The following is a 55,892-nucleotide window of genomic DNA, read 5'->3' on the forward strand; positions in this document are numbered from 1 at the left end:
CGACGAGGAGTTCCTCGAGGTGCAGCCGCTCTTCGCGCCGAACCTGATCATCGGCTACGGCCGGGTCGAGGGACGTCCGGTCGGTGTCGTCGCCAACCAGCCGATGCAGTTCGCGGGAACGCTCGACATCGACGCCTCGGAGAAGGCGGCCCGGTTCGTGCGCTTCTGCGACGCGTTCAACATCCCGGTGCTGACCTTCGTCGACGTCCCCGGCTTCCTTCCGGGCACCGACCAGGAGTGGACCGGCATCATCCGCCGCGGCGCGAAGCTGATCTACGCCTACGCCGAGGCCACCGTCCCGCTGGTCACCGTCATCACCCGCAAGGCCTACGGCGGCGCGTACGACGTGATGGGCTCCAAGCACCTCGGTGCCGACCTCAACGTGGCGTGGCCCACCGCGCAGATCGCCGTCATGGGCTCCCAGGGCGCGGCCAACATCATCCACCGCCGGACCCTGGCTGAGGTGGAGAAGGCCGGCGGCGACGTCGAGGCCAAGCGTGCCGAGCTGATCGACGAGTACGAGACCACGCTGGCCAACCCCTACATCGCGGCCGAGCGCGGCTACGTCGACCGGGTCATCCGTCCGCACGAGACGCGCGCCGAGATCGTCCGCGGCCTGCGCCTGCTGCGCAACAAGCGGGAGATCCTGCCGGCCAAGAAGCACGGGAACATCCCGCTGTGAGCGACTCCACCGCCGCAGAAGAGAAGGCCCCTCAGCAGCCCCTGCTGCGCGTGGTCAACCCCGACGCCACCCCCGAGGAGATCGCGGCCATCGTGGCGGTCTTCTCCGCCCTCGGCTCGACCGGTGGCGCCACCGCCCCGAAGCCTCGACGCGAGTGGGCCGCCCCGCGGCGTACCCACCGAGTGCCGCTTTTCCCGGGCCGCGGCGGTTGGCGGGCCAGCGCACGCTGATCGACCCTGATCGCCGTACTCCGAGGCCACCTGTTGACCTCGGAGTACGGCGTTGCTCATTTCAGGGGCACGACGGACAGCGCAGCAGGTGCCCTGCCCACCCGCGGGTCGCCAAGAGATCAGCCAACGCTGTCGCGGTCCCGCAGGTCTCCTCGATGACGTGCCCCCAACCGAGCCTGACCGTGATCAGACCACGTGCTGCTGATCGAAGATCGCGACCGAGATCGACCTCGCGTTGCCGCCGATCACTGTGCACAAGGTGCCCGTCGAGTTCGATGACCAACCCGAACTCCTCGATGAGCGCATCGCGATAGATCGTGCCGGGCGCCGTGTCGCGGACCTGCCGACGCGCGGCGGGCAGCCCATGCGCTCGCTCGATCTGGGTGAGATAGCGATGTTCCAGGACCGAGCAGGTTCCGGCGGCGACGTCTTCAAGGACACCGGCGATGAACGCGCGCCCGCTGATGCGGGAACGTCCCTCCAACGCACGTGCGATCCGCTCTGCTGTGGTGCGCCGACTTCCCACCGCATCAGCCAGGGCGGCGATGACGTCGAGATCACGGCGAGCCGCATCTGCAAGGTCGAGCGCTGCCTCTTCGATCCGCATCCGCGGTGGGGACAGGTGCCACTGCGCCCGTGTATCGATGCTGGTCACGTAGTGCGATCGGACGCCTTCGACCCTATTGACGCGCCGTCGACTGTCGACGGCCACGTGGATCGGTCCGGTGCCCGTCGCCTCGAAGTCCAAAGCGGACTGGTGGGACAACACCGCGGGCCAGAGCGCGCGTACCGCCATCCACTCGCGCTGGCGACGTGTGGGAGCGCCGGTGTGGTCGAGATAGAGGCCACGCGATACCGGCGTGAGCTCGCGGCGCCGGACCATGCGACGGATGGCATGCGGGGCCACGGCCGCGGCCAACAATTGATCGCGCCCGATCACGCCAGCCTGCCGCCGCAACAGATCGACCCAACCATCCATGCGACAACCATGCGCAGCGAAGCAGCCGCGCGCACCCCGCGCAGCAGTCGGCTGTGGATAAGCCTCAACGCCGTACGCCGAGGTCGCCTGATGGCCTCACCGTACGGCGTTGCCGTCGCGCTGGTTCACTAGACCCGTGCAGACCAACACCCTTGTCGACGTTCCCGGGATCCGGGTCGGCCATGCCCAGCGGGTCGGAGACGGCTGGCTGAGCGGCACCACCGTCGTCCTCGCGCCGCAGGAGGGTGCGGTAGCCGGAGTCGACGTACGCGGCGGCGGACCGGGCACCCGCGAGACCGACCTGCTCGACCCGCGCAACCTGGTCGAGCGGGTGCACGCGGTCACCCTCACCGGAGGTTCTGCCCTGGGCCTGGCTGCTGTCGACGGCGTCGTCCAGGGACTCTTCCGCGACGGAGTCGGCTTCCCGATGGGCGGCCCCGGCGAGGTGGTGCCGATCGTCCCGGGGGCGGTCATCTACGACCTCGGTCGGGGCGGTGTCTTCGCCCACCATCCGGACGCGCCACTCGGCGCCCAGGCGTACGCCGCTGCCTCGGCCGATGCTGTTGCGCTCGGCACCGTCGGCGCCGGGACGGGCGCTCGCGTAGGCGGTCTGAAGGGTGGCGTCGGCAGCGCCTCGACCCAGCTTGCCGACGGCACCTGGGTAGCCGCGCTGGTGGTGGTCAACGCCGTCGGCTCGGCGGTCGATCCTGCGACCGGCGACCTCTGGGGCGCGCGGCACTGCCGCGACGGCGAACTGCCCGGCCTCCGGCGACCTGACTCGACGGAGGTCGAAGCGGCACAGGCGGCGGCTGCGGCGCTCCCCCTCCCCCTGCGAGCGCCGCTGGCGACGACCATCGGCGTCATCGCCACCGACGCAACCCTCACCAAGGCCCAGTGCCAGAAGATGTCCGGCATCGGCCACGACGGGCTGGCCCGGTCGATCAACCCGGTGCACACCATGTTCGACGGCGACACCCTCTTCACCATGGCCACCTGCGCTCGCGAACCGCGCGACGTCTTCGGCTTCCAGGAGCTGCTTACCTGCGCGGACGACGTGGTCACCCGCTCGGTGGTCCGCGCGGTGCTCGCCGCCACCTCGACGCCGGAGTCGACGCCGCCCCTGCGTTCCTACCGCGAAGCCTTCCCCAGCGCCTTCGCCTGACGACCGACAACCGTCAGCGCATGCGGACCGACTTCCAGACCTCGCCGTCGGTGCTGATCAGCGCCTGCCCTCGATCGACAGTGGTGGCGACCATGATCGGCCCGCGCGACGTGCTGATGGTGCCGAACAGATCTGTTGCCGCCTCGAAGCCGGTGGGAATGAGCTCCTCGAACGCGCCGCCCTCGGGTCGTTGCCGCCAGATCCGGAGCGGATCGCCGAACTCGCCGCCGACCGTCGCGAGCACGAGACTGCCGTCGCGGCGTACCAGCGAGGCAAGGACGAAGGGCGACTCCAGATGAACGTCCTCGACCGTGTTGGTGCCATCAGCGTGCAGACGCGCCACCCGCTGGAGCGGGAAAAGCGTTGCGCCGTCGCCGCCGAGCAACACCACGCGGGTGCCGGGCCGGGCGCTGGGCACCAGGCTGGTCAGATAACCGTCGGTGTCCAGGTCGTTGCGGGTGCCACTCGCGCCGCCATCGTCGCTGAGCCAGAACGTCTGCGAACCCTCGAACGTCAGGTGTCGCCCATCGGCGTGCACGGCCTGGAGGAGGATCTCGGGCGGCACCACCAGCTCATGCATGGTCGCCGTCTTGCCGTTGATGCCGAACAGGCCGATGTACCGCAGCCCGCTGCCTGAGATCGCTGCAACTACCTCACCCGCAGCGAGCGGCGAACTGCCCGACTCCATCGTCATGGCCACCTCGCCGTCGATGTCGAAGACGCGCGGCGGCGCGCCCGGCCGATACGGCTCGACAATGAAGCGTCCGCCGCCTGCGGCGGTCAGTGTGCCGCGTGGGATCGCGATGACGCTTCGCCGCCCCGAAGCGGAGACGACAAGCACCCGCTTGGCGGCGCCCTCGCAGCGTCGGTCGCAGAACCAGGTGGAGGCGACAGTCTCCTCACCCGGCACCATGGCGAAGCCATCGACGAAGGCACGGTCGCTCGCGAGCCACGGCGGTTCCTGCCGCATCGGTTCCCGCCGCGGCAACTCGGGGTCAGACGGCGTCGTCGGCAGCCGGCTGGGCGTCGGGCTGGGCGTTCCGGCCGGAGCACCCGCGTCAGGCTCGGCGCCGTTGCCCAGCCAGACTCCACCGATCACAGCGAGGACAGCGAGGGCCGAGATGCCCGCAGCGGCGGCCCGATGCCGTCGGGTGCGGCGTACGGCGCCCGTCCGGATAGCGGCGAAGGCTGGCGGATGCACGCCATTCGCGACGTCGCCAGCGAAGGCCGGGTCGTCGATCTCAGGCATGGGTCTCCTCCTCACGGGTGAGCAGCTCGGCGAGCGCGGCCCGCCCGCGGCTCAGCCGTGCCTTGACGGTTCCGGCCGGCACGCCCAGCGTCTCGGCGACCTGCTGCACGGAGAGGTCCGCCAGGTAGTGCAGCGCGAGTGCCTCGCGTTGCGCTGCCGGAAGTCCCCGCAGTGCCTGGACGACGGCGAGCCGCTCGGTCGACAGGTCGGGGTGGCGATGCTGCGGCTCGTGCGCCACGTGCAACCGCAGACCGATCGCCCGTCGACGGTGGCGGGTCCGCGCGACGTTGACGGCGACGGTACGCAGCCAGGCCTCCGGATTGTCCACGCGGGCGAAGGCAGCCGGCCGGGCAGCCGCTCGCACGAAGGCCTCGGAGACGACCTCCTCAGCCTCGGTCAGGTCGCCGCAGACGGCGTAGAGCTGACCCACGAGCCGGCGATAGGAAGCCTCGAAGCACTGCTGGACCCACTCCATGCCCATGCTCGACCTCCTCTGCCGCCGCCCTCACCCAACACGACCACCAGCGGCCCCGGAAGGTTGCATGGATCGCCCAGATTCTCGTCGGGCGTTACTGTGGGGTTCGGGGAGGGACACCCACACGTACTGAGGTTCTCGAGGTTCTCATGTCGCGTCGACCGTTCCCTGTCCTGTTCCTGCTGGCGCTCGTCACCGTTCTGCTGCAGTCTCCGGCCTCGCCCGGGCATCTCCCACCCGCGGCAGCCGCGAAGTCCCAACCCTGGGCCTATGTCTCCTATGCGGGCGGCACCATGGTGCGCGCACTCGGCACCACCATCTCCTCCGACCTGACCTCTCAGTCCACGATCTCCGGTGCCCAGGTGCCCAACAAGATGACATCGTCGACCGCGTCGGTGAAAGTGGCACCGAGACAGCTCGTCGACGTGAGCGCGATCAAGACCTCCACGAAGGCGAAGCGGCACAAGCAAGGCACCAAGCTCATCACGAAGTCCCGCACCGGCAAGGTCTCGCTGCTCGGCGGCCTGGTGCGTGCCGACGCCGTGGTCACCAAGAACATCACCCAGGGCACCCCGCACGGCCTGACCGCACACTCGACGACCCGCTTCGTCAATCTGCGGGTGCTGGGCGCCAAGCTGCCGGTGGACCTGCCGGAGAACTTCCGCATCGTGATCCCCGGAGTCGCCATGGTCGAGGCGAACGTGAGCCAGGTCGGGCAGAAGCACGGCGTCGCGACCAACACCGGCTACGCACTGGGCATCTGGCTGCTGAGCGATCGCGGCCCGGCCCCGCTCGGCAGCAAGATCATCCTCAACCCGACCTACTCCCTGCTCTCTGTGCCGGTGCCCAAGGGCAACCCCGCGTTGGGTGGCTTCGCCTTCGGCACCGACGTACAGGTGAAGGTCACCGACATGGTGAAGGGCCAGGTCGGTCGCACTGCCCAGGCCACTACGCCGCCCAACGGCTCCGGCGGACGCAAGGAGCTCAACCGCACCGCTGAGGTCAACGTGCCCGGTGTCGTCACGGTCGGAGCCGTCTCGTCGTTCACGAAGTCCAAGGCACGGCGCGGCTACGGCCGGATCGTCAACCAGAACCAGATCGCGGGTGTCGACCTCTTCAACGGGCTCATCCACGTCGACGCGATCAGGGTCCGGGCCGAGTCGACCTACCGCAACGGGAGGTTCAAGCCGAAGGAGTCGATCAGCTTCGTGAACCTGCGGATCGCCGGCAAGAGCATCCCGGTCAACATCGGCAAGAACACGACGATCGACGTCGCCGGTCTCGGCAAGGTGGTGCTCAACCAGCGCATCCGCAAGGGGAACTCCAACAAGATTCGCGGTCTCTACGTGAAGGTGCTCGAGCCGGGGAACGGGGTGGAGGTCGGTGCCACGATCGAGCTCGCTGTGGCGGCCACCTGGATCTGGGGCTGACCGCTCGGCGTTACCGTCAGGCGAGCTGTCGGGCAACCCGCGTAGCGGCCGGCATCGTCCTTCCTGGCAAGACCTCTAGGCTGGCGACCATGACTGCCCGTGATCGCCAGGTGGACCGAATCAGCGAGACGTATGTCGAGGAGTATGCGGCGCTCGACCCGGTCACCGCGACCTACGTCGGCATCGCCGGTCACGACGATCGCCTGCCCGACCTCTCCCCCGACGGCTTCGCGGCTCGGGAGGAGCTCACGCGCCGCGCGCTGGCTGCGGCCACCGCCGCCCGTCCGGCCGACGAGCGGGAGACCGTCGCGCAGGAGGCCTTCACCGAGCGGCTCGGCCTGGAGGTCGAGCTGGCGGACGCCGGGTTCGCACGCTGTGACTTCTCGGTGATCAGCAGCGGCCTGCACGCGCTCCGCGATGCGTTCGACCTGATGCCGACCGAGGGCGAGCAGGCATGGGCGAACATCTCCGCTCGGCTGGGCGGGATCCCCGATGCCCTCCAGGGCTACCGGATCACGCTGTCCGAGGAGGCACGCAAGGGCAACGTCGTCGCCGCCCGGCAGTACGCCGAGGTCGCGAACCAGGTGGCCAGCTGGACGGGCCGGCGAGGCGACTCAGCCAGCGTCTTCACCCGGCTCGTCGCCGAATGCGACGTGACGGGCGCACTCCGCTCCGAGCTGGAGCAGAACGCCGCATCGGCGACCCGCGCCTTCGCGGACTTCAGCCTCTTCCTCACCGACGAGATGGAGCCCCAGGGCCGCGAGGTGGAGGCCGTGGGCCGCGACCACTACGCCCTCGCCTCGCGGAGCTTCCTCGGGGCCACCATCGATCTGGAGCAGACCTACGCGTGGGGTTGGGAGGAGCTCAAGCGGATCGAGGACGAGATGCTGCTGATCTGCGCAGACCTTCGCCCCGGCGCGTCGATCGCGGAGGTCGCGGCCGCCCTCGACGCCGATCCGAGCCAGCGCATCGTGGGCTTGGAACCGTTCCGGGAGTGGATGCAGGAGCTCGCCGATCGCACCCTCGCCGAGCTCGCCGACGTGCACTTCGACATCCCCGAGCCGATCCGCCGCATCGAATGCCGGATCGCACCGACGGACGACGGCGGCATGTACTACACCGGCCCGTCGGAGGACTTCTCGCGGCCCGGCCGGATGTGGTGGTCGGTGCCCGCGGGGGTCGACACGTTCTCGCCGTGGCGCGAGACCAGCACCGTCTTCCACGAGGGCGTCCCCGGCCATCATCTGCAGGTCGCGCAGACCGCCTACCGCAAGGAGTCGCTGAACCGCTGGCAGCGGCTGATGTGCTGGGTCAGTGGCCACGGCGAAGGATGGGCCCTCTACGCCGAACGCCTCATGGACGAGCTGGGGTACCTCGCCGATCCCACACATCGACTGGGCATGCTCGACATGCAGGGCTTCCGTGCGGCGCGCGTGGTCGTCGACATCGGGATGCATCTGCAGCTGGAGATCCCCCGCGACAACCCGTACGGCTTCCACCCGGGCGAGCGCTGGACGCCGGCGCTGGGGCTGGAGTTCATGCGTGCGCACGCCCGCATGGACGACGCGCAGATCGTCTTCGAGGTCAACCGCTACCTGGGCTGGCCGGGGCAGGCCCCCTCCTACAAGGTCGGAGAGCGGATCTGGCTGGAGGCGCGAGAGCAAGCCAAGCAGCGGCAGGGCGCCGACTTCGACCTCAAGGCGTTCCACCGGGCCGCGCTCGATCTCGGGTCACTCGGGCTCGACCCGCTCACCCAGGCACTGGCGCGCCTGTGACCCGGCTGATCCTCGCCTCGCAGTCTCCCGCCCGTCTCGCCACCCTGAGGGCAGCCGGGGTGGATCCGGAGGTGGTCGTCTCCGGGGTCGACGAGTCCCAGCTCCACGGCCTCGTACCCGCCGACCTGGCCCTCGGGCTGGCCCGGCTCAAGGCTGCAGCCGTCGCGCAACGGGTCGCCGGCCCGGGACTCGTCCTCGGCTGCGACTCCGTGCTCGAGCTCGACGGCCGCGCCCTCGGGAAGCCGGCAGGCGCCCACGAGGCGATCCTGCGCTGGAGGGAGATGCGGGGACGCTCCGGTGTCCTGCACAGCGGCCATGCGGTGCACGATCTCGTCTCCGGCGAGGTCGCCAGTGCCGTCGCGAGCACGACGGTCCACTTCGCCGAGGTCACCGACGATGAGATCGAGGCGTACGTCGCCACCGGCGAGCCGCTGCACGTCGCCGGCGCGTTCACCATCGACGGGCTCGGCGGCGCCTTCATCACCGGCATCGAGGGCGACCACCACAACGTCGTGGGCGTCAGCCTTCCGCTGCTCAGGCGCCTGCTGGCCGACCTAGGTCACCGGTGGACGGAGCTGTGGGCTCCTGCTCCGAGCCGATGAGCGGCAGCGGATCGGTCACCGTGCCGGCCAGGGTGGTCTGCTGATAGGACGGCAGCGCGAAGACGAGCTTGCGGAAGAGGAAGAACCTGGCGACCGTGCCCATGGTCAGGCCCACCACGTTGGCGGCGATGTTGTCGGCGACCGGATCGGTCAGACCGAGCGCGTGGCGGCTGAACCACAGGCACGCCATCGGCAGGGTCATCGTGATGACGTTGATGACGACGTACGCCGACACGCCGCCGTCGGGATGCGCCGACTGGCGGTGCTTGAAGGCCCAGGACTTCGTGCCGTTGTAGCTGATCCACATGCCGATGGTGTTGGCGATGATGTAGCCGGTCATCGGGTGGTCGCCGAGCCAGGCATCCTTGACGACCCAGAAGCCGTGGACGAGGAAGTTGAAGAGGAGGAAGGCAACCGTCGTCGCCGCGCCGCCGACCGCCATAAAGCGCGTCACTTCACTCAGCACTCGGCTGCGGCGTAGCCCCATGGGACTCAAGGGTATAGGGGCTCCCCCGCACCAGTGATCGGCACACTGGATTCTTCGACATCGGGGAGGGCGACCGGAGCCGTCGGCGGGGCGTCCACCCAGCCCAGCAGATCCGGGAGCAGCGTCGGCCATACGGTCTCCGCGGTGCTCCGCAGCTCCTCCTCCGTCCACCACCGGATCCCGTGCACGGTGGTGAGCTCCTCCTCCGTCAAACCGGCCGGTGCGGGCTCGAACGCCGGCGTACGGAGTGCGTAGAACGTGTCGTGCTGGTCGACGACCACGTCGCTGTAGCCGTGCCGTACCCGCCGTGACGCGAGCGGCCCGATCACGTCGTCACGGGCAACCACGAGGCCGGTCTCCTCGTAGAGCTCACGGACGACGGCCGTCAGGTCGTCCTCGCCGGGATCGATGCCGCCGCCGGGGGTGATCCACCAACGAGCGCCCGTTCCCGGGTCGCTGTCACCGATCAGGAGCACTCGGTCCTCGGGATCGACCACCAGAACCCGCACCGTGGCGCGGCGCCGCAACGGCCGGTCGCCCGGATCCTCGGGCACCTCGAAGGTTCTCGTCACCGTTGCACCCTAGTGGCAGCGGTTCCCTAGGGTGGTGGACCGAAGGAGGAACGCATGCGCTTCCGCGTACTCGGGCCGGTGAGCTACTGCGTGGACGACACGTGGGTCCAGCCGCGCGGCCCGCTCAAGAGTCGCCTGTTGAGCCTGCTGCTCGCCCACCCGAACGACGTGGTGCGGTTCGGCGTCCTCATCGATGCACTGTGGGGTGAGCCGACCGACGACCGGGCCCAGTCGCGGCTGCACGTCCAGATCCACCGCCTGCGCAACGAGCTCGACCATCCCCAACGGATCGTTGCCGAGGAGACCGGCTACCGGCTGCGGGTCGCGATCGAGGAGCTGGACTCGCTGAGGTTCGAGCAGGCGGCGCTGACCGCCCTGGCCTGCACCGGGGAGGACGGTGCACGTGCTGACGTGGCCCGCTGCGCACTCGAGGAATGGGGTGCCCGGGACGGAGGAGGCCTCCTGGCCGGGGTTGCCTTCGACGGCAGCGACCTTGCCGCCTGTGCAGAGCGGGCAGCACGGCTGCACACGCTTCGGCTCGATGTCGCCGAGGCGATGTTCGGGGCCGAGATCGGACGCGGCCGGCATCTCGACGTGGTGGCGGACCTGCAGGGCCTCGCCGCGGCGCACCCGTTCCGGGAGTCGCTGCAAGCGCTGGTGATGAGCGCCCTCCAACGGTGCGGGCGTCAGCAGGAGGCGCTCCAGGTCTACCGCGACACCCGGCGAGTGCTGATCGAGGAGCTCGGTCTGGAGCCCTCGGCTCCGCTGCGCGCGATGCACGAGGCGGTGCTCAGCGGCTCGCTCGCCGCCGGCGGCCGGAGCGCGCTGCCGACTCCCGCGCAGCTGCCGATCGCGCCCCCGCTCGTCGGCCGCGACGCAGCTGAGGCCGAGCTCGGCCGCCTTCTGACCGACCGGCCGATCGGCGTCGTGACCGGCGCCCCCGGTGCCGGCAAGAGCGCGCTGGCGCTGGCCTGGGCGGAGCGGCGCCGGTCGCACTACCCGGACGGCCAGCTCTTCGTCGATCTCCGCGGCTACTCTGCGGCACCGCCGCTGGAGCCAGACGTCGTTCTGGACGGGTTCCTCCGGGCGCTTGGCTGCGACCCGACAGGATTGCGCGACCTCGACGAGCGCACCGCCACCTTCCGCAGCCTCGTCGCCGACCGACGCCTCATCCTCATCCTCGACAACGCCCGCTCCACAGAGCAGGTGCGTCCGCTCCTGCCCGGTACGCCGTCGTGCCGCACCGTGGTCACCAGTCGCGACCGCCTCAGCGGGCTCAGCATCCGCGAGGACGCCTGCCGGATCGAGCTGAGCGGACTCGCCCCCGCCGATGCCGTCGCCGTGCTCCGCGGCGAGGCCGCCGATCCGGCCGGATCCCCGGACGACGACCGGCAGTGGCTGCTGCTCGCCCAGCGCTGCGCGCACCTCCCGCTGGCGCTGCGCGTCGCCGGCGAACGGGTGCGTGCCGACCCCTACCTGCTGGGGGTGCTGGCCGAGGCCTCAGCCGCGGAGGAGGCCCTCGACCTCCTCGAGCTCGGTGACCCGGACAGCAGCGCCCGCGAGATCCTCTCCTGGTCGTTCGACGCCCTTCGCCCCGACGCCACCAGGCTCACCCAGGCGCTCGGTGACAACCCGGCGAGCGAGATCGACGTGCCCGGGCTGGCAGCGCTCGCCGGCCTCGACCTGCACCGCACTCGGCGCGCGCTCGAGGAGGTGACCCGAGCACACCTCGCGGACCTGACCGCGGGTTGGGTCCGGCAGCACGACCTCCTCGCCGCCTGTGCCCGGCGCAGCGCCGAGGCGCTGCCGGAAGCGGTGCGCACGGCGGGCCGGACCCGTCTGGCGAGGCACTTCGCAACGCGGGTCGAGGCCGCCATCGGCCTCTGGGAACGCGGTCGGCCCGCAGCGGACTTCCCGACGGCCGACGAGGCCCGGGCCTGGCTGAGCCGAGCGGCCCCCACCATCGTCGAGGTCGCCCAGGTGGCGCCGTACGCCGCGGACGAGGCGGTGGCGACAAGCGCTGCCGCGCTGTGCTACCCGCTCTCCCGACAGGGCGAGAACGCCTTGGCCGAGCGACTGGCGACGGCGGGCTCCCGCGCTGCTGCCCGGCTCAGCGACCACGGCACCGAGGCGATGCTTCTCGGCGCCCTGGGCGTCCTCAACCACCGACGCGGCGAGTGGGGACCCGGCGAACAGCTGCTGCGCCGGGCGATGGTGGCGGCGGAGCGCTCGGGCGACCTCACGCGGATCGCCACCTCGGAGAACAACCTGGGGATCTACCTGCTCTTCCGCGGCCGGCTGCCTGCCGCCGCCGACTGCTTCACCCGCGCACACCGGCACCTCGAGGCCCTGCAGGACTCGCGCCGGGCCCGGATCGCGCGAGGCAATCTCGGCGAGACCCTCACCCGGATGGGAAGGCTCGACGAGGCCGACCCGATCCTGACCGAGCTGCACCGGGCCGAGTGCGCCGCCGCGACCGGCGGGCCGGGCCCGACCTACAGCGCATGCCGCCTGGCTCGCCTGCAGTGGTGCCGCGGGCTGCCCGAGCCGGCACGCGCCACGGCCGAACTCGCTCTCGGCCTCGCGCGAGACGATGACAACCGCCTTCTCGAGTGCGAGGCGCGGTGGCTGCTCGGCGTGGTCAGCCTCGCCGACGGCGAGCGGGCCGACGCCGAGCTGCACCTGACCGCGGCCCTCGACCTGGCCCGCGACCTCGGAGACGTCGACCAGACCCTCCAGAGTCTCGGCGCCCTTGCGCAACTCGCGCGCCGCGACGATCCCGACCGCGCCGAAGCCCTGCTCGAGGAGGCGCTCGCCCTGGCGCGGCGCGGCGGCTTCGGCGAGAGCGAGTGGGGGCTCCTCGACCAGCGCGCCGATCTGCTCCGCGACCTCGGCCGGGCGGCGGAGGCCCAGCGGAGCGCGGAGCAGGCGAGGCGACGTCGAGAGGCCTGCGGCGTCACTCCACCGGCAGGCCGAGACCCCGGGCGATGAGCATCCGCTGCACCTCGCTGGTGCCCTCACCGATCTCCAGGATCTTGGCGTCGCGGTAGAAGCGGGCCACCGGGTACTCCTCCATGAAGCCGTAGCCCCCGAAGACCTGCGTGGCGATCCGGGTCGCGGTCACCGCGGACTCCGAGGTGTAGAGCTTGGCGATCGACGCGGCGTGCTTGAACTCCGCCGCCGTGGGGCCACGGCCACCCGCCATCGCGTCCTTCATGGCCGCCGCCTTGTAGGTGAGCAGCCGCGAGGCGTGCAGCATCACCTCGAGGTCTGCGATCTGGAAGGCGACGCCCTGCTTGCGCCCGATCGGCCCTCCCATGGTCTGCCGCTCGAGGGCGTAGGTGGTGCAGAGATCGACGCAGGCCTGGATCAGGCCGGTGGCCAGCGCGGCGATCGCAACGCGGCCGTCGTCGAGCGTGGCGAGGAACTGGGCATAGCCGCGACCCCGCTCTCCCAGCAGGTTCTCCGCCGGCACCCGCGCGTCGACGAAGGTCAGCGGGTGGGTGTCGGAGATATGCCAGCCGAGCTTGTCGTACTGCGGCTCCGCGGTGAAGCCCGGAGTGCCCGAAGGCACGATGATCGCCGAGATCTCCGGTCGTTCTGCTCCGGTGGTCGAGCTTGTCGAGACCCCGGTCCGCGCGGTCACGGTCACGACCGAGGTGATGGCGGAGCCGGAGTTGGTGATGAACTGCTTGGCACCGTTGACGACCCACTCGTCGCCGACGAGCTCGGCCTTGGTCCGGGTCGCACCGGCATCCGATCCGGCGCCCGGCTCGGTGAGGCCGAAGCCAGCCAGCCGCCGCCCGGCGACGAGCTCGGGCAGCCACTGCTCCCGCTGGGCGTCGGTGCCGAACGTGAGGATGGGATTGATGCCGAGCCCGACCCCGGCCTCCAACGTGATGCCCATCGCCTGGTCGACTCGGCCAAGCTCCTCGATCGCGAGACAGAGCGAGGTGAACGGGCCGTCCTCGGGCGCGATGCCGGCGCCGCCGTACTCCTCCGGCGCCGTGAGCCCGAAGAGGCCCAGGTCGCCCATCTTCTGCACGACGTCGACCGGGAAGTGGTGCTCCCGGTCCCATCGGGCAACGTGCGGACCGATCTCCGCCTCGGCGAAGTCGCGGACCGTGCGACGGAACTCCTCATGCTCGCGAGTGAGTTCGAACGACATGCTTCCTCCTGGCATAGCGACGGCTCGGCCGCCATCGTCGTACGCTTACGTCAACGTAAGGCAAGGTCGGAGGTCACGGATGGCGGAGCGCACCTGGACCATCCGCCAGCTCGCGAACGAGTACGACGTCACGCTGCGCACGCTGCGCCACTACGAGGAGCTCGGGCTGCTCTCCCCGATGCGCTCCGGAAGCGCCCGGCACTACCGGCAGCGGGACCGGATCCGGCTGGAGCTGATCCTGCGCGGCAAACGCCTCGGCTTCACGCTGGAGGCGATCGCCACCATCGTCAACATGTACGACGAACCGCCCGGCGAGGCAGGGCAGCTGCGCTACCTCCTCGACCAGATCGAGGTGCGTCGCGCGGAGCTCGACCGACTGCGCGACGACATCCGCCGTACCGAGCAGGATCTCGCCGGAGTCGCCCGACGCTGCCAGGAGGAGCTGGACCGGATCGGCAGGCCTAGTCCCTGACCGGCATCTTCGGCGTCGGCAGGTCGACCGGGAGCGCCGCCGGCGCGCCCGCAGGGACGACCGGAACCGCCGGAGCGACCCGCTCCACCGGCACGTAGGTCGCACCGACCGGTGGGCGCTGGTCGGCCTCGCCCTTGTTGGGCCACAACGACATCGCGCGCTCTGCTTGGGCGGTGATGGTGAGCGACGGGTTCACGCCGAGGTTCGCGGAGATCGCAGCGCCGTCCACGACATGCAGGCCGGGATGTCCGAAGACCCGGTGATAACCGTCGATGACACCCCTCTCCGGGTCGGACCCGATGGGTGCGCCGCCCAGGAAGTGCGCGGTCATCGGGATGTCGAAGATCTCCCCCACTCCTCCGTACGCGGCACCGCCGATCTCCTCGGCCATCAGCCGGGTCGCCTCGTTGGCCTTCGGGATCCAGGTCGGGTTGGGCTCGCCGTGCCCCTGGGTGGAGGTCAGCTTCACCCGGCCCCGCCAGGTGCGCTTCGGCTTCACGGTGATCGAGTTGTCGTAGGTCTGCATCACCAGGGCGATGATGGACCGGTTCGACCAGTCCTTCAGCCCGAGGTAGAGCGCCAGGAAGTTCCCAGGGTGGCGGACGATCTGCCACAGCCACCGCAACGCCCTCGGCATCCGGCCACCGCCGTCGGTCATCACCGTGGTCATCAGGGCCATGAGGTTCGAGCCCTGGCCGTAGCGGACCGGCTCGATGTGAGTGACCTCATCGGGGTGCATCGACCCGGTGATCGCGACACCGCGGTGGAAGTCGTTCTCCTTGCGCCGCCGCAGCTTGGTGTTGGCGGTACAGATCGACTCGGAGTTGGTGCGCGTGAGGTGACCGAGGCGATCCGAGACGTGGGGCAGCCGCCCGGCCCGCTTCATCCGGTGCAGCAGCTCCTGCGTGCCCCAGGTGCCGGCGGCCAGGACGACCTGCTCTGCCGACAGCACCTGCCGGTGACGCCGGCCGCGCTTGCCGGTCGTGGCGACGTGGACGTCGTACCCGCCCGCGGCCCGGGGCACGATCTCGGTGACAGTGGTGAGTGCCCGCACCTCGGCACCGGCCCGCTCGGCCAGGTAGAGGTAGTTCTTCACCAGCGTGTTCTTGGCGCCGTGGCGGCAGCCCGTCATGCATTCGCCGCATTCGTGGCAACCGGTACGCCGCGGCCCCGCCCCGCCGAAGAACGGGTCGTCGACCTCGACCCCCGGCTCCTTGGCACCGTCCCGGCCGAAGAACACCCCGACCGGCGCATAGTGGAACGTGTCGCCGACGCCCATTCGCTCTGCGACCTTGCGCACCACCTTGTCCGCCTCTGTCTCGGTGGGGTTCAGGTTGACCCCGAGCATCCGCTTGGCCTGGTCGTAGTGCGGAGCGAGCTCCGACTTCCAGTCCGTGATGTCGGCCCACTGACGGTCGTTGTAGAACGCGTCGGTCTGCGGCTCATAGAGGGTGTTGGCGTAGACGAGCGAACCACCTCCGACACCGGCACCGGCCAGCACCACGACGTTCTTGAGCACCCGGATCCGCTGGATGCCGTAGCAGCCGAGCGCCGGGGCCCAGAGGAAGCGCTTGACATCCCAGGAGGTCGCGGCGAACTCGTCGTCGGCGAACCGGCGCCCGGCTTCGAGCACTCCGACCCGATAGCCCTTCTCGGTGAGCCGGAGTGCGGTCACCGAGCCGCCGAACCCCGAACCGACCACCAGCACGTCGTAGTCGAATCCCTGATCCTTCATCGTCCCTGCCTCCATCACGCATCCGTCTCCATCAGGCGTCATAGTCCAAGCGGACCTGCTCAGTCACCGGGTGGGCCTGGCAGGTGAGCACGTAGCCGTCGTCGAGCTCCTCGTCGTCGAGCACGTGGTTCTGATCCATCACCACACGCCCGAGCAGCACCTTCGCCTTGCAGGTGCCGCAAGCTCCGCCTGCGCAGGAGTACGGCGCATCGACGCCCGCCTGCAGTGCCGCGTCGAGGATCGGCGCACCGGTGGAGCGCACGGCGAGCGCGGACTCCACGCCGTCCAGCGCGACCGTCACCTCGCTGAGCAGGTCGATCGCGACGTCGGCCGCGGAGGTGCTCGTGGTGTGGAAGACCTCACTCAGCACCCGCTCCGCGGGGGCGTGCTCCGCAAGCCAGTCCCGCAGGTCGGCGACGAGCTGCTCCGGCCCGCACAGGAACCACGCATCGACGCTCTCGGGCGCCTCCACCAGCCCCTCGACCAGCTCGGCGTCGATCCGCCCGCGCAGCGCGGTGGTCTCCTCACGCGAGAGCACCGGGTGGATCGTCAGTCGGCCGGGGTGCCGTTCGGCGAGGGCCGTGAGCTCGGCACCGAACATCGTCGAGGCGGCGGTCCGGTTGCCGTAGACGAGCGTGAAAGTGCTCCACGGCTCCGTCTCGAGCGTGGTGGCGATCGTCGACATCATCGGGGTGATGCCGGAGCCGGCTGCCACTGCGACGTACCTGCGCTCGGCCTCGGGGTCGAGCCGCACCTGGAACCGTCCGGTCGGCGTCATCACGTCGAGGATGTCGCCGACCTGCAGCTCGTGGTTGACGTAGCGCGAGAAGACCCCTCCGGCGACCTCCTTGACCGCCACCCGCAACGTGTTGGCCGAGACCGGCTCCACCAGCGAGTAGGAACGGCGCACCTCGGTGCCGTCGACGACCGCCCGCAAGGTGAGGTGCTGGCCCTGGAGGTAGTGGTACCGCAGCGCGAGGTCCTCGGGGACGTCGAAGGTGACGGCGACGCTGTCGTCGGTGAGACGGTCGATCCGCGAGACGCGCAGGGAGTGGAAGACGGGGCGCTGGCCCGGCCCCTGGGCGTCGACGTCCCCGAGCTGCCGGGTGATCCGCCGCCACGTGCGGTACTCGCTCGGGGTGAGCGAGCGCCCGAACCAGGTGGAGATGGCGGCGTTGCGGTCGAGGTAGGCCTCCTCGTTGCGCTTCCAGGCCCGCACGTACCGGTAGAAGGGCACGCTGGGGTGGAGGTGGTGCACCAGGTGGTAGTTCTGGTAGACGAACAGCGGCGTGAGGACCTTCTCGCCACCGACTCGGACCCGGGTGGCCCGGTACTTGTCCTCGCGCTGCGTGGTACGCAGGCCGTGGTGCGGCAGGTAGTCGAACCACCACGCGAGCACCAGGATGCCGAAGCGTTGCGGGATCAGGTAGCCCCACAGCAGCGCGCTGCCGTAGCCCGCCGTCGCCAGCGTGACGAAGGCGCCGATGACGACCGTGAAGAGGGTCAGCGTCGCTGCCACCTCGGCCCGGGGCCTGCTCGGGAGCCTGCGCAGATAGAAGACGACGTACCAGAGGTCAACCGTCGCCCATCGGAACGGCAGCTGCCACCAGGGGCCCTCGTCGCACCAGGCGTCGGGGTCGATCGACTTCGGCTCGTTGGTGTTGCGGTGGTGCTCGATATGGATGAACTTCACCAGCGGGAAGGTCGCCCACGCCACCACGAAGGGCACCGACAGATGGCCGAGCAGGTCGTTCAGCCGGGTGTGGGTGCTGACCGCATGATGGGTTGACTCGTGCAGCACGCTGAACATCAGGAAGGTGACCGCCGCTCCCATCGGGACGGTGATCCAGTGGGACCAGTCCCAGGCGAAGAGGCCCGCCATCTCCAGGCCGAAGAGGCCCGCGGTCCCGAGGTAGAGCGCCGCGGTGGGCCAGGCAAGGGTCGGCACCCGCTCTCCCGGGTCGGGCAGGCCGAGGACGGGCTGTTGCAGGGCGACGCGCGTGCCCTGAGCCGCGCCGGACTCTGTCGTACTCATGGTGTTCTCTCCTAGAGGGGGGTGTAGCCGGCGATCCGCCAGGTATCGCCGTCGGGGACCATCTCGACCTCGATCCGGCTGCCGAGGACAACCGGCTCACCGGAGCGTCCGGTGGCGGTCTGATTGACGAGCACCAGCACGGTGACGCGGTCCTCGTCGCCGTCGACGACGCCCGCTCCGACCACCTCGGCGACGGTGGAGATGCCGCGCTTCGCCGCCAGCTTGCGCACGGACTTGTCCAGGATCTCGGCGTAGTCGTCGCGGAACTCGCCCGTCGTCTGGTCGATCGCCCGGTCCAGGTCGTCGTCGAGCGTGGCCACGTCGTAGCTGAGCAGCAGCGGAACCCGGCTCCGGGCCTCCCGCAGGGCCTCCTGCTGCGCGGCGGGGTCGGCGTCGGCACGCACCCCCAGCCAAGCCATCGCGGCGGCAACCGCTCCCGCGGCGACCAGGGCCAGCACCAGCGCAGCGCCGAGCAGGTGGGGGTGCTGCCGCGAGGTAGCGGGGGTGCTCACGAGACGAACTCCAGCCCGGCCACCAGCCACCGGTCTCCGGTACGCCGCATCTCGACCCGGAAGCGGTAGCGCCGGGGTGTCTGCCCCTTGTCGTTCTTGTTGCGCACCAGCCCCGAAGCAGCGACCACGACCGTCGCCCGGTCGAGGTCGTCACCGAGCTTCTCCAAGCCGGCCGAGTTGATCTCGCCGACGGATCGGACCTTGTTGCTCACGGCCTGGCGGCGCACCTCGTCGACCTGGTCGGCGAGCGCCGTGCGGAAGCCTCCGGTCGCTCCGTCCAGCAGGCGGCTCACGTCCTCGTCACTGGTCTGCTTGCTGATCGAGATGAAGGCGGTGACCTCCCGGGCCGCCGCATCGACAGCGTCCTGCCCGGCCGTCACCCGTTGCTCGGTGTGTCGCCAGGCCAGACCCTGGTGCACCGCGAGACCGGTCAACGCCAGCACGACCACCAGCCCGACGGCGAGGATGCCGCGGCTCATCGGCCGAGCTCCAGCGGTGCCATCACGAGCGCCTTCCAGCCGTCCGAGCTGTCCGCACCAGTGGCCTGGGCGTCCGCACCGCTCCGCTCGACCGCCAGGTCGTAGGCGCCCACTGGCCGGTCACCGGCCCAGCGCCCGCTCGGGAACCTCAGGCCGCAGTCCGCTGGCAGGTGCCCACGCGTGGTGGAGTTCGGGCAGGGCAGGTTGCGCGCGCCCCGCACCGAGGAGGGGCGGGAGGGAGCGCCCTCGCAGTGTGCCAGCGGGTCGACGTCGCGCACTGAGCTCTCCGAGGGGCTGCGGCGCTTGTCGACAGCCACGTAGCCGGCGGTGCAGGAGGGCGGGTTGTTGACGGCGGCACGCAGGTCGAGCTGGACGTCACCCTGCTCGGCGCGCGGATTCACCGCGGACTGCAGACGCGCCACCATCGCCGGGTAGACGACCAGCGTCTGCTTGATGTTGGGCAGGTAGGTCCGCAGCACCTGACCGGTGGTGGTCAGGTTGGCCAGCAGCAGCGGCACGGTCGGCCTCAGGTCAGCCAGCACACCGCGGGCGGTGTCGAGCGCGGGAGCGCCTTCCTCGATCAGGCCGCGGAGATCCTTGTCGCCGGCCGCCAGCTCGGTGCTGAACTCAGCCATCCGGGCGGCGTACTCGCGGGTGTCGGCGGCGACCTGTTGCTGCGTGCCCAGCACCGGCTGCAGGGTACGGATGAGTCCCGACGTGGCCTCGATCTGGGCCTGCGCCTCGTCGAGGAGCTCGGTCGAGGCGTCGACGAGCGCGTCGACATCCTGACCGGAGTCGCCGAAGCCCTCCTGCGCCGCGGCGAGCACTTCACGGGTCGCCCGGCCGGGGACAGAGTCCAGCAGCGCGTCCAGCGAGTCGAGTACCGGCGTGATCTGCGGCATCTCCACCGTGCGCTCGACGGGGATGGTGGCGCCCTCCTCGAGGTAGGGACCGCCCCGCGTGCCGGAGACGAGGTCGACGTACTGCTCGCCGATCGCCGAGGTGCTGCGCAGCTCGGCCCGGACGTCGGTGGGGATCTTCGCGTCGTCGTCGATCCGCAGGGTGACGAGCGTCCGGCCATCGCCGAGGGCCATCTCCTCGACCCGGCCGACCTTGACGCCGCGATGGGTCACCAACGCCTTGGGATAGAGGCCACTGGCATCGGCGTACTCGACCGTGACGTCGTAGACGCCCATGCCGAACATCGTGGGCACCTTGGCGTAGCTGAAGAAGGTGAGCCCGAGCGCCACCGTGGCGAGCACGGCGAAGATGCAGAGCTGACGCTTGATGGTCGTGGTGAGCAGCATCAGCAGACCCCCAGGAAGGCGAGCAGACAGGTCGAGGTGCTGGACTCGGCGGGCGGCTGCACGGAGGCCGGCGGCCTGTCGTCGCCGGACTTCTTCCGCGAGGGCTTGTCGGTCGATGACTTCTTCGACGTCTTCGCTGCGTCACCGGGCTGATCGCCGCCCAGCAGGGCGGGGTCGACCGGGCCGATCCAGCTGCCGAGGAGGTGATCAGTGGTCAGGTCGAGCGTTGCGAAGAGGTTGGCGTAGTCGCCCTGCACCGCTCGGTGCGTGGTCATCGCCGGGAAGGGCACCGTGATGCCGATCTTCAGCGCCTCGGGGATCTCCGTGCTGACACTGGCCAGCCGGTCGAGCACCGGGCGCAGCGAGTCGAGGTTCGCCAGGAGCGCCTGGCGGCTGGCGCGCACCACCTGGGTGGCTCGCACGCCGGTCTCGCCGGTGCGGCTCACCGCGTCCACCAAGGTGGCCCGCTCGGTCTCGAGCGCCTTCAGCCCCGGGGTGATCCGGTTGATCGCGTCGACCAGCGCGTCCTTGTCCTCCGCGAGGCCGGAGCTGAGCCGGTTGAGCGCCTCCAGCGCCCGGACGACATCGCCGCGGTTGTCGTCCAGCACACGCAGCAGCTCGTTGGTACGCCGCACGAGGGAGCGGGTGTCGGGCACCCGGTCGCGCAGCGCGGTGGAGAGCTCGCCGGTGATCGTGCTGATCTGCGAGAGGCCTCCGTTGTTGAGCAGCAGCGCCACCCCGCCGAGGACCTGCTCGGTGGAGGGGTAGGTCCCGGTCTGCCCGACAGGTACAACTGCTCCCTCGGCCAGCCGGGGCGCCTTGTCTCGCGACTCCGAGCGGGAGACCTCGACGAACTGGGCGCCCAACAGGGTCTTCTGGCCGATCGAGAAGACCGCGTCCGCGGGTACCTCGACCTCCTTGAGCAGCCGTAGCTCGACCTCTGCCTCCCAGTCCGTCGCGCGGATGCCCGCGACAGTGCCGATCACCACGTTGTCCATCTGGACCGTCGAGTTCGGCACCAGGTTCTCCACCTGGTCGAAGTGCACGGTCACGGTGTAGCCGTCGTCGCCGACGGCCACCTGGCCGGGCAGGGTGTTGTCGTTGGGCTGGATCTGGCAGCCCGTCGCGCCGACAGCGAGGGCCGCGGCGACAGCCACACCACGAGCGATGATGCGGAGCCTCATCGGCCACCTCCCAGAAGTGCGGCGAGCAGTCCCTTGTCGCCGATCAGACCGTCGAGCAGGCCGGGTCGGTCGGGCTGTTTCGGTGCTCCGGAACCCGCCGGCGGCGGGTTCTTGTCGGGCGAGCCGGTCAGCGGGTTGAGCAGGCCGGTGACGCCGAGCAGCGGCTGCAGCGCGCCCAGGCACGCCTTCTCCGCTCCGCCCACGCCGAGGATCGCACCGCAGACGAGCTGCGCGACGCTGTCGAGTCCGCTCAGGGTCGCTCGGCCGGTGATCGCCTGGTTCTCGATGATGTTGTTGAGATCGATCACCGCATGCGGCGCCAGGTGGAGGATCCCGGCGAGCTCGTTGGAGCGGTCCGCCAGCGTCGCCGTCAGATCGGCAGCGTTGCGGGTGGTGGTGCGCAGCGCGGCTCGGTTGTCGCCGAGGAAGCCATCGGTCGCCCTGAGCGCGATGCGCAGCTCGCGCAGTGCCCCGGTGAGCTGCGTCCGGTTGTTGCTGAGCACGCCACTCACCGACGCCAGCTCCTCGGTGAAGCCCCGCACCGCGGCGTCGTTGACGGCCAGGTTGCGCGTGAACGCGTTGAGATTGCTGATCGTGGCGAAGAGGTCCGAGCGGTTGCCGGAGAGATCCTCCGCAGCGGCACGGAGACCGGCGATGGAGGCGCGAAGTTCGGTGGCGTTGCCGGCCCGGAGGTTGCGCTGCAAGGTCTTGACGGCTTCGGCGAGCGGAGCCTTGCCGTCGGCGTCCTGGGGGCCGAGCACCTGGGTCAGGTCGGTGAGCTGACGCTTGACGTCGTCGAAGGAGACCGGGATCGCGGTGTCCTGCTGAGCGATCGTGTCGCCGTCCTGCATCCGCTTGCCGCCGTCCCAGGCGGGCTCGAGCTGGATGAAACGACCACTCACGAGGCTGGGCGCGACGATCGCGGCACGCGCGCCGACGGGGATCGGCTGACCGGCGTCGACCTTGAGGCGAACCTTGACTCGGTCGCCCTCGGAGGTGACCTGCGTGACCTCGCCGACCCGCACGCCCAGCACCTTGACGTCGTCGCCGACGTACAGGCCCTCGGTGCTGCTGAAGTAGGCGGTGATCTCGGTGGACTGCGTGTCGCGGAGGAGGACGCTGCCACCCCACACGACACCCGCGACCAGCAGGAGTGCCACCACGATCCGTGGGCGCACCAGAGAAGAGAGCTTGCTCATGGGACCAACCCCGAGAGGACGGGCGCCAGGGTTCCCGGCGACGTGAGGTTCTGGATGTAGGCGTCGAACCAGGGACCGCTCGAGATGGCCTCGCCGAAGGCGGTTGCATAGCCCCTGAGCCCGACGATGCTGGCCTGCAGCTCGTCTCGATTGTCGTTGAGCAGCGTGATCACCTTGTCGAGCTGGGTGAGCGCCGCCGGCACCGTCTCTCGGTTGTCGGAGACCAGGCCCTGGAGCTCTCGCGAGAGAGCGCGGGTGCTGCGCAGCAGGTCGACCACCACGTCCTGGCGAGCGTTCAGCTCGGCGAGCAGCGAATGCCCGCTGCCCAGCAGGGTGCCGATCTGCTTGTCGCGGCTGGCCAGCACACCGGTGACCCGGTCGGCCCGGTCGAGGAGCGAGGTCAGCTCGGCGTCGTTCGAGGTGAGGGTGTCCGCAAGCCGTCGGATCCCGTTGAGGGCCGGGCCGATGTCGTCAGCGGTTCCCTCGAACGACGCCGATGTCTGGGCGAGCGCAGCGGCCAACTGCTCCTTGTTGATGGCCGCGCTCGTGTCGGTGAGCTGGTTCAGCGTGCTGGTCAGGCTGTAGGGCGCCGAGGTGCGGGTCACCGGGATGGTGTCGCCCGCCTCGACCCGGCCCTCGCCACGCGGGGTGAGCTGGATCGCTGCGCGACCGAGCAGGGTCATGGTGACGATCGCCGCCTCGGTCTCCGTGCCGAGCACCAGGTCCTTGTCGTTGAGCACGATGTCGGCGACGACCTTGTCCTTCTCCAGGCGCACCTCGCGTACGCGGCCGACGGTCGCACCCGAGACCATCACGGCGTCACCGCCCTTGAGGTTGCCGGCCTCGGCGAACTCGACGTGCACGATGTCGTTGTTGCCGATGATCGGCAGCCGGTTGATGTTCATGCATGCCAGCACCACGAGTGCGATCACCAGGGTGCCGATCACACCGCGTATCGCCAGGCGTCCCTGTCCGGTCTGCTTCATCGGGCGCACCTCTTCACGTCGGAGTAGATCCACGGTGTGACGACCGGCTTGGCCGAGTCCCCGAGCTGCACCCGCACCCCACAGAGGAAGAAGTTGAAGAAGTTGCCGTAGGAGGCGGTGTTGAGGATCTTGGCGTAGTGCACCGGAAGTGCGTGGAGCAGCGCCTCGAGGGTGGCTGCCTTCTTGTTCAGCCCTCGCGCGGTCTTGCCGAGTCCGATCAGGTCCGCCTTCAGGTCGGCGCGGGCCCGAGCGGCCAGGTCCGAGGCCTCGACGGCGAGCGTGTCGATCCGGTCGGCGGCGTCGAGGATCTGGGTGTCCTGCGACTCGATCCCGTCCACGACCGCACTCAGGTTGTCGATGAGTGCGCCGACGGTCTCGCGGTTGGCATCGACGCTGCCGAGCACGGTGTTGAGATTGCCGATCACGCCGGTGATGAGCTCTTCACGGTCGGCGATCGTGTCGGTGAAGGAGGCGACGTGCTGCACCAGGGTGGAGAGAGCTGACTCCTGCCCCTGAAGCACCTTCACCAGTTGCTCGGAGAGCTCGTTGACCTGAGCGGGACTGAGGCCGGCGAAGAGCGGCTTGAAGCCGTTGAGGAGCGTGTCGAGGTCGAGTGCCGACGCGGTCTGCTCGATCGGGATGGTCGCCCCCTGGGCCAGTGCCGGGGCCCCGGCCGCAGGCCGGGTCAGCGCGACGATGCGGTCCCCGATCAGGTTGCGGTACTGGATCGTGGCGCGGGTGGAGCGGTTGAGCTGGTGGCCGGCCGCGATGTCGAACGTGACCAGGACCGTGGCGTCGGGGCGCACGTCGATCTCCTTGACGGTGCCGACGTTGACGCCGGCGATGCGCACCTCGTCGCCCTTCTCCAGACCGGAGACGTCCTTGAAGACGGCACGGTAGTCGCCGGTGTCCCGCATCCGGACCTCACCGGTGACGGCACCCACCCAGACCGTGAAGAGGCCGGCGATCACCAAGAAGATGGTGAGCTTGATCAGATCGGCACGCTGCTGGCGCAGCACAGGGCTACGGCTCACAGGATGTTCCCCCCACCGATGAGAAGGTTGATCAGCGTCGTGGTGGCGCGCTCGGCCGGGTTCGGCGGCGGCCCGGCGTACGGGCTGGTCCCGGTCCTGAAGACCGGTGCGGGCGCCTGCGCCTCCTCGGGCGTGATGTAGGGCAGGCCGTGGCACTGCGGCCCGCGGTCGTCGCCCACGATCGGCAGGTCCTTCGGGTAGAGGTAGGGGTCACGGCCCGGCACGACGCGCGTGATGGTCGTGACGCCGGGATGGGTGCCACCCACGGCTGCCTCGGCCAGCGGGTTGGCGCCGGCGAGGCCCAGGATCATGCACGGCAGCTCCGGCGAGTAGCGGGCGAGTACGTCAGCCACCGGCTCGAAGGTCTTCGTGAGGTCGACGATCCCGCTTCCCGACTCCTTGAGGAACGCGTCGGCCTCGGTGGTGAAGGCACGCAGGTCCTTGGCAAGGCGTCGGATCCGGCTCTGCTCCTCGCTCACGGTGTCGCCCGTGGTCGCCAGCGCGGTGACCATCTCGATGAGGTCGGGCCGAGCCGCGTCGTAGGTCGCCGCGACGTCGTCCCCGGCACGGAGATCGGCGGTGAGCTCCTCCAGGTTCGGGTTGAAGTCGCCGAGGTAGCGGTCCGTGCGCCGGACCAGGTCGCCGAGCTTCTCTCCACGGGTGTCCACGGCGTCGGCAAGGGCGGTGAGCGCACCGCTGACCTCGGCAGGGCGCACCACGTCGAGGACGCGGGTCAGGCTCTGGAACGCCTCGTCGACCTCCACGGTCACCCGGTCCGCGCCGATCTCCTCCCCCGCACGGATCCGGGCAGACGTGCCACTCGCCGGATCGGTGAGCTGCACGTACTTGGCGCCGAACGCGGTGGGCGGCACGATCTGGACGGTCACGTCGGCGGGGATGCGCCGAGCCTGGTCGGGGTCGAGGGCGAGCTCGATGGCGACACCGTCGCCCTCGGTCCGCACGTTCTCGACGGTGCCGACCTCGACACCGCGAAGCTTGACGACCGCGCCGGGAGCCAGGGTCTGGCCGGCCCGCGATGCGTGCACGGTCACCGGCATCGTGTCCTTGAAGGTCCCCCGGTAGGAGGCGATGGTGCCCAGCACCACCACGACCAGGAGCGCGATGAAGGCGACGCCGAAGACGAGCCGGCGGTCAGGACGTAGAGCAGCAGACATGGATGCGGTCCTCCTCATCCCGAGATGTGCACGGACGGGCCACCCCAGATGGCGATGGCGAACACCAGGTCGACGAACATCGTGGCGATCAGCGCCGTACGCACGGCGGTCCCCACGGCACGCCCCACGCCGGCCGGACCGCCGGAGGCCTTGAACCCGTGGTAGCAGCAGACCGAGACCACGACGAGCGCCATCACGAGCACCTTGGCCATGGCCAGGAAGAGGTCGGAGGGGATCAGGAAGGTGTCGAAGTAGTGCTCGTAAGTGCCGGGCGCCTGGTCGTAGCCGACGGTCACCACGAGCTTGGTGGCCAGCCAGCACATGATCACCGCGATCGCGAAGAGCGGCACGGCGGCGATCAGGCCGGCGATGATCCGGGTCGTGACGAGGTAGGGCACGGGCGGAACCGCCATGACCTCCAGAGCGTCGATCTCCTCACTCACCCGCATCGCGCCGATCTGAGCGGTGAAGCCGGCCCCGACCGTCGCGGTGAGCGCGATGCCGGCGATGATCGGCGCCACCTCTCGGGTGTTGAAGTAGGCGGAGAAGAAGCCCGAGAACGCGGAGACGCCGATGTTGTCGAACGACGTGTGAGCCTGCAGACCCACCTCGATGCCGGCAGCCGCGGTGAGGAAGCCGATCACCAGCACCGTGCCGCCGATCAGCGCGAGCGCCCCGGAGCCGAGGGAGACCTCCGCGAGCAGGCGCAGGATCTCCTTGCGATAGCTGCGGAAGACGTGCGGGATGTGCGCGTAGGCACGTCCGTGGAAGGAGAGCTGGTCGCCCAGGTTGCGCAGGCCGGAGATCGGCTTGCCCAGAGTCTTGAGCATGGCTTCGCCTCGGTCGCTCATCAGGCCCCCAACTTGATCTGCAGGAAGACGGTGCTGATCACGCTGTTGGCCGCGAAAAGCAGCATGAAGGCGAAGATCACCGTCTGGTTGACCGCGTCGCCGACCCCCTTCGGCCCGCCCTTGGCGTTGAGGCCGAGGTAGCAGGCCGTCAGGCCGGCGAGCAGGCCGAAGACCGCAGCCTTGGCCTCGGACGCCAAGAAGTCCGGGAGCCCGACCAGGAGGGTCAGGTCGGAGAGGTAGAGCCCCGGAGTCGCGCCCTGGAGGACCACGGAGAAGAAGTAGCCGCCCACCAGGCCGACCACGGTCACCATGCCGTTGAGGGCGACCCCGACCAGCGTCGAGGCGACCACACGAGGCACCACCAGACGCTCGATGGGGTCGATGCCGAGGGTGACCATGGCATCGATCTCCTCGCGGATCTTGCGGGAGCCGAGGTCGGCGCAGATGGCGGTCGCGCCGGCGCCCGCGACGACGAGCACCGAGACGATGGGGCCGATCTCCCGGACCACCGCGACGGCGGCACCGGCTCCGGCGAGGTCGATCGCACCGATCTGGATCAGCAGCTGGTTGACCTGGAAGATGATGACGACACAGAACGGGATCGACACCAGCAGCGCCGGGGCGAACGACACCGTGATGATGAACCAGGCTTGAGAGACGAACTCCCGGAACTGGAAGCGCCGGGTGAACATCTGCTTGAAGACTTCGCCGACGAAGCCGTAGAAGTCCCCGAAGACGGCCGCGGTCTTGGCGAAGGTGCTGTCGGCGAGCGCGGAGCGCGCGATGGCCTGGCTGTTCTCGTCCATGCCCGCGAGATGGCTCCCCGAACGCTGCCGCGGCACCACTGCTGTGGAGCCCCGGTCCTTGACCTCGGTCATGGCGAAACTCCTCCGGGTGGGTAACGACGGGCACGGCGCAGCGACTCCGAGTTCGATCCCCCCGCCCGGTCCGCTGCGTGCCCCATCTCACACACTGGCCCGCCTCCGGCGCTCGTACGGCGGAGCCAAAGTCGCCGGCGCTGGTTTGTGCACTCGTCCAACGGGTCCACCTGACGGAGCCCGAGCGCAGGTCGCGACGAGGTGCCCCTAGAATCCGTTGGTGGCGCTGCCGACGCAGCAGCCGACCAGACGTCCCGCAGTCGAGGAGTTCGCGTGCCCGAGATCAAGCCCCTGAAGAAGGTCCTCATCGCCAACCGCGGTGAGATCGCCGTGCGTGTGATCCGGGCGTGCAAGGATGCGGGCATCGGTTCGGTCGCCGTCTACGCCGACCCCGACCGTGACGCTCTCTTCGTGCGGCTCGCCGACGAGGCGCACGCCCTCGGCGGTGCCACCCCGGCCGACTCCTACCTCGACATCGCCAAGATCCTCAAGGTCGCCGCCGAGACCGGCGCCGACTCCGTGCACCCGGGCTACGGCTTCCTCGCCGAGAACGCCGAGTTCGCGCAGGCCGTGCTCGACGCCGGCCTGATCTGGATCGGCCCCTCGCCCGACGCGATCGACGCCCTGGGCGACAAGGCCAAGGCCAAGCACATCGCCGAGCGCGCCAACGCGCCGCTGGCTCCCGGCACCAAGGACCCGGTCAAGGACGCCGACGAGGTCGTCGCGCTGGCCAAGGAGTTCGGGCTGCCGGTCGCCATCAAGGCGGTCTACGGCGGCGGCGGCCGCGGCCTCAAGGTCGCCCGCACGCTCGAGGAGATCCCCGAGCTCTACGAGTCCGCCGTCCGCGAGGCGGTCACCGCCTTCGGCCGCGGCGAGTGTCTGGTCGAGAAGTTCCTCGACAAGCCCCGCCACGTCGAGACCCAGTGCCTGGCCGACCAGCACGGCAACGTCGTGGTGGTCTCCACCCGCGACTGCTCGCTGCAGCGCCGCCACCAGAAGCTGGTCGAGGAGGCGCCCGCGCCCTTCCTGACCGAGGAGCAGAACCAGCGCCTCTACGAGTCCTCCAAGGCGATCCTCAAGGAGGCGGGCTACGTCGGGGCCGGCACGTGCGAGTTCCTCGTTGCCGCCGACGGCACCATCTCCTTCCTCGAGGTGAACACCCGCCTGCAGGTCGAGCACTGCGTCTCCGAGGAGGTCACCGGCATCGACCTGGTCCGCGAGATGTTCCGCATCGCCGCCGGCGAGGAGCTCGGCTACGGCGACCCGGAGGTCAAGGGCCACTCCATCGAGTTCCGCGTCAACGCGGAGGACCCGGGCAACAACTTCATGCCCGCCCCCGGCACCCTGACCGAGTGGGCGCCGCCGAGCGGCCCCGGCATCCGCCTCGACGCGGGCTACGAGAAGGGCGAGACCATCCCGGGCTCGTTCGACTCCCTGGTCGCCAAGCTGATCGTCACCGGCAAGGACCGCACCCAGGCCATCGAGCGCTCGCGCCGGGCCATCGCCGAGTTCAAGATCGGCGGCATGCCCACCGCGCTGGCCTTCGACGAGGTCGTGCTCAACGACCCGGCGTACGTCGCCTCCTCCAACCCGACCGGCGAGGGCTCGTTCGACGTCTACACCACCTGGATCGAGACCGACTTCGTCAACGAGATCCCGCCGTACGCCGGCGACGCCGGTGAGCCCGAGGAGACGGGCGAGCGCCAGACCGTCGTGGTCGAGGTCGGCGGCAAGCGTCTCGAGGTCGTGCTGCCCGCCGGGCTCGGTGGCATCGCGGTCGGCGGCGGCTCCTCCGCGGCCAAGAAGCCGAAGCGCAGCGCCAAGAAGGCGGGCGCGGCTGTCTCCGGCGACTCCGTCACCTCGCCGATGCAGGGCACGATCGTCAAGGTGGCCGTCGAAGAGGGTGCGACCGTCGCCGAGGGCGACGTCATCGTGGTCCTCGAGGCGATGAAGATGGAGCAGCCGCTGAAGGCCCACAAGGCCGGCACCGTCACCGGTCTCGACGCCGAGGTCGGTGCCACCGTCACCAACGGCGCCGTGATCTGCGAGCTCAAGGACTGACCGCGCTCGAGGTCTGATTCGCATGCTGCCGGGCTCGGGCCCGGACACCGGCTCCGACGGAGCCGTGTTCGCAGGCACCATCGACGAGATCGTCGCCGCCCTCGACCAGGATCCGGTCCTGGTCGAGGAGGTGATGGGCAACGGGCAGACCGAGGCGCTCCAGGCCGCTCTGCTGGAGAAGGCCGAGGCCAGCCAGCTGCCTGTCTACGTGGTGCTGACCAAAGCACCGGCGGGGCTGACGACCCAGAACACCGCCGAGGAGCTGCTGACGCTGCTCCACGCCCGCTCGGGCAAGGACGGCGTGTGGCTGGTTTCGACGGCCGACGTGGGCCATGTCGCCATGCAGGTCTACGGCGACCTCGATCCCGCCGTCGACGACGAGTTCACGCTGCTGCGCAACGCCTCGACGAACGCCCAGGGCGAGGCCTTCAAGGCCATCAGGTCGGAGTGTGGGGACTGCCAGATCCACCCGGCCCTCGAGATCGGGGTCACCCTCGACGTCCTCGCCCACGGGATACCGCAGGAGTGGGGCACTCAACCTCTGACCGATGCCCAGGTCGACTCGTACACGAGCTCGCTCTGGACGGCACCCGACACCCAGACGGCCCACTACGAGCGCGCGGAGATGCCGACGGCCGGCCTCTATGCGGTGGTCGCGACGGTGACCGCGCTGACGGTCGCGGTGGTGGCCTACCGTCTGGTGCAGGCGATCGGCGGGAAACGGCATCCGCGCCTCCGGGGTAGCGCGAAGCCGGCGCCGCCCACGCTCGCCGAACGGAACACTGCGGTCGTCGATGCGCGCCGCGAAGCAGCTGCGGCGTACCGGGCGCTCGAGAAGGCCCTCGGACGAGCCGGCAACCGAGTGGCCTGGGAACGGCGCGACATCGCGACCGCCTGCCTGGAGCGTGCCGAGTCCCGGATCGGCGCCGACGACCTGTTGGAGGTGGTCGGCGGACTCGTCCTCGCCCGCACCGGCAGCTACGCACTGGCCCACGCCACGGGTCAGTACCGGTGCTGCTACGTCGACCCGCGTCACGGAGCAGCCACGAAGGAGGCACCACTCGGCGGCGGCGTCCAGGTGCCCGTCTGCGCCGCGTGCGCCGCCGCGCTGGCCGGGAAGCGACCCCTGGCGCCGTTGCTCAGCGCAGGCCGGTTCGGCTCGCTGGCTCCCTACTACGAGCGGAGCTCGGTGTGGTCGCGCACCGGCTTCGGTTCACTCGGTGGCGACTGGTGGCAGGAGGTACCGCGATGAATCGAGTGGTACGCGGCCTCGTCTCGGTCACCGTCGCCGGCGCTCTCGCTGCGGGGTCGGCGGTCGCCGCCACGCAGATCCTCCACGACCGCCGGGCCGAGGCAGTCGCCGCACAGGCCGCTCCGCTGGCGCCCGAGGTACGCACCGACCGGGTCCGCAACGCGCTCGCCGGGTTGGCCGACGACGGTGTCTACGTCGCGCCCGACGCCCGCGACCTGCTCGACAAGCGTGGTGAGCGTGCGGTGGCCAGAGCGATCGCCGAGGCGGAGACTCCGATCAAGGTCATCGTCTGGACCAAGACCAACAAGGCCGGCGCGTCGTACTTCGACCAGCGCCAGCAGGTGGAGGCAGGACTGACCGAGGCCGGAGGTCGTGGCGTCTACCTGATCTGGCAGGGGCCCGAGAACGGCGATGTCGACACCTACGGCGCCTACGGCTTCGTCGACGTCGCTCCCTACGAGGACTTCACCGGCGACCCGGCTCGCACCCTCCCCCGGCTGGTCGCGCAGGTCGACGCCGAGGTTCGCTGGTACGAGCGGAACAGCGACGACTCCGACTATTGGGGTGGCACCGGAGGTGGCATCGCCGCGGGGCTGCTGATCGGCTCCGGCGTGCTGCTCGCGGTCGCGCTGCTCTACGGTCTGTTGATGGTGGCCGTCGGACGCCGATTGCCCGGACGCTGGCTGTGGTGAGGAGAAGCTGATGGCCAAGGAGGATCTGGCGGCAGTCCACCAGGAGCTCGAGCTCGACCACGTCTACGTCCACCCGTCGCTGCGCTCCCTGGTGAGCGAGAGCGACGAGGAGTCGTTGCAGCAGCAGGCGGCGCAGGCCGACCACCCGACGTACATCGTGGTGTGGCCCTATCGTCCTGGCGACGCGTACGGCGGAAAGCCGGCGGACCTGCTGACCCGGCTGCACGACCAGTACCCGGAGCCCGGTATCTACCTCTCCAACGAGGTCCGCCTGGAGCCGATCGGCGACTCCTACGGCGTGGAGATCGATGGTCGCCAGTGGGGCGTGGGGGGCGAGCAGGACGGCCCGATCGAGTGGCGGGTCAAGAGCCAGGTGGGCATGGAGAGGCAGCCCGACGTGGTGACGTCGTTCGAGCGCGGGCTGGAGCTGCTCGCCATGGACCCCGGCGACCTCGAGCAGCTGCACGGCACGACGCTGGACGAGCGCTCGGCGACCTACCGGGCCGAGCATCCCCCCGAGGACGAGGGTGGTTGGCAGGCACCGGTGGTCACGGGCCTCGTCGCCCTCCTGGCGCTCTTCGTGGCGTGGCGGGTGGTGGTCTCCTTCCGCAAGCAGAAGCAGCCGGCGCCCCTGCCCAAGTCGGCGATGCAGCGGATCCGCGCCGCCCAGAGCAAGGAGCTGCTCGCCCGTGCCCAGGACGAGTCGCAGGCGCTCGGCGAGCTTCTCGACGAGCTGGAGATCTCTCCGCACGACGATCGCTCCGCCTGGCAGGCCGCGCTCGACCACTACGCCGCCGTACGCCGCCTGCTGGAGTCCGAAGAGCCGGACCCACTCGACGTGGTCGGTGCCCTGGTGCTGACCCAGCGCGGGGAGGATGCCCTCTCCAGTGCCCGAGCGGGGCAGCCCTGGGAGCCGTCGCGCACCTGCTTCCTCAACCCTCTGCACGGCAAGGCCGCGCGGGAGCAGCGGATCGAGGTCGAGGGCCGGCTCATCGACGTGCCTGTCTGCGCCGCCTGTCGCACCGCCTTGCGCAAGAAGCAGGTGCCCGACATCTTCGACGTCGTACGCCGCGGGCAGCCTCGCCACTACTTCGAGACCGACGTCGAGCCCTGGGCGTCGTCCGGGTACGGCGCCCTGGACCCCGACCTGCTCAAGCTCCTCACCCGCCCCCGCCACTAGCGCGCGCACCCAAGCGCGCCCAGCGATGGTCGAGCCACCCCGGTGGTCGAGCTTTGTCGAGACGCGCCCGTCGAGCCCACCCCGGTGGTCGAGCTTGTCGAGACCACTTCGGTAGCCGGTCTCGACAAGAGCCTCCGGAAGCGTCGGGGGTGCATGATGGACTGTTTTCATGCTCGAACTCGACGCCCGACACCAGCCATACGAGGTCACCGACCTCGACGGCGGGACCCTGCTCGGGCTCGTTTCGGAAGACCGCTTCCGGGAGTTGGCTGGAGCCCGTCGCAAGCTGCGCCTGGCGTACCAGTGGGCAGTGTTGAATCCTCCGACACCAGCGCACCCGCGGGCGACGTTGGGCGACCAGATCCTCTACCCGACATCACCTGGTCAAACCCCTCGGACGCTGGCGTTACCAGCGTCTGCCCGACGGGTCCTATCTCTGGACCAACCGTTACGGACAACGCTGGCTCGTCACCGCAGGCACCAGCAGGCCCCTGCAACAACCCAGCAGGACACCTGCTCAACACCCATCGCGTAGCACGCCCGCACCACGCCGGTGACGGGCGACTACGCACGCCCCAGACGCGGGCGACCCGAAGCCTCGGGAATTGGCCTCGACGAGCTCGGCCACCGGGTCAACCGCCTGCGCACAATGAGCGGAGGGGGCTGGTGGTTGGTCAGTTCGCGCGGAAGGTGAACCAGGTCGAGCGCAGACCGAGGGCGTAACGGAAGGTGTCGCCGGTGACGGTGACCTTCCCCTTGCTCCCGACCAGCACGACGCTGCGGGCGCGGCCGCCCCAGTCGCCGTTGCCGTCCCGCTGCGGCACCTTGATCGTGCGCAGCCGGCCGATCGCGGGCCACGCGGACTGGAGCCGAGCCCGGTTCACCTCGACCTGCCAGGAGTGCACGGGGTTGCCTGCCCAGTCGTCGTAGGGATCCTTCTGCGCCGGCAGGTAGGAGAACTGGTTGGCCGAGGTCCAGCCACCGCTGCTGGAGCCGAACTGGGTGAACGCGGGCGCACCCTGGTGGTGCAGCACCACCCGACGGGTGGCCTTGACGGCGGCGTTCGAGGCCGGGTGCTCGGCGTCGTACCCGCCGTAGACCTGGCAGCTGGAGGTGTCGCAGAGCTGGTAGTGACCAGCACGCGGGTGCCGCATCTCGTAGGCGGCGTACGTGCGGGCGGCCACCGCCTGGGCACGCACCGCGTTGGCATGCCAGGTCGCCGGGACCTCACGGGGCACGACACCCTTGATGTAGTTCTCCAGGGAGACCTCGTTGACCGTGTCGCGCCCAGCTCCGGCGATCGCCAGCCGGCCGCGGTAGCGGGTGCTCGCTCCCCCTGGGAGCTGGAGCCGGATCGGTTGGCCACCGGCACGGAACTGCCCCTCACCCTGGAATCGCCACCAGGAGTGCCAGCCGGCTGCCTGATAGGCGACGACGGTGCGTCCCTGGCCGTCGACGGTGAGTCGCCAGCGTCGAGGAGCGGCACCGTCCACCCGGGCAGGCAGTATCCGGGTGTTCTTGCCCTTGATGGACCGCACCCGCAATCCACTACGCGGCTCGACGACGACGTCACTCCCCGTGTCGGCCGAGATCAGGATCCGCACCCGTGACTTCTGGGTGGCGCGCTTCGTGCCCGGGTAGTAGAAGGCGAGGATCTTCTTCCAGCCCACCCCGGAGCGGGCGGCTCCTTGGGCACCGTACTGCGACATGCCGTGCCCGTGCCCGTAGCCACGTCCCCGGATCACGAAGCTGCCGTTGTCGGGGACGGCGAAGTCGGCGTTGGCTGCTGCGTTGTTACCCGCGGGGTCGCCCACTGCGGGGGCGCCGTGGCCGGGTGTCGGCGCGAAGGCCGAGAGCAGGAGTCCGAGAAGTGCTGCGCGAACGGCGGTCCTCATGGATGCCTTTCGATCGGGGATGTCGCAGAGGTCGATGCAAGCACGATCGGCCGGGTGACGTCCATCCGGAGGTTTCCGCCTTCCCCGACAATTCCGGGCAGCGGAGGCAGCCCCGCTAGCTGAGGATGCGCTCGCGCCAGTGCTCGACGCGCGCTTGCGAGGCACCGTTGGCGATCAGCCAGCCTCGAGCGCCCCCTTGGTGGCTCTCGAAGACCTCGACCACCTCGGTGATCGCCTCGCGCGGGCTCAGCAGCCAGGTGTTGTTGAAGGCGTCGGAGTTGGGGGTGCGCCCGGCAGCCTGGGCGGCCCGCGACCAGCGCTCGATCAGCGCTTCCATGTTCTCCGCCGTCCGCACGTAGTCCTCGATGACCGCGTCAGGCTCGACGTCGGCGGCCAGGAGCAGGCTCGCGACCACGATCCCGGTGCGGTCCTTGCCGGCGGAGCAGTGCACGAGCGCGGGACCGTCCAGGTCCTCGCCGACGATGTCCGCCACTGCGGCAAGGCGATGCGGCGCCTCCTTGAGGAGGAAGCGGTACAGGTCGACCAGCTGGCCCTGCGCGCGCAGGTCGGTAGGGACGGCCGCCTCGTGGATCGGGTGGTGCCGCAGCACCGACGGCGGCTCCCAGTCCCGAACCACCCGCTCGACCTCGGCGTCCGAGCGCAGGTCGATCACCACCGCGGGCGGCCATACCGTGACCTGGGTCGGGGGTACGTCGCCGGGCCAGAACGCATCTCCGCGGTAGAGCACGTCGGGGGTGGTGAAGCCACCACCGCGCACGGGCAGGCCGCCCACATCGCGGAGGTTCACCAGGGTGTTGAAGGCCGGCTCAGTCATAGGGGCGTTCTTCCTTCGGAGGTGCAGTCAGAGACGGTGCAACCGGCGCGCGGCCTCGGCCACCGAGCCGCTGTTGGACGGATAGACGGTGAAGGCACCGGCGAGCTGGTCGACGGTGAGCGACTCGGCGACCGCGAGGCTGATCGGATGGATCAGCTCGGAGGCCCGGGGCCCCACCACCACTCCCCCGACGACGATGCCGGTCTCGGGCCGGGCGAAGAGCTTCACGAAGCCGTCGGTAACGCCCTGCATCTTGGCGCGCGCGTTGCCGGAGAGCGGCAGCAGCACGCGCTCCGCCACGATCTCGCCGGCATCGACGGCCTGCTGCGACCAGCCGACCGTGGCGATCTCGGGCGCGGTGAAGACGTTGGAGGAGACCTTCTTGAGGTCCAGCGGCTGCACGGCGTCGCCGAGGAAGTGCCACATGGCGATCCGGCCCTGCATGCCGGCCACGGAGGCGAGCATCAACACACCGGTGCAGTCACCGGCTGCGTAGACGTTGCGCACCGACGTGCGGGAGACCCGGTCGACCACGATGAAGCCGCCCGCGTCCACCGCCACCCCGGCCTCCTCGAGCCCGAGGTCGGCGGTGTTGGGCACGGAGCCGAGGGCCAGGATGCAGTGGGAGCCGGTGACGGTCCGGCCATCGGTGAGGGTCACCGTCACGAGATCGCCCTCGCGGGTCACCGACTCCATCCGGGACTCGCCCAGCACCTCCATCCCCCGGCGGACGGCGACGTCCTCCAGCACCTTCGAGGCGTCGGCGTCCTCGCCCGGCAGTACCCGGTCGCGGGAGGAGACGAGAGTGACGGGAATGCCGAGCGCCAGGTACGCCGACGCGAACTCCGCGCCGGTCACACCGGAGCCGACGACGATCAAGTGGTCAGGCACCTCGGTGAGGCCGTAGACCTGCTCCCAGGTGAGGATCCGCTCCCCGTCGGGGCGTGCCGACTCCACCACGCGCGGCGCGGCGCCGGTAGCGAGCAGAACCGCGTCGGCGGCCACCGCCTGCGTCGCGCCGTCGGGGGCTGTCACCGTGACCGCGTGGGGGCCTGCCAAGCGGCCACGGCCCCGGATCACCCGGACCCCGTCGCGCTCGAGACGGCGGGCGATGTCGGCCGACTGCTCGGCGGCGAGCGCCAGCACCCGGGCGTTGACCGCCGCTAGATCGACCCGCACGCCCGCGGCGTCGTCGCCTTCGCCGTCGACCAGCGAGACGCCGAGCGCCCCCGCGCCGGTCACCTCGGTCATGACCTCGGCAGTGGCGATGAGGGTCTTGCTCGGCACACAGTCGGTGAGCACGGCAGAGCCGCCGATCCCGTCACTGTCGACGACGGTCACATCGGCGCCGAGCTGCGCGGCCACCAGGGCGGCCTCGTAGCCGCCGGGACCGCCCCCGACGATGACGACCTTCGTGGGATCACTCACGGCTGCCCCCGGTGGATCGGACGGATCAGAAGTTGATCATGTGGCCGGAGATGCCGTGCACGGCCTCCTTGACCGCCTCCGACAAGGTCGGGTGCGCGAAGACGTTGCGCGCGACCTCGTCGGCGGTGAGGTCCCACTTCTGCGCGAGCGTGAGCACCGGCAGCTGCTCGGTGACGTCCGGACCGATCATGTGGGCGCCGAGGATCTCGTTGTGCTCGGCGTCGGCGACGACCTTCACGAAGCCGACCGCCTCGCCGAGGCCCTGGGCCTTGCCGTTGGCGCTGAACGGGAAGGTGGCCGTCTTGACGTCGTACCCCTTCTCCTTCGCCTGTGCCTCGGAGTAGCCGAAGGAGCCGATCTGCGGCTGGCAGTAGGTCGCTCGCGGGATCATGTCGAAGTCGATCTCGATGGTCTCCGCGCCGGCGATCGTCTCCGCAGCGACGATGCCCATCGCTTCGGCGACGTGGGCGAGCATCATCTTGCCGGTGACGTCGCCGATGGCGTAGATGCCCTCGACGTTGGTGCGCCCGCGGCCGTCGACCGCGATGGCGCCGCGCTCGGTGAGCTGGACACCTGCGTTCTCCAGCCCGTACCCCTCGGTACGCGGGGCGAAGCCGAACGCCGCAAGGAACTTGTCGGCCTCGAGCACCTGCTGGTCGCCACCGGCGGCGGGGGCGATCGTGACCTTCACGCCGGCCCCGGTGTCCTCGACACCCTTGACCGCGGTGGAGGTCAGCACGTTGACGCCGAGCTTCTTGTAGTGCTTGGCGAGCTCCTTCGACACGTCGGCGTCCTCGGTGGGCACCATCCGGTCGGCGAACTCCACGATGGTGACGTCGACACCGAAGTTCTTGAGCACGTAGGCGAACTCGACGCCGATGGCGCCGGAGCCGCCGATGATCATCGAGGAGGGCAGGTTCTCGTCGAGGATCTGCTCCTCGTAGGTGACGACGTTCTCGCTGATGGAGACGCCGGGCACCAGGCGCACCTGGGCGCCGGCCGCGATGATCAGGTTGTCGCAGGTGTAGGAGGCGACCTGGCCATCGGCGCCCTTGACGTCGATGCCCTGCTTGCCGTCCCGCGCGCCGGTGAGCGTGCCCCACCCGTCGATCTCGGTGATCTTGTTCTTCTTCATCAGGAAGTGGACGCCCTTGACGATGCCGGCCGACACCTGGCGGGAGCGCTTATGCGTCGGGCCGAAGGACATCGTGGCGTCGCCCTCGATGCCGAACTTCGCCTTCTCGTGGGTCAACGTGTGGGCGAGCTCCGCGTTCTTGAGAAGCGCCTTGGAGGGGATGCAGCCGACGTTGAGACAGACACCTCCCCAGTACTTCTCCTCGACGACGGCGACACTCTGGCCGAGCTGCGCGGCGCGGATTGCGGCGACGTATCCACCCGGACCGGCGCCAAGGACAAGGACGTTGAAGTGGGTCACGACGGCCAGACTATCCTGCTTCTCGTGACGCTCTACGCCGCCTACGGGACCAACCTGGACCCGGCCCGGATGGGTGAACGCTGCCCGCACTCGCCGCTGCGCGCGACGGGGTGGTTGGAGGGCTGGCGGCTCACTTTCGGCGGCGAGGAGCACGGCTGGGACGGGGCTCTGGCGACGATCGTGCAGGACGCGTTCGAGCAGGTCTTCGTCGCCGTGTACGACGTCACCGACGAGGACGCCGCCCGCCTCGAGTCCTGGGAGTCTGCCGAGCCAGGCCTCTATCTGCGCACCAAGGTACGCGTGAAGACGCTCACAGGCGACGTGGTCGCCTGGGCGTTCGTCCTGGACGCCTATGAGGGTGGACTGCCCTCGGCCTCCTACCTCGGCGTGCTGGCCGACGCTGCGGAGGCCGCCGACGCGCCCGAGGACTATGTGCGCGGCCTCCGGCACCGGCCCTGCAGGTCGACCGGGCTCTAGCCGTAGTGACCGAGAGGTCGGACAGGCGAGCGGCCCGCCATCAGACGTCGCCGGTGTGACAGCAGGCCTCGACGTTGTTCCCGTCAGCGTCCCGGACGAACGCCCCGAAGTAGGCATCGTGGTACTCGGGCCACAACCGCGGCTCGTGGAGCACCTCCGCACCGGCGGCGACAGCCTCCTCGAACCAGGCCCGGACAGTCGTCGCGTCGGGCGCGGTGAACGCGACGTGCACCTCGCGGTTGGGACCCATCCCCTCGAAGGTGCTCAGCCAGAACTCCGGCTTCGCCGTGCCATAGCCGATCGCCACGCCGAAGTCGACGAGTCGGCTGTGCCCCAGCACCCCCAGGATCCGGTCGTAGAAGGCGCCAGCCTTCTCCATGTCGCTGACGTTGATGCCGAGGTGGTCGATCATCTCTTGATCATGCCGGATCCTGTCGCGGTCCAACACCCGTTCTGTGGTGCTGGCGCTGGTGCCCGTGCCCGTGGACCGGCACGCCACCCGACCCACAGGGCCGGTATCGCCGCATGCGACCGCGCATCTGCTGCCTGCGACGGGGGGCGGGCCTCTGGCAAGGAGCGGCGGAGCGGCGCGCCCCTGGCATAGAGTGCAGGGCGTGACGGACACCCAGACCCTGGCTCAGGAAGCCGCCGAGCGCCTGGCGGAGCTCACCGGCGTCGAGCGCCACGACATTGCCCTCGTCCTCGGCTCCGGCTGGCTGCCGGCAGTGGACGCCCTGGGCGAGGCGACCGCTGAGATCGCGACAACGGACCTGCCCGGCTTCTCAGCGGCTGCGGTCGCCGGGCACTCCGGCAAGATTCGGAGTATCAAGGCAGGCGACAAGAACCTCCTCGTCTTCCTCAGCCGCACCCACTTCTACGAGGGCAAGGGCGTCGCTGCCGTCGTGCACCCGGTCCGGACCGCGGCCGCCGCCGGTTGCTCGGCGATCGTGCTGACCAACGGGTGTGGCGGTCTTCGGGAGGGCTGGCGCCCAGGTCAGCCCGTGCTGATCAGCGACCACATCAACCTCACCGCGACGTCACCGATCGTCGGCGCGAACTTCGTCGACCTCACCGACCTCTACAGCCCGCGCCTGCGTCAGCTCTGCAAGGAGATCGATCCCAGCCTCGACGAAGGTGTCTACGTCCAGTTCCCCGGCCCCCACTACGAGACCCCGGCGGAGATCCGGATGGTCCGCGCGATCGGCGGTGACCTGGCCGGCATGAGCACCACCTTGGAGGCGATTGCCGCGCGCGAGGCGGGCATGGAGATCCTCGGCATCAGTCTGGTCACCAACCTCGCCGCGGGCCTCAGCGGTCAGCCGCTCAAGCACGAAGAGGTCCTCGAGGCCGGGCGTGCCGCCGCGAGCCGGATGGGCGGTCTGCTCAGCCAGATCGTCGGAAAGATCTGAAGCATTGCCCAGGATCACCGGAGGCTCGCTCGATGAGCACCGCGAGCAGATTCGCCAGTCCGTCTTCGAGGCACTCACCGCGCTCTTGGAGGAGCGCAGCTTCGACGCCATCACCATGGCGCAGCTCGCCGCGAAGGCCGGCATGGGACGAACCGCGATCTACCACCACTTCCCCGACAAAGAAGCCGTCGTCGTCGCCTTCGCCTCGCACGAGACCGAGCAGTACCTCTCCCGGCTCGAGGAGGTGCTGGCCACCGCCGACTCCCCCGTCGAGCGGATCCGGATCTATGTCGACTACCACCTGGCGGCCGGAGAGCAGTTCCACATGGGGCTGGGCATGCAGTTCTACGGCCTGCTCTCCCAGGAGTCCCGGCTCGCCATCCGCGAGCACGTGCTCGAGGTGGAGCGGGTGCTGCGCGAGCTCCTCGACGCAGGCATCGACTCCGGCGACTTCATCGTCGACGACGTAGCCGCCACCATGTCGCTCATCCACGCCTGCCTGAGCCCTCGGCACCTAGCCCCGGCGACGATCGAGGCGTTCGTCCTGCGCGCGCTCGGCGTCCACTGAAATGCACGAGCGCCGTACCCCGGAGCCAGGGAGTGGCTTCGGGATACGGCGCTAGGCGCTTCGGCTACTTCTTGACCTTGACCTTGCCGGTCTTGGACGCCGACTTGTAGTTGGCGTCGCCCGCGTACTTCACGGTCAGCTTCCACTTGCCCTTGGCGAGCTTCGGCAGCTTGATCTTGACGATCCCCTTCTTGTTCAGGGTGCCGTTGGCCTTCTTGGTGGCCTTGCCCTTCTTGAGGGTCACCTTCACCTTGCCGGTGGCGGTCACCAGCTCGTGGCCCTTGAGGGTCACCTCGAGCTTGCCGGCCTTCTTCGTGGTCGGCGCCTTCTTGACCTTGGACTTCACCTTGCCGACGTTCTTGGCCAGGCCCGGGACGGAGACCAGCGTCTCGGTGTACTGCGAGTCGCCAGCCACCGGGTTGCCGTGCGCGGTCCAGGTGTAGACGGCGTACTGCACGCCCTTGACCAGCTTCGCCTTCTCGACCGTGAGGGTCTTGCTCCAGGCGCCATCGGTGAACTGTGCGGGCATCACCCAGTCGGAGGTCAGGAAGGCGGCAGCGCCGTCCTCCTCGCCCTCGGCGTCGATCGCGAAGATGTCCTGCTTCGGCCCGATCGCGGCGTAGACGCCCATGGCACCCGGACGCGAGGCGGGGTCGAACCCGGTACCGGCGATGGCGATGTCGACGTAGTCACCGTTGACGGTGGCGCTGGCGGTCACGGCCGCCGGCGGGGTCGCAGTCGCGGAGAAGGCCGACGGAGCCTTCTTCGTGTCCGAGGACGCACCCGAGGCGTAGAAGTGGGCGCGCGTGCCCGAGGTCAGCTGCGTCAGGAAGGCGGGGTGGAACGACTTCCCGTCGACCGGCTTGTCCGCGGCGATGCCCAGGTCGGTCGCCTGCTGGCTGTTCGCAGCCAGCACGCCCTCCCAGTTCGGCGTCCCCGAGAGCACACCGTCGGTGACGGTGGCGTCGGCGAACTCCGCGACGATCGCGCGGGCCGGGGTGGTCTCGGCGGCCTCACCCTGCTGCGAGGCGATGTTGCGGGCAGAGACCACGGCGCTGATGGAGCCGTCGCCGTCGGCGTCGACGGTGACCACCGGGTCGGCGATCGTCACGGCGTACTGCTCCGCGCCGCCCACCACGAAGGCGCCCTGGAGGGTCCCCTCGTAGGTGTGGACGGTCGTGCCCGCGGCGGTCACCGAGGAGACGCCGGCGAAGGTCGCAGCGGCGTCCCCGTTCGTGTAGGTCGCGCCACCGCTGGCGGTGATCCCGCTGGCCGGCGCGTAGGGCTTCGGCGAGAAGTGGTCGCGGAACTGGTCACTCACGCCCCACGAGAGCGTGCCGGGGGCCTGGGCGTCGTCCGCCTGCGCGGGAGCGCTGGCGAAGGCCAGGGTGGTGGCCGCGAGCGCGCCCGCGGTCAACGCCGTTGCGACGGTGCGCAGGCGATTTCGGGTGAGCAACAGCATCAGATGGTGCCTTTCTCGGGTTGGGTGGTGCGAAGTTCAGGCCCTGGACCGCGCGGTCGCAGGTGCCGGTCGTGGGGAACGGGAAGGAACGAGGAGCAGCAGGGCGGCCGCGGTGCAGAGGGCACCGACCCACCACCAAGTGAGGTCACGGGTGGAGGTGGCCGCAGTCGCAGCGGCAGGCTCTGCTGCGGAGGCGGTGAGCTGCACCGCGTGCGGCAATGCCTCCAGGGGTACGTCGGCGGGCACCGTCGGCACGATGCCGGGTGGCGCCGGGACGACGGGGGCAGGCGGCGCCGCCGGCTGCTGCGGGGGCGGCTGACTGGTCGGGTTGTGCACGGTCGGCTCGTCGGTAGGCTCCGGGTCCGGAGTCGGGGCAACCGGCTCCTGGTCCTGGTAGCCCACCGTGATCGGAAGCGGCAGCTTGGTGTCGTCGGTGGAGAGACCGGTCGAGTACCAGAACTGGTCGATCGCCAACGGCTTGAGGAAGTCGATCATCGGCTGCGGGAACGATCCCCCGTACTTTCCGCCGACCTGCGGAACCGACCCGTCGGCCTTGCGGCCCAGGTAGTCGGGCGTGGTGACGAAGCCTCCCTTGCTCACCTTCACCTTGCCGAGCTCGGCGATGGTGACTCGGCGGCTCGGCACCGGCTCCCACTCGGTCGTGTTCTCCCGCGACGCCGCGAAGCCGCCCAGGACGGCCGTGATGCGGCCCGCCCCGGACTCGACGACCAGCTTCGGATCGGTGACCGTGAAGATGCTGTTACCGCCGTAGTAGACGACCGTGAAGGTGCCCTTCCACGTGAGCGTGGCGTCGCCGCGGTCGGGGTCGACACTGCCGCTCCCTCGCGACAACAGCACGGTGTGGTTGCTGAAGACGCCGGTGCTGTTGATCCGGGTACCGGAGGCGTTGGTGCCCAACCCCTTCCAGGTGGCCCGCTGCCAGCCCCGCTTCTCGCCGAGCCACTTCTGCACCGTGACGTTGCCGGTGCGGGCGTTCCAGTGCTTCTCCAACAGCTGGACGCCGCCACGTCCCGGATTCGCGACGCCTGCGGAGAGGAAGTTGATCGCCGCCGGGTTGTGCGAGCGCGCGTTGCTCTGGTTGTTGATCCCCCAGCGGAAGGTCGCATCGTCGACCTCGATGACCCCGTCCGGATCCTCCGGCCCGGTGCTCTCGCTGGGCTCGTCGGTCGGCTCGGCGGTCTCGGTCGGCTCCGTGGTCTCGGTGGGCTCGTCGGTCCCGGTGGGCTGCCCGGTCGGCTCCTCCGAGGGTCCGTCGCTGGGCCCCTCGGCCGGCTCCTCCGTCGACGACCCGGCCGTGGCACCGCCGGTCGGTGACTGCGAGGTGTCGTCGGCGGCGGTCTCCGCGGGCTGGGCCGAGGCGGGGCCGGTGAGGGCCGCGCCCACGCCGAGCAGCACTGCGGCAACCAGCAGGACGGTGGCGCAGACGGCCCGCACCGAGGTCACGAGATCACGACGCACGACGCGACCTCCAGACCATCAGCAGCAGCCGGGCGATGGCCACCAGCAGCAGGGCGGCGCCGAAGCCGGCGAACACCTTGCCCCACGTGTCGACGCCGTCCTGGCCGCTGTCGTCCGCGGACTGCTGCGTCGAGGACGCGGGAGTCTCGGCGGCACGTACGGCGAAGTTGACCGTCGGTGCGTCCTCGAGGCCGTAGATCCGCAGCGTGTGGGTGCCTGCCGCGACGTCGGCCGGCAGCGGGATCACCCCGACGAGCTCGCCTGCGGTGCTCACCTGGAACGGGCCTGCCGCGGCGACGCCGTCGTCGAACACCACGGAGAGCTGCTTGCCCGGCGGCAGGCCGGTGCCGGTGAAGGAGAGCACCCGTCCCGCCACGGCAGAGGTCCGGTCGACCTCGAGCTTCGGCTTGCCCGTCGGTACGGCGGGAGTCGTCTCCTGCGAGCCGGACGCGCTGGGCTCGTCGGTGCTGGGCGTCTCCGGCTCGTTCGCGGTCGAGGGCGCCGCCTGCTGCAGGTCGGCGACCTTGACCGGCGTGAAGGTCTCGTTGTTGGCGTTCTTCACACCGTGCGCACCTACCGTGATCACGCCGCACTGCACCGTGCGACAGTCGACGGTGGTCACGGTGCCGTTGCGGCCGACGGCCTTGAAGGTCGGCCCCGGAACGGTCAGCTTCACCGACCACGCCCCGCTCGTCGACATGACCGCAGCAGCAGAGGAGGCGGTATCGGAGCCGGGGAAGGCGACGTAGCGCTGGAAGCCCTGGTTGTCGGCCGTCTCGCTGTCGGGCACGTAGAGGTAGTTGCTCCCGGAGACGCCGCCCTGGCTCGGGCGCCAGGTGCCGGTCACGGTGCCGAACCAGACGTAGACACCGCCGTGGCCACCCTTGATGGACTGGAAGCCCGACCCGGAGACGGTCAGCGTCGTGGAGTAGCGGCCGTCGATGGTGGCGGTGCCCGCGGAGCTGGTCACACTGACCCGCCCGGCGGCCGTTGCCGGTCCGGCCTGCGCCACCCAGAGCACAGGCAGCAGCAACAGCGCTGCCAGGCCCGCCATGGATCGCCTGCTCACAGCTCCTCCTTCCGACGCCGGCGCTGCGGCACGACCACCAGGTGGCCCTCGTGCTCCAAGACCTGGACCGGGTGTCGATAGACGTCGCTCAGCAACTCGGGTGTCAGCACCTCGCGCGGCGTCCCCGTCGCCCGGACCTGGCCCTGCGCAAGCACACAGACGCGATCGGAGTGCGCTGCCGCGAGCGAGAGGTCGTGCAGCACCACGACCACGGCCGAGCCGGAGTCGGCCGCCTCGCGCGCGACCTCCAGCACCTGCTCCTGGTGGTGGATGTCGAGTGCCGCGGTCGGCTCGTCGAGCATGAGGATCGAGGTCTCCTGGGCAAGCAGTCGCGCGAACGCGGTGCGCGCCTGCTCACCGCCCGAGAGCGTCGGGAAGTGCCGATCCCGCAGGTGCGTGACGTCGGCACGCTTCATGCTGGCTTCGACGACGGTCTCGTCGTACGCCGCGCGGTCGGTGCGGTGCCATGGCGCCCGGCCCATCTCCACCACCTCGTGCACCCGGAAGCCGAAGGCGAGGTTCTGCTTCTGCAGCAGCATGCCGCGCTCGCGCGCGAGTGCCCGTGCGGAGTGTGCGGAGAGCGGCTGGTCGTACAGCCGGACCTCGCCGCGCTCGGGTGCGTGGTCGCCGGCGAGCACCGCCAGCAGTGTCGACTTGCCAGCGCCGTTGGGACCGACCAGGGAGAGCACCTCGCCAGCCCGCACCTCGATGTCGACGTCGTTCAAGATGGTGGTGCCGTTCAGGCTCAGGCTGATCCCATGCCCCGAGAGCACGGCGTCCCTCGCCGTGTCTCCGCGGGGGCTTCTCGTGCTCATGCCCAGCCCCCTGCGGTCCGCCGGGCCCGCCGGATCAGCCAGAAGAAGAACGGACCGCCGACCAGCGAGGTCAGCATGCCGATCGGCAGATCGGCGTTCACGATCGCGGTGCGCGCCCACAGGTCCGCCGCCACCAGCAGCACCGCTCCCAGCAGCGCGCTGGCGGGCACCAGCACCCGGTGGCCAGGGCCGACCACGAGGCGGATCAGGTGCGGCACGACCAGACCGACGAAGGCGATGATCCCGCAGAAGGCGACCGCGGCGGCGGTCAGCACGGCCACCACGACGATCGCTCGCAGCCGCAGCCGCTCGACGTCGACACCCACGTGTCGGGCGGCCCGGTCGCCGAGGGCGAGCAGGTCGAGCTGGCGTGCCATGAGCACCGCCGCGGCAACGCCGACGACCGCCAGCGGCAGGACGACGGCGACCTGCGGCCAGCGCGCGCCGTTCATGCTGCCGAGCGTCCAGAAGACGATCTCCTCACGTGCCTGGGTGTTGGCCATGAAGAGCAGAAAGGAGAGGCCGGCGCTGGTCATCGCGTTGAGCGCGATGCCGGTGAGCACCAGGGTGACCACCTCGGTGCGGCCACCCTCCCGTGACATCGCATAGACCAGCAGCGTGGTGATCAGGCCGCCGACGAACGCCGCGAGGGCGATGGTCCAGTTGCCGGCGAAGGAGAGGTTGAAGGCGATCACGGTCGCCGCCGCGACCGCGGCCCCGGAGGAGACCCCGACGACGCCGGGCTCGGCGAGCGGGTTGCCGAAGATGCCCTGCATCACGGCTCCGGCGGTCGCCAGCGCGGCACCCGCGAGCAGCGCGAGCACGACCCGCGGGAACCGCACCTGCCACAGCGCGTCCTCGCCGCGCGGGTGCGACGGCATCGGGCCTACGTCGATGCCGAGCCGATGCAGCACCGAGCCGAGCACCTCTGAGGGAGGCACGTGCACGGCGCCTTGCCCGGCAGCCAGCAGGACGACGACGACCAGCAGCACGCCGAGGAGCGCGAAGAGCCCGACGCGGGAGAGGCCACCACGCACCGCACGACCCGCCCGCTCGGGCTTCGTCGTGGGGTCCGCGGTCGCCGCGCTCACGAGACCGACTCGGGTGCGTAGACGGCGACGGCCAGAGCGTTGAGGACCTGGGCGGTCAGCGGGCCGTAGCCGAGGATCTGGGAGTCCTCCATGTCGACGAAGCGCTTGTTCTCGCCGGCCGGGGTGCTGGCCAGCGCAGGCACCTTGTCGAGGAGGCCGTCGATGCCGCCAGTCGACTCCAGGCCACCCGACATGAGCAGCACCAGGTCGGGCTGTGCGGCGATGATCGCCTCGGCCGTGACCGCGCGAGTGCCCTTCCAGTCGATCTCCTCGGCGACGTCATAGAGGCCGAGGGCGTCGATCAAGGTATCGGCGCCGGAGCCCTCGCCGAACATGTGGTAGACGTTCGCCTGCCCCCGCACGTAGAGGAAGACCGCGCGCAGCCGGTCGGCGTCGTCCTTCGGCGCCACGCCGCGGATCTGCTCGAGGACAGCGCGCACCTCGCCCTCGGTCCGCTCGCCCAGCTGCTTGCCCGCCTCAGGTACGCCGAGCGCCTCGGCCACCTGGCCGATCAGCTCCGAGACGTTCTCGATGTTGCGCGTGCCGTCGACGACGACGACCGGGATGCCGGCCTCGCGCATCTGCAGCACGACGTCCCACGGGCCCAGCGACGTGTCGGTGATGATCAGGGTCGGGTCGAGGTCGAGGATCGACTCGGCGTTCAGGTCGTGACCGCCGGAGGTGACCAGCGGCAGCTTGTCGGCCTCGGCGAACTGCGTGGAGACGTCTCGACCGACGAGCGAGTCGCCCAGGCCCAGCTCGTAGACGGTGCGCGACAGCGTGCCGTAGACGTCGAGCGCCAGCACCCGGGATGTGTCGGTGACCGTCACCTTGGTGCCCTGCACGTCGGTCAGAGTGACCGGAAGCTGGGGCTGCGGCGTACCGATGGGACGCACCTCGGCATGGTCGGCGACGGCGGTGACCGCGCCCTTCCAGTCGCGTGGATCGGCGAGCGGGGTGACGTCGGCCAGCGCCGGTGCCGCGGTTCCCTGAGGAGACTTCTTCCCCGAGGACGAGTCCTTTGCCTCGATTCCACAGGCAGTGAGCCCCAGAGCGAGCACCAGGGCGGCGACGAGAGCGCGCACGAACCACTTCTCCTCGGGTCTCCCCCCACGGGCGACCCACCATTCGGCCGATGATGCCGACCGAGCCTCGACGACATCCTTAACTGAGGCTAGCCTAACACTGCCCGAGGCGTCGTTTGCCCCTACTCCCGGCACCACCTTTGACAAAGTGTCGACAACGACTTGACAGAGTGTCGATTTGATTCTGACAATAAGTCAGAACGCGGGGATGACGCCCCGCCCGATTCCGCCGAGGAGCCTCCACCATGACCGCGCTCGAGACCAGCCCGACCACGACGCCGCTCTCCGTCGCCATGCGTGAGGGCTCCATGGCAGAGCACACGGAGGCAGAGAACGCCGGCTTCACCTCCGACCTGCTCGGCGGCAAGATCAACGAGCTCGGCTACCTCCACTACCTCCTGGGCCTGCGCACCATCTACCGCGCACTGGAGTCCGTCGGTCGCGAGCTCGCCGAGGCGCCCGAGCTCAACGGCCTCTATGACCAGGATCTCGAGCGCGGCGCGGCCCTGGACGCCGACATCTCTTACTGGTCGGCTCGCGCGGGCGTCGACGCCGATCACGTCTCCCCTGCTGCCTCGGCGTACGCCGAGCGGGTCGAGGCGACCCGCAGCGCCCCCGCCCGGTATGCCGCGCACCACTACACCCGCTACCTCGGCGACCTCTCCGGTGGCCTCGCCATCGGGCGGATCCTGGCCCGCACCTACGGCCTCGACGCCGACGGGGAGGGCCTCGCCTTCTACCGTTTCGCCCAGATCGAGAAGCCCAAGGTCTACAAGGACGACTACCGCGCCGCCCTCGACGCGCTGCCCGTCTCCGAGGAGCAGAAGAGCGAGATCGTCACCGAGGTGAAGGCCGCGTTCAACTGCAACCAGGCGTTCTTCGTGGAGCTCGGCGAGAATCTGGCTGCCTACCAGCGCGCCGCCTGACCGACCACCGGCCCGGTGACAGGCTCTGCCTATGCAGATCCTCGTCACCGGCGCCGCCGGCAGCATCGGCCAAGTGCTCCTGCCCGGTCTTACCGCCCTCGGTCACACCGCGATCGGCCTGGACCGGGTGCCGGCGCCCGGCGGCCACGACGGCGCCTGGCACGTCGCCGACTGCGCGGACCCGGACGCCGTGCTCGACGCCGTGGCGTCCCAGCCACTCGACGCAGTCGTGCACCTGGCCGGGAACCCGAGCGAGTCCGACCTGCCTGACGCGTTGCACTCGCACACCCTGACCACCGCCGCCCTGCTCGACGCGATGGTCACCCAGGGGATCGGCCGCATCGCCTACGCGTCCTCCAACCACGCCGTCGGGCGCACACCGGCCTGCGACTCCCTCGGGGTCGACTCCCGACCCCGCCCCGACACGTACTACGGCGTCGCGAAGGTGGCCGCAGAGGCACTGCTCTCGCTCTTCGCCGACCGCCACGGCATCGACGCCGTGGCCTGCCGGATCGGCTCCTTCCTGCCCGAGCCCACCGCCCGACGGCACCTTGCGACCTGGCTCTCCCCCGGCGACTGCGTCCGGATGTTCGAGGCCGCCCTCACCGCGCCCGCTCCGGGCTTCGCCGTGCTCTACGGCATCTCCGCCAACACCCGCGCCTGGTGGGACCTGACGGCCGGCGAGGCGCTCGGCTATCAGCCCCAGGACGATGCCGAGGCCTGGGCGCACTCCCTGCCCGTCACCGATCAGGACGTCTTCGAGGCATCGGTGGTGGGCGGCCCCTTCGCCGGGCCGGAGTTCCATCGCCCGGCACTCGGTAACGCGGCACGCCTGTCGCGCGGAGATCAGTAGCCAGGTGATCGACGCTCCCCTCGCACGCTTCGAGGGCTGCGTCGGCGACCTCGTCGCAGCGACCTGAGCCGATCCTTGACCCCCTTCCGGGGGACAATTCGCCCGATTTTCATCCTGCCGCCGTCACCGCCGACGGCCGTGGTCGTCAGACCAAGGCAGGGATAACCGGATCCCGGCCGTCGTCCACGCACGGGAAGGAAACTCCATGAGTAGGTTACGAATCGCAGGCAGCGGCCCCGGGTGGCGCCGCCAGAACGATGCCCCATCACGTTCCGGCCACCTGGCACAGCCAGAGACATCGCACGCGGGCGGGCGGTGGCTGGCCCTCGCCATCTCGACCGTGGCGGCGTTGCTGCTGTCCTCGCTGGTCACCGTTGCTCACGCGGACGTCGAGGCCGGCGACTCGGTCTGGCTCGGCGCCAAGGTGGGCTACGGGGGCACCGGCGCCGTGCCTGTCTACGAGACGCAGCCGGCCGATCCCGCGGCCCCGGGCGAGCCCGACTTCTGGGCGTTCTGCATCGAGCACGATGTGTCGCGCCGGACGAACACCGCCGGGGTCGTCGGGGACATGTCGACCTACGTGGGCAGCAACCACTTCACCAGCGCTGCGGTGCAGAGCAAGGTGCTGTGGGTGCTGGCGCACAGCTACCCCGCAATGAGCCTCGCTGACTTCGGTGCGGCGGCAGGGGCGCCGGCGATCTCGCGCGACGACGCCTTGGAGGCCGTCCAGTACGCCATCTGGCGTTACACCGACCTGACCTTCGACGCACCGTGGGCCTGGGAGAGCCCTGACTCGGAGGCTGCTTACTGGTACTTGGTCAACGGCGCGAACGCGAGTGCCGGGCTGACGCCGGCCGACTTCGCGGTGACCGCCTCGCTGACGGCACCTGCAACAGCGCAGACCGCTGACTCACTGGTCGGGCCGTTCGTGGTAAGCACCAATCAGGCCACCGCGAGCATCACCGGCGACCCGGCCGTGACCCTGGTCGACGCAACCGGCGACCCCATCGACGCGAGCGCCGTGGTGGACGGCCAGGAGATCTACATCGACCAGCGTGGGTCGACGGCCGCCGGCTCCGCGACCCTCACCATCGCCGCACAGGGCTCCAGCGGCTCTGGCCTGGTGCTCTCGGTGCCCACCACGAATGGCGGCATCCCGACCGAAGGAAGTCACGCACAGTCGATGATCCTGATTGCTCCGTCGACCGCTGAGACCACCGGTGACGCCACCGTCGCGTGGAGCTCCACGGCACCGTCGATCGGGACGACGCTGGTGGATGGCGCCGATCAGGACCACGTCTTGGCGTGGAGTGGTGGCACGTTGGTGGACACCGTTGCCTACGCGAACCTGGTGCCGGGTCGGGAGTACACCCTCGCTGGCGAGCTGAGGAACAAGGCGGATGGTTCGTCGACCGGCATCACCGGGTCGGCGACGTTCACGCCGACGGCCGCAAGTGGCACGGTGGATGTGGTCTTCACGGTCCCGGCGGGTCACGCCGGTGAGGTGTTGGTGGCGTTCGAGGAACTGTTCGAGGGCTCCACCACCGCAGGGAACGCGGTGGCCGAGCACAAGGACCTCAACGACGCAGCACAGACGGTGACCGTTGAGGACGAGCCGACCGTCCCGGTCACTCCCAAGACGCGCCCGAAACTGACCACGCAGACCTCACACAAGGTCGCGGCGCCTGGCGTGCGCCTCCGCGACACGGTCAAGATCAGCGGCTTCGTCGCCGGTCACGGCGCCACCGGAAAGGCCACGCTCTACGGCCCGTTCCCGAGCCGTGCGGCGATTGCCTGTGCGCCGGCCAAGGCAGTCAAGACGGTCAGCTTCAGGCCACGCAACGGCGTGATTCGCACGCCGAAAGTCCGCATCCGCAAGACCGGGTTCTATACCTGGGTGGCGCGTACGACCTCCGACAGCCACAACCACGCGGCCTCGCACGCCTGCGGACTGAAGTCGGAGACGTCGCTGGTGCGCAAGCCCGGCTACAAGCCGCCCCGGGTCGACTCCGGCTACAGCTCGCGGGGCACCGCGGCGCGGACCTTGCCGACCACGGTCACCATCTCAAGCATCGGCGTGAACGCCTCGGTTTCGACCGTGACCGCACCGAAGGACGTGATGCGGATCCCGAGCAACGTCGCGACCCTGGGCCGGCTCAACAAGTCGGCTGCTGTGGGTGACCTGATCGGCACCACGGTGATCGCCGGTCACGTGTCGGACCGGCACGACCGTCCGGGTGCCTTCTCGCGGCTCAGCAAGGTCAAGAAGGGCCAGATCGTGACCGTCAAGAGCGGCGGCAAGACCGTTCGCTACCGGATCACCGCGGTGGCGAAGTTCTCCCGAGACGGCAAGCTCCCGAAGCGGCTCTTCCGCACGAAGGGCGCCCACGGCCTGACGCTGATCAGCTGCACCGGCAGGGTGAGCACTCCAGGCGGCGGCTTCCACTACACGCAGAACGTGGCAGTCAGCGCGAAGCGCATGGGCTGATCCAGGCCCGTCCACGAAGGGTGCGGCCCCCGGGTGATCCCGGGGGCCGCACCCTTCATGTCATGTTGAGCCGCGCCGCCAGCCCCCGGCGGCAGCCCTCCATCATCACGTGGTGGTTCCAGCGCAGCAGGGGCTCCAGGGGCCGCGCCAACCGCGCCAGCCAGGCCGAGGAGAGGTCCACCTCCTGCTCGAAGTGCAGCCGCGTGCCGCCATGCTCCGGGGCAAGGCGCCAGCGCACCCAGCCGGTGAGGTCACCACCGAGACTCGTCTCCAGCAACGGCGGCTGCCGCGACTCCGCGTGGAGCAGCAGGTCGAGCGTGTAGGGAAGCAGCGAGCGGCAACGCACCCATGCGTCGTCCTCCCCCAGGCGTACGACGGCACGCACCTGCGGCCACCACGTCGGGTAGCCGCCGAGATCCAGCAGCACCTCCGCAACCGGCCGGGAGGACTGTGGCACGCGCCACTCATGGCGGAACACGAAGCGCCGGGCTGCATCCATCCGGCTAGCCTGACACCATGAACCTACTGGTGAGTAACTCAGTGGAGAACCAGATCGCCCACGTCCGGCTGTCCAGGCCGGAGAAGCTCAACGCCCTCACCCTGGACACCCTCGACCAGCTGATCGAGACGGCCCGTGAGCTGCGCCGCGACACCTCGGTGCGTGCCGTCGTGCTCTCCGGCGAGGGGCCCTCCTTCTCCGCCGGCCTGGACTTCGGCACGGTCATGAAGCAGCCGCAGCGGCTCGCTCTCGACCTGGTGCCGCGGCCGTGGCGGGGCACCAACACCTTCCAGGAGGCCTGCTGGGCATGGCGCCGGGTGCCGGTGCCGGTCATCGCCGCGGTGCACGGCCACTGCTACGGCGGCGGCCTCCAGCTCGCACTGGCGGCGGACTTCCGGATCACCGCACCGGACGCACAGTGGTCCGTCCTCGAGGCGAAGTGGGGCCTCATCCCCGACATGTCGGGGGTGCAGGCACTCTCCGAGCTGGTGGGCATCGAGACCGCGAAGCGACTGACGATGACGGCGCGCATCGTCTCGGGCAGCGAAGCCCACGCGCTCGGTCTGGTCGGCGAGGTCTCTGAGGAGCCGGTCGCGGCCGCCCGAGCGCTCGCCCTCGAGCTGACCTCCCGCTCCCCCGACCAACTCGCCGCGGCGAAGCGGCTCTTCGACCGGACCTGGCACTCGGGGCCGCGCACCACCTTCAGCCGAGAGCGCTGGGAGCAGTACTTCCTGCTCGCCGCCGCCAACACCAAGGCAGCACGCGAGGCGGCGCTGAAGAAGGCCGCAGCCGTCTACGCACCCCGTTCCCGCCGGTTCTGACCTCGCTCCGCTGCGACGTGAGCAGCGGTAGCGTTCGGCCATGACCTCGAGTGCTGACAACGCCGATCTCCTCGCCGCAGCTCGCGCCTGGCTCGTCGAGGACCCGGATCCGCAGACCCGTTCGGAGCTGGAGCAGCTACTGGCCACGGTGGAGGAGGGCGGCGACCTCGCCGAGCTCGCCGACGCCTTCCGCGCACCACTCGCGTTCGGCACCGCCGGCCTGCGTGGTCTCCTGGGGGCAGGCCCCAACCGGATGAACCGCGTCGTGGTCACCCGAGCGGCGGCCGGACTCGCGGCCCACCTGCTGGGCAGCGGCGCCGCCCCCGGCTCCCCGGTCGTCATCGGCTACGACGCCCGGCACAACTCCGACGTCTTCGCCCGCGACACCGCCGAGGTGATGAGCGGTGCCGGGCTGTCTGCCCACGTCATGCCCCGGCCACTGCCGACACCGGTGCTCGCCTTCGCCATCCGCGAGCTCGGCGCGGTCGCGGGCGTGATGGTGACCGCCAGCCACAATCCGCCGCGCGACAACGGCTACAAGGTCTACCTGGGCGATGGCAGCCAGATCGTCTCACCCGTCGACGAGCAGATCTCCGCGCGGATCGCGGCGGTCGGCCCCCTGGCCGAGATCCCCCGGGGCGACGCCGGCACCCCGGTCGCGGAGGCGGTGCTGGAGCGGTACGTCGCCACGGCCAGTGCCGTCGTACCCGCGGGAGCACGCGAGCTACGGGTGGTCTACACGCCGATGCACGGGGTCGGGAACGACACCACCATCGCGGCACTGCGCGGAGCAGGGTTCACCGACGTCCACGTGGTCAGCGACCAGGAGCAGCCCGACCCGGAGTTCCCCACCGTCGCGTTCCCCAACCCCGAGGAACCGGGTGCGATGGACCTCGCGATGGCACTCGCCGCGCAGGTCGACGCCGATCTCGTCGTCGCCAACGACCCGGACGCCGACCGGTGTGCAGCCGCCGTCCCGAGCCAGCACGGCTGGCGGATGCTCCGTGGCGACGAGGTCGGCGCTCTCCTCGGCGACCACCTCCTGAGCAGCGGCAAGCAAGGCGTCTACGCCCAGTCGATCGTCTCCTCCTCACTGCTCGGCAAGCTCGCAGCGGCAGCCGGCCAGCCGCACCAGGAGACCCTCACCGGCTTCAAGTGGATCGGTCGGATCCCGGGCCTGGCCTTCGGCTACGAGGAGGCTCTGGGCTACTGCGTCGACCCCGATCACGTGAAGGACAAGGACGGCGTCTCCGCTGCGGTCCTGCTCTGTCACGTGGCCGCACAGGCCAAGGCCGCAGGCCGGACCCTGGTCGACCTGCTCGACGACATCGCTCGCAGGCACGGCCTGCACGCCACCGACCAGGTCTCGGCGCGGGTCTCCGACCTCAGCCTGATCACCTCGGCGATGACCCGGCTGCGCGAGCAGCCACCGATCGAGATCGGTGGCCTCGAGGTGCTTCGTGTCGACGACCTCAGCCGCGGCTCCGGCGAGCTGCCGCCCACCGACGGGCTTCGCTACCACCTTGCCGACGGCGCCCGGGTGATCGTCCGGCCGAGCGGCACCGAGCCGAAGGTGAAGTGCTACCTGGAGGTCGTCGTACCGGTGGAGGAGGGAGGGGGCGTGGACGCGGCCCGCATCGTGGCCGCTGGTCGCCTCGACGCGCTCGGCGAGGGCATCCGTGCTGCCGCAGGGCTCTGAGTAGCCGTCGCGGCCGCTGGCTCCTTACGCGACCAGCAAGGCCGTCGCAACCACCGCGACCAGGGCGATGAGCGCAGCGATCCGCACCGGTGCCGGCTGCCGGGTGACCGGCCCGGCCGCGGCACCGAGCTCGCGCGCCTCGGCCGAGAGGTGCCGCAGCCGCTCCTCGACGAGATCGGCATAGTTGCTCAACGGATCCGCAGCCTTCGCCTTCATGATCTCCCGTCGGGTCCGGGCGATCGGCGCGAACGTGAGGCGGCCCCCCTCCGCCAGGCGCACCAGCATGGCCATCCGCACCTCCACGTCGCGGATCGACGCCAGCGGGACCCGGGTGGTGTGGAACGAGTGGTGCAGCTCCAGCCGACCGTCGCGCACCGCCGCATGCGGCTGCAGTACCGCCGACCAGACGACGAAGGCGAAGAGGACCAGCAAGGGCACCAACACGAGGTCGTTGCGCTGCCACCCGTTGCCCAGCACGCCGATCAGCGCGACCACTGCCAGACCCACCCCGAACCACCCCGCGAACCGCCCGTTGGAGGGCGGGAAGGTGTCGTGGTCCTTCGTGGACATGGGATCCTCCAGAGGGGTTTGTTGCAAGCCGATCACAGAACCCTACGAGGTGCTCGCACAGCCTGGCCGTTGCCGTCCCGGCCTCTATGCTGGAGCGGTGACGCAGACAACGACGACAGCGGCCTCGGACCAGTTCGCCGACGTG

General features: G+C 70.1%; 53 protein-coding genes (2 of these 53 cut by a window edge). 22 read left to right on the forward strand and 31 right to left on the reverse strand.

Annotation, left to right across the window (positions count from 1 at the left end):
- Positions 1 to 682: the 3' portion of an acyl-CoA carboxylase subunit beta gene (locus DNK54_RS07405; protein WP_239459993.1), read on the forward strand. It extends 908 nt beyond the left edge of the window; only the last 682 of its 1,590 coding nucleotides appear in the window; the start codon falls outside the window, past its left edge; its stop codon occupies positions 680 to 682.
- Positions 679 to 912: an acyl-CoA carboxylase subunit epsilon gene (locus DNK54_RS07410; protein WP_110206295.1), complete on the forward strand. Its 234-nt coding sequence runs from the start codon at positions 679 to 681 to the stop codon at positions 910 to 912. The genes DNK54_RS07405 and DNK54_RS07410 overlap by 4 nt, the downstream gene beginning before the upstream one ends.
- A gap of 61 nt (positions 913 to 973) precedes the next feature.
- On the opposite strand, the gene DNK54_RS07415 is transcribed toward DNK54_RS07410, so the two are convergent.
- Complete coding sequence (locus tag DNK54_RS07415; RefSeq protein WP_110206296.1) at positions 974 to 1,891, reverse strand: type IV toxin-antitoxin system AbiEi family antitoxin domain-containing protein; 918 nt, start codon at positions 1,889 to 1,891, stop codon at positions 974 to 976.
- A gap of 9 nt (positions 1,892 to 1,900) precedes the next feature.
- On the opposite strand from DNK54_RS07415, the gene DNK54_RS21675 reads away from it, so the two are divergent.
- A complete protein-coding gene (locus DNK54_RS21675; protein ID WP_275426252.1) occupies positions 1,901 to 2,023 on the forward strand; it encodes a hypothetical protein in 123 nt (40 codons plus the stop codon).
- A 4-nt stretch (positions 2,024 to 2,027) separates the two neighbouring features.
- Positions 2,028 to 3,053: a P1 family peptidase gene (locus DNK54_RS07420; RefSeq protein ID WP_110206297.1), complete on the forward strand. Its 1,026-nt coding sequence runs from the start codon at positions 2,028 to 2,030 to the stop codon at positions 3,051 to 3,053.
- 13 nt (positions 3,054 to 3,066) lie between these two features.
- Here the strand turns inward: DNK54_RS07420 and DNK54_RS07425 are convergent, their stop codons facing one another.
- Positions 3,067 to 4,302 (reverse strand): hypothetical protein, encoded by a 1,236-nt coding sequence (locus DNK54_RS07425; RefSeq protein WP_110206298.1) that lies wholly within the window; start codon positions 4,300 to 4,302, stop codon positions 3,067 to 3,069.
- Positions 4,295 to 4,783 carry a sigma-70 family RNA polymerase sigma factor gene (locus DNK54_RS07430; RefSeq protein ID WP_110206299.1) on the reverse strand — a complete coding sequence of 163 codons (489 nt, stop codon included), beginning with the start codon at positions 4,781 to 4,783 and terminating at the stop codon, positions 4,295 to 4,297. Before DNK54_RS07430 ends, DNK54_RS07425 begins: the two co-directional genes overlap by 8 nt.
- Before the next feature lie 143 nt (positions 4,784 to 4,926).
- Between DNK54_RS07430 and DNK54_RS07435 the strand changes: the two genes are divergently transcribed.
- From DNK54_RS07435 to DNK54_RS07445, 3 genes are all read left to right on the forward strand, one after another.
- Positions 4,927 to 6,207 carry a choice-of-anchor P family protein gene (locus DNK54_RS07435; RefSeq protein WP_110206300.1) on the forward strand — a complete coding sequence of 427 codons (1,281 nt, stop codon included), beginning with the start codon at positions 4,927 to 4,929 and terminating at the stop codon, positions 6,205 to 6,207.
- 89 nt (positions 6,208 to 6,296) lie between these two features.
- The gene (locus DNK54_RS07440; RefSeq protein WP_110206301.1) at positions 6,297 to 7,982 is read left to right on the forward strand and encodes a DUF885 domain-containing protein; all 1,686 of its coding nucleotides are present in this window, start codon (positions 6,297 to 6,299) and stop codon (positions 7,980 to 7,982) included.
- Positions 7,979 to 8,584 (forward strand): Maf family protein, encoded by a 606-nt coding sequence (locus DNK54_RS07445; RefSeq protein WP_110206302.1) that lies wholly within the window; start codon positions 7,979 to 7,981, stop codon positions 8,582 to 8,584. The genes DNK54_RS07440 and DNK54_RS07445 overlap by 4 nt, the downstream gene beginning before the upstream one ends.
- On the opposite strand, the gene DNK54_RS07450 is transcribed toward DNK54_RS07445, so the two are convergent.
- Positions 8,517 to 9,071: a GtrA family protein gene (locus tag DNK54_RS07450; protein ID WP_162602338.1), complete on the reverse strand. Its 555-nt coding sequence runs from the start codon at positions 9,069 to 9,071 to the stop codon at positions 8,517 to 8,519. The genes DNK54_RS07445 and DNK54_RS07450 overlap by 68 nt on opposite strands.
- A 5-nt stretch (positions 9,072 to 9,076) precedes the next feature.
- A complete protein-coding gene (locus DNK54_RS07455; protein ID WP_204164455.1) occupies positions 9,077 to 9,643 on the reverse strand; it encodes an NUDIX hydrolase in 567 nt (188 codons plus the stop codon).
- 54 nt (positions 9,644 to 9,697) lie between these two features.
- On the opposite strand from DNK54_RS07455, the gene DNK54_RS07460 reads away from it, so the two are divergent.
- Entirely contained in the window at positions 9,698 to 12,634 is a 2,937-nt protein-coding gene (locus DNK54_RS07460) for an AfsR/SARP family transcriptional regulator (RefSeq protein WP_110206304.1), read from the forward strand.
- On the opposite strand, the gene DNK54_RS07465 is transcribed toward DNK54_RS07460, so the two are convergent.
- Complete coding sequence (locus tag DNK54_RS07465; RefSeq protein WP_110206305.1) at positions 12,600 to 13,811, reverse strand: acyl-CoA dehydrogenase family protein; 1,212 nt, start codon at positions 13,809 to 13,811, stop codon at positions 12,600 to 12,602. The genes DNK54_RS07460 and DNK54_RS07465 overlap by 35 nt on opposite strands.
- Positions 13,812 to 13,890: 79 nt before the next feature.
- Between DNK54_RS07465 and DNK54_RS07470 the strand changes: the two genes are divergently transcribed.
- Positions 13,891 to 14,283 (forward strand): MerR family transcriptional regulator, encoded by a 393-nt coding sequence (locus DNK54_RS07470; RefSeq protein ID WP_110206306.1) that lies wholly within the window; start codon positions 13,891 to 13,893, stop codon positions 14,281 to 14,283.
- Here DNK54_RS07470 and DNK54_RS07475 read toward each other — a convergent pair.
- The 12 genes from DNK54_RS07475 to DNK54_RS07530 are packed head-to-tail and all read right to left on the reverse strand — an operon-like array spanning position 14,273 to position 27,586.
- Positions 14,273 to 16,018, reverse strand: coding sequence for an FAD-dependent oxidoreductase (locus DNK54_RS07475; protein ID WP_110206480.1), 1,746 nt, complete (start codon positions 16,016 to 16,018; stop codon positions 14,273 to 14,275). The genes DNK54_RS07470 and DNK54_RS07475 overlap by 11 nt on opposite strands.
- A gap of 31 nt (positions 16,019 to 16,049) precedes the next feature.
- A complete protein-coding gene (locus DNK54_RS07480; protein WP_110206307.1) occupies positions 16,050 to 18,053 on the reverse strand; it encodes a fatty acid desaturase in 2,004 nt (667 codons plus the stop codon).
- A gap of 11 nt (positions 18,054 to 18,064) precedes the next feature.
- Entirely contained in the window at positions 18,065 to 18,565 is a 501-nt protein-coding gene (locus tag DNK54_RS07485) for a hypothetical protein (RefSeq protein ID WP_110206308.1), read from the reverse strand.
- Complete coding sequence (locus DNK54_RS07490; protein WP_110206309.1) at positions 18,562 to 19,044, reverse strand: hypothetical protein; 483 nt, start codon at positions 19,042 to 19,044, stop codon at positions 18,562 to 18,564. The genes DNK54_RS07485 and DNK54_RS07490 overlap by 4 nt, the downstream gene beginning before the upstream one ends.
- Positions 19,041 to 20,351 carry an MCE family protein gene (locus DNK54_RS07495; RefSeq protein ID WP_110206310.1) on the reverse strand — a complete coding sequence of 437 codons (1,311 nt, stop codon included), beginning with the start codon at positions 20,349 to 20,351 and terminating at the stop codon, positions 19,041 to 19,043. The genes DNK54_RS07490 and DNK54_RS07495 overlap by 4 nt, the downstream gene beginning before the upstream one ends.
- Positions 20,351 to 21,535: an MCE family protein gene (locus DNK54_RS07500; RefSeq protein WP_110206311.1), complete on the reverse strand. Its 1,185-nt coding sequence runs from the start codon at positions 21,533 to 21,535 to the stop codon at positions 20,351 to 20,353. The genes DNK54_RS07495 and DNK54_RS07500 overlap by 1 nt, the downstream gene beginning before the upstream one ends.
- A complete protein-coding gene (locus tag DNK54_RS07505; protein WP_110206312.1) occupies positions 21,532 to 22,734 on the reverse strand; it encodes an MCE family protein in 1,203 nt (400 codons plus the stop codon). The genes DNK54_RS07500 and DNK54_RS07505 overlap by 4 nt, the downstream gene beginning before the upstream one ends.
- Entirely contained in the window at positions 22,731 to 23,720 is a 990-nt protein-coding gene (locus DNK54_RS07510) for an MCE family protein (RefSeq protein ID WP_110206313.1), read from the reverse strand. Before DNK54_RS07510 ends, DNK54_RS07505 begins: the two co-directional genes overlap by 4 nt.
- Positions 23,717 to 24,754, reverse strand: a complete 1,038-nt coding sequence (locus DNK54_RS07515; protein ID WP_162602339.1) for an MCE family protein — start codon at positions 24,752 to 24,754, stop codon at positions 23,717 to 23,719. The genes DNK54_RS07510 and DNK54_RS07515 overlap by 4 nt, the downstream gene beginning before the upstream one ends.
- Positions 24,751 to 25,929: an MCE family protein gene (locus tag DNK54_RS07520; protein WP_162602340.1), complete on the reverse strand. Its 1,179-nt coding sequence runs from the start codon at positions 25,927 to 25,929 to the stop codon at positions 24,751 to 24,753. Before DNK54_RS07520 ends, DNK54_RS07515 begins: the two co-directional genes overlap by 4 nt.
- Before the next feature lie 14 nt (positions 25,930 to 25,943).
- Entirely contained in the window at positions 25,944 to 26,759 is an 816-nt protein-coding gene (locus DNK54_RS07525; protein ID WP_110206316.1) for an MlaE family ABC transporter permease, read from the reverse strand.
- Between the two features lie 20 nt (positions 26,760 to 26,779).
- A complete protein-coding gene (locus DNK54_RS07530) occupies positions 26,780 to 27,586 on the reverse strand; it encodes an MlaE family ABC transporter permease (protein WP_110206481.1) in 807 nt (268 codons plus the stop codon).
- A 345-nt stretch (positions 27,587 to 27,931) separates the two neighbouring features.
- Here DNK54_RS07530 and DNK54_RS07535 point away from each other — a divergent pair, with 345 nt between their 5' ends.
- Genes DNK54_RS07535 through DNK54_RS07550 form a run of 4 tightly spaced genes read left to right on the forward strand, consistent with a single transcriptional unit; the run spans position 27,932 to position 32,843 of the window.
- On the forward strand, positions 27,932 to 29,719 hold the full coding sequence (locus tag DNK54_RS07535) for an acetyl/propionyl/methylcrotonyl-CoA carboxylase subunit alpha (protein WP_110206317.1): 1,788 nt from the start codon (positions 27,932 to 27,934) through the stop codon (positions 29,717 to 29,719).
- Between the two features lie 22 nt (positions 29,720 to 29,741).
- Complete coding sequence (locus tag DNK54_RS07540) at positions 29,742 to 30,971, forward strand: hypothetical protein (protein ID WP_110206318.1); 1,230 nt, start codon at positions 29,742 to 29,744, stop codon at positions 30,969 to 30,971.
- Positions 30,968 to 31,663 (forward strand): hypothetical protein, encoded by a 696-nt coding sequence (locus DNK54_RS07545; RefSeq protein WP_110206319.1) that lies wholly within the window; start codon positions 30,968 to 30,970, stop codon positions 31,661 to 31,663. Before DNK54_RS07540 ends, DNK54_RS07545 begins: the two co-directional genes overlap by 4 nt.
- Positions 31,664 to 31,673: 10 nt before the next feature.
- Complete coding sequence (locus DNK54_RS07550; protein WP_110206320.1) at positions 31,674 to 32,843, forward strand: hypothetical protein; 1,170 nt, start codon at positions 31,674 to 31,676, stop codon at positions 32,841 to 32,843.
- Positions 32,844 to 33,517: 674 nt separating this feature from the next.
- Here DNK54_RS07550 and DNK54_RS07555 read toward each other — a convergent pair.
- The 4 genes from DNK54_RS07555 to lpdA all read right to left on the reverse strand — a co-directional run bounded on the left by DNK54_RS07555 (position 33,518) and on the right by lpdA (position 38,436).
- Complete coding sequence (locus tag DNK54_RS07555) at positions 33,518 to 34,738, reverse strand: SpoIID/LytB domain-containing protein (RefSeq protein WP_110206321.1); 1,221 nt, start codon at positions 34,736 to 34,738, stop codon at positions 33,518 to 33,520.
- Positions 34,739 to 34,853: 115 nt separating this feature from the next.
- Positions 34,854 to 35,573: a tyrosine-protein phosphatase gene (locus DNK54_RS07560; protein ID WP_110206322.1), complete on the reverse strand. Its 720-nt coding sequence runs from the start codon at positions 35,571 to 35,573 to the stop codon at positions 34,854 to 34,856.
- Positions 35,574 to 35,600: 27 nt separating this feature from the next.
- Positions 35,601 to 37,001, reverse strand: coding sequence for an NAD(P)H-quinone dehydrogenase (locus tag DNK54_RS07565; protein WP_110206323.1), 1,401 nt, complete (start codon positions 36,999 to 37,001; stop codon positions 35,601 to 35,603).
- 25 nt (positions 37,002 to 37,026) lie between these two features.
- Complete coding sequence (lpdA, locus tag DNK54_RS07570; RefSeq protein ID WP_110206324.1) at positions 37,027 to 38,436, reverse strand: dihydrolipoyl dehydrogenase; 1,410 nt, start codon at positions 38,434 to 38,436, stop codon at positions 37,027 to 37,029.
- A 24-nt stretch (positions 38,437 to 38,460) separates the two neighbouring features.
- On the opposite strand from lpdA, the gene DNK54_RS07575 reads away from it, so the two are divergent.
- On the forward strand, positions 38,461 to 38,913 hold the full coding sequence (locus DNK54_RS07575) for a gamma-glutamylcyclotransferase family protein (protein ID WP_110206325.1): 453 nt from the start codon (positions 38,461 to 38,463) through the stop codon (positions 38,911 to 38,913).
- A 40-nt stretch (positions 38,914 to 38,953) separates the two neighbouring features.
- Here the strand turns inward: DNK54_RS07575 and DNK54_RS07580 are convergent, their stop codons facing one another.
- A complete protein-coding gene (locus DNK54_RS07580; protein ID WP_110206326.1) occupies positions 38,954 to 39,325 on the reverse strand; it encodes a VOC family protein in 372 nt (123 codons plus the stop codon).
- Between the two features lie 202 nt (positions 39,326 to 39,527).
- On the opposite strand from DNK54_RS07580, the gene DNK54_RS07585 reads away from it, so the two are divergent.
- Both DNK54_RS07585 and DNK54_RS07590 read left to right on the forward strand, forming a co-directional pair.
- The gene (locus tag DNK54_RS07585; RefSeq protein WP_204164457.1) at positions 39,528 to 40,322 is read left to right on the forward strand and encodes a purine-nucleoside phosphorylase; all 795 of its coding nucleotides are present in this window, start codon (positions 39,528 to 39,530) and stop codon (positions 40,320 to 40,322) included.
- Between the two features lie 4 nt (positions 40,323 to 40,326).
- A complete protein-coding gene (locus DNK54_RS07590; RefSeq protein WP_110206328.1) occupies positions 40,327 to 40,890 on the forward strand; it encodes a TetR/AcrR family transcriptional regulator in 564 nt (187 codons plus the stop codon).
- A 64-nt stretch (positions 40,891 to 40,954) separates the two neighbouring features.
- Here DNK54_RS07590 and DNK54_RS07595 read toward each other — a convergent pair whose 3' ends face one another.
- From DNK54_RS07595 to DNK54_RS07620, 6 genes are read right to left on the reverse strand one after another with little or no spacing between them, the layout of a single operon-like run.
- Positions 40,955 to 42,352: an Ig-like domain repeat protein gene (locus DNK54_RS07595; protein WP_110206329.1), complete on the reverse strand. Its 1,398-nt coding sequence runs from the start codon at positions 42,350 to 42,352 to the stop codon at positions 40,955 to 40,957.
- 36 nt (positions 42,353 to 42,388) lie between these two features.
- Complete coding sequence (locus DNK54_RS07600) at positions 42,389 to 43,831, reverse strand: hypothetical protein (RefSeq protein WP_110206330.1); 1,443 nt, start codon at positions 43,829 to 43,831, stop codon at positions 42,389 to 42,391.
- On the reverse strand, positions 43,821 to 44,900 hold the full coding sequence (locus tag DNK54_RS07605; RefSeq protein ID WP_162602341.1) for a hypothetical protein: 1,080 nt from the start codon (positions 44,898 to 44,900) through the stop codon (positions 43,821 to 43,823). Before DNK54_RS07605 ends, DNK54_RS07600 begins: the two co-directional genes overlap by 11 nt.
- A complete protein-coding gene (locus tag DNK54_RS07610; protein WP_110206332.1) occupies positions 44,897 to 45,715 on the reverse strand; it encodes a heme ABC transporter ATP-binding protein in 819 nt (272 codons plus the stop codon). Before DNK54_RS07610 ends, DNK54_RS07605 begins: the two co-directional genes overlap by 4 nt.
- Positions 45,712 to 46,752 (reverse strand): FecCD family ABC transporter permease, encoded by a 1,041-nt coding sequence (locus DNK54_RS07615; RefSeq protein WP_239459995.1) that lies wholly within the window; start codon positions 46,750 to 46,752, stop codon positions 45,712 to 45,714. The genes DNK54_RS07610 and DNK54_RS07615 overlap by 4 nt, the downstream gene beginning before the upstream one ends.
- Before the next feature lie 50 nt (positions 46,753 to 46,802).
- The gene (locus DNK54_RS07620; protein ID WP_110206333.1) at positions 46,803 to 47,891 is read right to left on the reverse strand and encodes a heme/hemin ABC transporter substrate-binding protein; all 1,089 of its coding nucleotides are present in this window, start codon (positions 47,889 to 47,891) and stop codon (positions 46,803 to 46,805) included.
- Between the two features lie 245 nt (positions 47,892 to 48,136).
- Between DNK54_RS07620 and DNK54_RS07625 the strand changes: the two genes are divergently transcribed.
- The 3 genes from DNK54_RS07625 (at position 48,137) to DNK54_RS07635 (ending at position 52,158) form a co-directional block, all read left to right on the forward strand.
- Positions 48,137 to 48,817 carry a biliverdin-producing heme oxygenase gene (locus tag DNK54_RS07625; protein WP_110206334.1) on the forward strand — a complete coding sequence of 227 codons (681 nt, stop codon included), beginning with the start codon at positions 48,137 to 48,139 and terminating at the stop codon, positions 48,815 to 48,817.
- A 31-nt stretch (positions 48,818 to 48,848) separates the two neighbouring features.
- Positions 48,849 to 49,670 carry an NAD-dependent epimerase/dehydratase family protein gene (locus tag DNK54_RS07630; RefSeq protein WP_110206335.1) on the forward strand — a complete coding sequence of 274 codons (822 nt, stop codon included), beginning with the start codon at positions 48,849 to 48,851 and terminating at the stop codon, positions 49,668 to 49,670.
- 205 nt (positions 49,671 to 49,875) lie between these two features.
- Positions 49,876 to 52,158, forward strand: coding sequence for a VaFE repeat-containing surface-anchored protein (locus DNK54_RS07635; RefSeq protein ID WP_162602342.1), 2,283 nt, complete (start codon positions 49,876 to 49,878; stop codon positions 52,156 to 52,158).
- Between the two features lie 55 nt (positions 52,159 to 52,213).
- Here DNK54_RS07635 and DNK54_RS07640 read toward each other — a convergent pair whose 3' ends face one another.
- Positions 52,214 to 52,657, reverse strand: a complete 444-nt coding sequence (locus DNK54_RS07640; protein ID WP_239459974.1) for an SRPBCC family protein — start codon at positions 52,655 to 52,657, stop codon at positions 52,214 to 52,216.
- Positions 52,658 to 52,674: 17 nt separating this feature from the next.
- Here DNK54_RS07640 and DNK54_RS07645 point away from each other — a divergent pair, with 17 nt between their 5' ends.
- On the forward strand, positions 52,675 to 53,478 hold the full coding sequence (locus DNK54_RS07645; protein ID WP_110206337.1) for a crotonase/enoyl-CoA hydratase family protein: 804 nt from the start codon (positions 52,675 to 52,677) through the stop codon (positions 53,476 to 53,478).
- A gap of 40 nt (positions 53,479 to 53,518) precedes the next feature.
- Entirely contained in the window at positions 53,519 to 55,177 is a 1,659-nt protein-coding gene (locus tag DNK54_RS07650; RefSeq protein WP_110206338.1) for a phospho-sugar mutase, read from the forward strand.
- 24 nt (positions 55,178 to 55,201) lie between these two features.
- On the opposite strand, the gene DNK54_RS07655 is transcribed toward DNK54_RS07650, so the two are convergent.
- Complete coding sequence (locus tag DNK54_RS07655) at positions 55,202 to 55,747, reverse strand: hypothetical protein (RefSeq protein WP_110206339.1); 546 nt, start codon at positions 55,745 to 55,747, stop codon at positions 55,202 to 55,204.
- Between the two features lie 97 nt (positions 55,748 to 55,844).
- Between DNK54_RS07655 and deoC the strand changes: the two genes are divergently transcribed.
- A protein-coding gene (gene deoC, locus DNK54_RS07660; RefSeq protein ID WP_239459975.1) for a deoxyribose-phosphate aldolase crosses the window boundary here: on the forward strand, positions 55,845 to 55,892 show its beginning. The gene runs 951 nt beyond the window's last position; the window shows 48 of its 999 coding nt (coding positions 1–48); its start codon is at positions 55,845 to 55,847; its stop codon lies beyond the right edge, outside the window.

The sequence above is a fragment of the Nocardioides daejeonensis genome (assembly GCF_003194585.1).
GTDB lineage: Bacteria > Actinomycetota > Actinomycetes > Propionibacteriales > Nocardioidaceae > Nocardioides > Nocardioides daejeonensis.

What these genes read in the sequence shown, in the direction of transcription:
- DNK54_RS07540 (WP_110206318.1), top strand. Translation starts at nt 29,742, where the DNA reads ATGCTGCCGGGCTCGGGCCCGGACACCGGCTCCGACGGAGCCGTGTTC.
- DNK54_RS07630 (WP_110206335.1), top strand. Translation starts at nt 48,849, where the DNA reads ATGCAGATCCTCGTCACCGGCGCCGCCGGCAGCATCGGCCAAGTGCTC.
- DNK54_RS07480 (WP_110206307.1), bottom strand. Translation starts at nt 18,053, where the DNA reads ATGAGTACGACAGAGTCCGGCGCGGCTCAGGGCACGCGCGTCGCCCTG.
- DNK54_RS07495 (WP_110206310.1), bottom strand. Translation starts at nt 20,351, where the DNA reads ATGCTGCTCACCACGACCATCAAGCGTCAGCTCTGCATCTTCGCCGTG.
- DNK54_RS07635 (WP_162602342.1), top strand. Translation starts at nt 49,876, where the DNA reads ATGAGTAGGTTACGAATCGCAGGCAGCGGCCCCGGGTGGCGCCGCCAG.
- DNK54_RS07625 (WP_110206334.1), top strand. Translation starts at nt 48,137, where the DNA reads ATGACCGCGCTCGAGACCAGCCCGACCACGACGCCGCTCTCCGTCGCC.
- DNK54_RS07460 (WP_110206304.1), top strand. Translation starts at nt 9,698, where the DNA reads ATGCGCTTCCGCGTACTCGGGCCGGTGAGCTACTGCGTGGACGACACG.
- DNK54_RS07505 (WP_110206312.1), bottom strand. Translation starts at nt 22,734, where the DNA reads ATGAGCAAGCTCTCTTCTCTGGTGCGCCCACGGATCGTGGTGGCACTC.
- DNK54_RS07415 (WP_110206296.1), bottom strand. Translation starts at nt 1,891, where the DNA reads ATGGATGGTTGGGTCGATCTGTTGCGGCGGCAGGCTGGCGTGATCGGG.
- DNK54_RS07435 (WP_110206300.1), top strand. Translation starts at nt 4,927, where the DNA reads ATGTCGCGTCGACCGTTCCCTGTCCTGTTCCTGCTGGCGCTCGTCACC.
- DNK54_RS07490 (WP_110206309.1), bottom strand. Translation starts at nt 19,044, where the DNA reads ATGAGCCGCGGCATCCTCGCCGTCGGGCTGGTGGTCGTGCTGGCGTTG.
- DNK54_RS07545 (WP_110206319.1), top strand. Translation starts at nt 30,968, where the DNA reads ATGAATCGAGTGGTACGCGGCCTCGTCTCGGTCACCGTCGCCGGCGCT.
- DNK54_RS07555 (WP_110206321.1), bottom strand. Translation starts at nt 34,738, where the DNA reads ATGAGGACCGCCGTTCGCGCAGCACTTCTCGGACTCCTGCTCTCGGCC.
- DNK54_RS07650 (WP_110206338.1), top strand. Translation starts at nt 53,519, where the DNA reads ATGACCTCGAGTGCTGACAACGCCGATCTCCTCGCCGCAGCTCGCGCC.
- DNK54_RS07510 (WP_110206313.1), bottom strand. Translation starts at nt 23,720, where the DNA reads ATGAAGCAGACCGGACAGGGACGCCTGGCGATACGCGGTGTGATCGGC.
- DNK54_RS07430 (WP_110206299.1), bottom strand. Translation starts at nt 4,783, where the DNA reads ATGGGCATGGAGTGGGTCCAGCAGTGCTTCGAGGCTTCCTATCGCCGG.
- DNK54_RS07525 (WP_110206316.1), bottom strand. Translation starts at nt 26,759, where the DNA reads ATGCTCAAGACTCTGGGCAAGCCGATCTCCGGCCTGCGCAACCTGGGC.
- DNK54_RS07500 (WP_110206311.1), bottom strand. Translation starts at nt 21,535, where the DNA reads ATGAGGCTCCGCATCATCGCTCGTGGTGTGGCTGTCGCCGCGGCCCTC.
- DNK54_RS07560 (WP_110206322.1), bottom strand. Translation starts at nt 35,573, where the DNA reads ATGACTGAGCCGGCCTTCAACACCCTGGTGAACCTCCGCGATGTGGGC.
- DNK54_RS07640 (WP_239459974.1), bottom strand. Translation starts at nt 52,657, where the DNA reads ATGGATGCAGCCCGGCGCTTCGTGTTCCGCCATGAGTGGCGCGTGCCA.
- DNK54_RS07580 (WP_110206326.1), bottom strand. Translation starts at nt 39,325, where the DNA reads ATGATCGACCACCTCGGCATCAACGTCAGCGACATGGAGAAGGCTGGC.
- DNK54_RS07655 (WP_110206339.1), bottom strand. Translation starts at nt 55,747, where the DNA reads ATGTCCACGAAGGACCACGACACCTTCCCGCCCTCCAACGGGCGGTTC.
- DNK54_RS07550 (WP_110206320.1), top strand. Translation starts at nt 31,674, where the DNA reads ATGGCCAAGGAGGATCTGGCGGCAGTCCACCAGGAGCTCGAGCTCGAC.
- DNK54_RS07610 (WP_110206332.1), bottom strand. Translation starts at nt 45,715, where the DNA reads ATGAGCACGAGAAGCCCCCGCGGAGACACGGCGAGGGACGCCGTGCTC.
- DNK54_RS07475 (WP_110206480.1), bottom strand. Translation starts at nt 16,018, where the DNA reads ATGAAGGATCAGGGATTCGACTACGACGTGCTGGTGGTCGGTTCGGGG.
- DNK54_RS07440 (WP_110206301.1), top strand. Translation starts at nt 6,297, where the DNA reads ATGACTGCCCGTGATCGCCAGGTGGACCGAATCAGCGAGACGTATGTC.
- DNK54_RS07450 (WP_162602338.1), bottom strand. Translation starts at nt 9,071, where the DNA reads ATGGGGCTACGCCGCAGCCGAGTGCTGAGTGAAGTGACGCGCTTTATG.
- DNK54_RS21675 (WP_275426252.1), top strand. Translation starts at nt 1,901, where the DNA reads ATGCGCAGCGAAGCAGCCGCGCGCACCCCGCGCAGCAGTCGGCTGTGG.
- DNK54_RS07425 (WP_110206298.1), bottom strand. Translation starts at nt 4,302, where the DNA reads ATGCCTGAGATCGACGACCCGGCCTTCGCTGGCGACGTCGCGAATGGC.
- DNK54_RS07645 (WP_110206337.1), top strand. Translation starts at nt 52,675, where the DNA reads ATGAACCTACTGGTGAGTAACTCAGTGGAGAACCAGATCGCCCACGTC.
- DNK54_RS07530 (WP_110206481.1), bottom strand. Translation starts at nt 27,586, where the DNA reads ATGGACGAGAACAGCCAGGCCATCGCGCGCTCCGCGCTCGCCGACAGC.
- DNK54_RS07595 (WP_110206329.1), bottom strand. Translation starts at nt 42,352, where the DNA reads ATGCTGTTGCTCACCCGAAATCGCCTGCGCACCGTCGCAACGGCGTTG.
- DNK54_RS07470 (WP_110206306.1), top strand. Translation starts at nt 13,891, where the DNA reads ATGGCGGAGCGCACCTGGACCATCCGCCAGCTCGCGAACGAGTACGAC.
- DNK54_RS07520 (WP_162602340.1), bottom strand. Translation starts at nt 25,929, where the DNA reads ATGTCTGCTGCTCTACGTCCTGACCGCCGGCTCGTCTTCGGCGTCGCC.
- DNK54_RS07465 (WP_110206305.1), bottom strand. Translation starts at nt 13,811, where the DNA reads ATGTCGTTCGAACTCACTCGCGAGCATGAGGAGTTCCGTCGCACGGTC.